Source organism: Acinetobacter sp. YH12052, assembly GCF_013419835.1.
Lineage (GTDB): Bacteria > Pseudomonadota > Gammaproteobacteria > Pseudomonadales > Moraxellaceae > Acinetobacter > Acinetobacter amyesii.
The window spans coordinates 114704-172374 of sequence record NZ_VOZI01000003.1; the positions used below are offsets into that span (position 1 = coordinate 114704).

At 40.2% G+C, this 57671-nt stretch carries 44 protein-coding genes and 6 tRNA genes; 18 read left to right on the forward strand and 32 right to left on the reverse strand.

All coding sequences use genetic code 11. The annotated features are described in order from the left end of the window. The first annotated feature begins 358 nt into the window (after positions 1–358). The 3 genes from FTU06_RS03085 (at position 359) to FTU06_RS03095 (ending at position 3330) form a co-directional block, all read left to right on the forward strand. A complete protein-coding gene (locus FTU06_RS03085) occupies positions 359–580 on the forward strand; it encodes a hypothetical protein (protein ID WP_078191424.1) in 222 nt (73 codons plus the stop codon). A gap of 343 nt (positions 581–923) precedes the next feature. Then, on the forward strand, positions 924–2528 hold the full coding sequence (locus FTU06_RS03090) for a bifunctional 3-(3-hydroxy-phenyl)propionate/3-hydroxycinnamic acid hydroxylase (protein ID WP_180144891.1): 1605 nt from the start codon (positions 924–926) through the stop codon (positions 2526–2528). Positions 2529–2916: 388 nt separating this feature from the next. Further along, positions 2917–3330 (forward strand): hypothetical protein, encoded by a 414-nt coding sequence (locus tag FTU06_RS03095; RefSeq protein WP_180144894.1) that lies wholly within the window; start codon positions 2917–2919, stop codon positions 3328–3330. A gap of 176 nt (positions 3331–3506) precedes the next feature. Here the strand turns inward: FTU06_RS03095 and FTU06_RS03100 are convergent, their stop codons facing one another. Beyond that, on the reverse strand, positions 3507–4115 hold the full coding sequence (locus FTU06_RS03100; protein ID WP_180055598.1) for a glutathione S-transferase family protein: 609 nt from the start codon (positions 4113–4115) through the stop codon (positions 3507–3509). 215 nt (positions 4116–4330) lie between these two features. Between FTU06_RS03100 and FTU06_RS03105 the strand changes: the two genes are divergently transcribed. Continuing rightward, positions 4331–5239 carry a DUF4349 domain-containing protein gene (locus FTU06_RS03105; RefSeq protein WP_180144896.1) on the forward strand — a complete coding sequence of 303 codons (909 nt, stop codon included), beginning with the start codon at positions 4331–4333 and terminating at the stop codon, positions 5237–5239. Between the two features lie 465 nt (positions 5240–5704). Here the strand turns inward: FTU06_RS03105 and FTU06_RS03110 are convergent, their stop codons facing one another. The 10 genes from FTU06_RS03110 to FTU06_RS03155 all read right to left on the reverse strand — a co-directional run bounded on the left by FTU06_RS03110 (position 5705) and on the right by FTU06_RS03155 (position 17727). Continuing rightward, positions 5705–6598 carry a LysR substrate-binding domain-containing protein gene (locus FTU06_RS03110; protein WP_078191428.1) on the reverse strand — a complete coding sequence of 298 codons (894 nt, stop codon included), beginning with the start codon at positions 6596–6598 and terminating at the stop codon, positions 5705–5707. Next, entirely contained in the window at positions 6598–7803 is a 1206-nt protein-coding gene (locus FTU06_RS03115; protein ID WP_180144899.1) for an MFS transporter, read from the reverse strand. Before FTU06_RS03115 ends, FTU06_RS03110 begins: the two co-directional genes overlap by 1 nt. Continuing rightward, positions 7800–8396: a TetR/AcrR family transcriptional regulator gene (locus FTU06_RS03120; RefSeq protein WP_168379283.1), complete on the reverse strand. Its 597-nt coding sequence runs from the start codon at positions 8394–8396 to the stop codon at positions 7800–7802. Before FTU06_RS03120 ends, FTU06_RS03115 begins: the two co-directional genes overlap by 4 nt. Positions 8397–8594: 198 nt before the next feature. Next, positions 8595–9116 carry an acyl-CoA thioesterase gene (locus FTU06_RS03125; RefSeq protein WP_078191431.1) on the reverse strand — a complete coding sequence of 174 codons (522 nt, stop codon included), beginning with the start codon at positions 9114–9116 and terminating at the stop codon, positions 8595–8597. 282 nt (positions 9117–9398) lie between these two features. Beyond that, on the reverse strand, positions 9399–9575 hold the full coding sequence (locus FTU06_RS03130) for a hypothetical protein (RefSeq protein WP_171262670.1): 177 nt from the start codon (positions 9573–9575) through the stop codon (positions 9399–9401). A 386-nt stretch (positions 9576–9961) separates the two neighbouring features. Beyond that, positions 9962–10954 carry a patatin-like phospholipase family protein gene (locus FTU06_RS03135; RefSeq protein ID WP_180144902.1) on the reverse strand — a complete coding sequence of 331 codons (993 nt, stop codon included), beginning with the start codon at positions 10952–10954 and terminating at the stop codon, positions 9962–9964. Between the two features lie 242 nt (positions 10955–11196). Next, positions 11197–12672: a sodium:alanine symporter family protein gene (locus tag FTU06_RS03140; protein ID WP_180089121.1), complete on the reverse strand. Its 1476-nt coding sequence runs from the start codon at positions 12670–12672 to the stop codon at positions 11197–11199. 59 nt (positions 12673–12731) lie between these two features. After that, positions 12732–13973 carry a sodium/glutamate symporter gene (gltS, locus tag FTU06_RS03145; protein WP_180113780.1) on the reverse strand — a complete coding sequence of 414 codons (1242 nt, stop codon included), beginning with the start codon at positions 13971–13973 and terminating at the stop codon, positions 12732–12734. Positions 13974–14607: 634 nt separating this feature from the next. Beyond that, positions 14608–15888: a DcaP family trimeric outer membrane transporter gene (locus FTU06_RS03150; RefSeq protein WP_168379288.1), complete on the reverse strand. Its 1281-nt coding sequence runs from the start codon at positions 15886–15888 to the stop codon at positions 14608–14610. Positions 15889–16524: 636 nt separating this feature from the next. Beyond that, positions 16525–17727, reverse strand: coding sequence for a multidrug effflux MFS transporter (locus FTU06_RS03155; RefSeq protein WP_180144905.1), 1203 nt, complete (start codon positions 17725–17727; stop codon positions 16525–16527). Positions 17728–17862: 135 nt separating this feature from the next. Between FTU06_RS03155 and yccS the strand changes: the two genes are divergently transcribed. The 4 genes from yccS (at position 17863) to FTU06_RS03175 (ending at position 24443) form a co-directional block, all read left to right on the forward strand. After that, a complete protein-coding gene (yccS, locus tag FTU06_RS03160) occupies positions 17863–20031 on the forward strand; it encodes a YccS family putative transporter (RefSeq protein WP_180144908.1) in 2169 nt (722 codons plus the stop codon). Between the two features lie 85 nt (positions 20032–20116). Further along, complete coding sequence (locus FTU06_RS03165; protein WP_078191438.1) at positions 20117–20677, forward strand: YcxB family protein; 561 nt, start codon at positions 20117–20119, stop codon at positions 20675–20677. Positions 20678–20865: 188 nt separating this feature from the next. Beyond that, positions 20866–23568, forward strand: a complete 2703-nt coding sequence (locus FTU06_RS03170) for a sulfite reductase flavoprotein subunit alpha (protein WP_180144911.1) — start codon at positions 20866–20868, stop codon at positions 23566–23568. 104 nt (positions 23569–23672) lie between these two features. Continuing rightward, on the forward strand, positions 23673–24443 hold the full coding sequence (locus FTU06_RS03175; protein ID WP_180144913.1) for a YdcF family protein: 771 nt from the start codon (positions 23673–23675) through the stop codon (positions 24441–24443). Positions 24444–24498: 55 nt separating this feature from the next. On the opposite strand, the gene FTU06_RS03180 is transcribed toward FTU06_RS03175, so the two are convergent. From FTU06_RS03180 to FTU06_RS03220, 9 genes are all read right to left on the reverse strand, one after another. Next, positions 24499–24960, reverse strand: coding sequence for a DUF2750 domain-containing protein (locus FTU06_RS03180; RefSeq protein WP_078191441.1), 462 nt, complete (start codon positions 24958–24960; stop codon positions 24499–24501). Positions 24961–25057: 97 nt separating this feature from the next. Then, positions 25058–25133: transfer RNA gene (locus FTU06_RS03185), tRNA-Val, on the reverse strand. Between the two features lie 98 nt (positions 25134–25231). Next, positions 25232–25308, reverse strand: a tRNA-Asp gene (locus tag FTU06_RS03190). A 44-nt stretch (positions 25309–25352) separates the two neighbouring features. Then, a tRNA-Val gene (locus FTU06_RS03195) sits at positions 25353–25428 on the reverse strand. Positions 25429–25449: 21 nt separating this feature from the next. Continuing rightward, positions 25450–25526: transfer RNA gene (locus tag FTU06_RS03200), tRNA-Asp, on the reverse strand. A 47-nt stretch (positions 25527–25573) separates the two neighbouring features. Beyond that, positions 25574–25650: transfer RNA gene (locus tag FTU06_RS03205), tRNA-Asp, on the reverse strand. A 29-nt stretch (positions 25651–25679) separates the two neighbouring features. Continuing rightward, positions 25680–25755, reverse strand: a tRNA-Val gene (locus tag FTU06_RS03210). Positions 25756–26217: 462 nt separating this feature from the next. Continuing rightward, the gene (gene elsL / locus FTU06_RS03215) at positions 26218–26712 is read right to left on the reverse strand and encodes a cell wall-recycling L,D-carboxypeptidase ElsL (RefSeq protein WP_078192250.1); all 495 of its coding nucleotides are present in this window, start codon (positions 26710–26712) and stop codon (positions 26218–26220) included. Then, positions 26705–27139 (reverse strand): YbaN family protein, encoded by a 435-nt coding sequence (locus FTU06_RS03220; RefSeq protein WP_180144916.1) that lies wholly within the window; start codon positions 27137–27139, stop codon positions 26705–26707. The genes elsL and FTU06_RS03220 overlap by 8 nt, the downstream gene beginning before the upstream one ends. Before the next feature lie 88 nt (positions 27140–27227). Between FTU06_RS03220 and FTU06_RS03225 the strand changes: the two genes are divergently transcribed. From FTU06_RS03225 to dapE, 3 genes are all read left to right on the forward strand, one after another. Continuing rightward, complete coding sequence (locus tag FTU06_RS03225) at positions 27228–28091, forward strand: DUF1853 family protein (protein WP_180144919.1); 864 nt, start codon at positions 27228–27230, stop codon at positions 28089–28091. 154 nt (positions 28092–28245) lie between these two features. Next, positions 28246–28395, forward strand: coding sequence for an entericidin A/B family lipoprotein (locus FTU06_RS03230; protein ID WP_078191053.1), 150 nt, complete (start codon positions 28246–28248; stop codon positions 28393–28395). Positions 28396–28516: 121 nt separating this feature from the next. Further along, positions 28517–29650 (forward strand): succinyl-diaminopimelate desuccinylase, encoded by a 1134-nt coding sequence (dapE, locus tag FTU06_RS03235; protein ID WP_180025835.1) that lies wholly within the window; start codon positions 28517–28519, stop codon positions 29648–29650. A 69-nt stretch (positions 29651–29719) separates the two neighbouring features. Here the strand turns inward: dapE and FTU06_RS03240 are convergent, their stop codons facing one another. The 6 genes from FTU06_RS03240 to pilG all read right to left on the reverse strand — a co-directional run bounded on the left by FTU06_RS03240 (position 29720) and on the right by pilG (position 38312). Then, a complete protein-coding gene (locus FTU06_RS03240) occupies positions 29720–30187 on the reverse strand; it encodes a hypothetical protein (RefSeq protein WP_180144922.1) in 468 nt (155 codons plus the stop codon). Positions 30188–30190: 3 nt separating this feature from the next. Beyond that, entirely contained in the window at positions 30191–34705 is a 4515-nt protein-coding gene (locus FTU06_RS03245; protein ID WP_180144925.1) for an Hpt domain-containing protein, read from the reverse strand. A 162-nt stretch (positions 34706–34867) separates the two neighbouring features. Continuing rightward, a complete protein-coding gene (locus FTU06_RS03250; RefSeq protein ID WP_078191057.1) occupies positions 34868–36943 on the reverse strand; it encodes a methyl-accepting chemotaxis protein in 2076 nt (691 codons plus the stop codon). A 44-nt stretch (positions 36944–36987) separates the two neighbouring features. Beyond that, positions 36988–37524, reverse strand: a complete 537-nt coding sequence (locus tag FTU06_RS03255; protein ID WP_078191058.1) for a chemotaxis protein CheW — start codon at positions 37522–37524, stop codon at positions 36988–36990. Positions 37525–37530: 6 nt separating this feature from the next. Beyond that, the gene (locus FTU06_RS03260; protein ID WP_078191059.1) at positions 37531–37899 is read right to left on the reverse strand and encodes a response regulator; all 369 of its coding nucleotides are present in this window, start codon (positions 37897–37899) and stop codon (positions 37531–37533) included. A gap of 29 nt (positions 37900–37928) precedes the next feature. Next, positions 37929–38312 carry a twitching motility response regulator PilG gene (gene pilG / locus FTU06_RS03265; protein ID WP_078191060.1) on the reverse strand — a complete coding sequence of 128 codons (384 nt, stop codon included), beginning with the start codon at positions 38310–38312 and terminating at the stop codon, positions 37929–37931. Positions 38313–38655: 343 nt separating this feature from the next. Between pilG and FTU06_RS03270 the strand changes: the two genes are divergently transcribed. The 4 genes from FTU06_RS03270 (at position 38656) to FTU06_RS03285 (ending at position 45339) form a co-directional block, all read left to right on the forward strand. Beyond that, on the forward strand, positions 38656–39249 hold the full coding sequence (locus FTU06_RS03270; RefSeq protein ID WP_373683064.1) for a hypothetical protein: 594 nt from the start codon (positions 38656–38658) through the stop codon (positions 39247–39249). 46 nt (positions 39250–39295) lie between these two features. Next, entirely contained in the window at positions 39296–40399 is a 1104-nt protein-coding gene (locus FTU06_RS03275; protein WP_180144928.1) for an efflux RND transporter periplasmic adaptor subunit, read from the forward strand. Positions 40400–40422: 23 nt separating this feature from the next. Beyond that, entirely contained in the window at positions 40423–43527 is a 3105-nt protein-coding gene (locus tag FTU06_RS03280) for an efflux RND transporter permease subunit (protein WP_180007526.1), read from the forward strand. A gap of 96 nt (positions 43528–43623) precedes the next feature. Continuing rightward, the gene (locus tag FTU06_RS03285; RefSeq protein WP_180048961.1) at positions 43624–45339 is read left to right on the forward strand and encodes a proline--tRNA ligase; all 1716 of its coding nucleotides are present in this window, start codon (positions 43624–43626) and stop codon (positions 45337–45339) included. A 65-nt stretch (positions 45340–45404) separates the two neighbouring features. Here the strand turns inward: FTU06_RS03285 and FTU06_RS03290 are convergent, their stop codons facing one another. From FTU06_RS03290 to FTU06_RS03315, 6 genes are all read right to left on the reverse strand, one after another. Then, positions 45405–46712, reverse strand: a complete 1308-nt coding sequence (locus tag FTU06_RS03290) for a hypothetical protein (protein WP_180009837.1) — start codon at positions 46710–46712, stop codon at positions 45405–45407. 50 nt (positions 46713–46762) lie between these two features. Then, positions 46763–48943: a DUF6160 family protein gene (locus tag FTU06_RS03295; RefSeq protein WP_180144931.1), complete on the reverse strand. Its 2181-nt coding sequence runs from the start codon at positions 48941–48943 to the stop codon at positions 46763–46765. A 30-nt stretch (positions 48944–48973) separates the two neighbouring features. Continuing rightward, entirely contained in the window at positions 48974–49663 is a 690-nt protein-coding gene (locus tag FTU06_RS03300; protein ID WP_168379306.1) for a hypothetical protein, read from the reverse strand. Between the two features lie 10 nt (positions 49664–49673). After that, positions 49674–51734 (reverse strand): hypothetical protein, encoded by a 2061-nt coding sequence (locus tag FTU06_RS03305; RefSeq protein ID WP_180124078.1) that lies wholly within the window; start codon positions 51732–51734, stop codon positions 49674–49676. A 245-nt stretch (positions 51735–51979) separates the two neighbouring features. Continuing rightward, complete coding sequence (dcd, locus tag FTU06_RS03310; RefSeq protein WP_005008040.1) at positions 51980–52549, reverse strand: dCTP deaminase; 570 nt, start codon at positions 52547–52549, stop codon at positions 51980–51982. Positions 52550–52661: 112 nt separating this feature from the next. Then, a complete protein-coding gene (locus FTU06_RS03315) occupies positions 52662–53255 on the reverse strand; it encodes a LysE family translocator (protein WP_078192265.1) in 594 nt (197 codons plus the stop codon). A 436-nt stretch (positions 53256–53691) separates the two neighbouring features. On the opposite strand from FTU06_RS03315, the gene FTU06_RS03320 reads away from it, so the two are divergent. The 3 genes from FTU06_RS03320 to FTU06_RS03330 are packed head-to-tail and all read left to right on the forward strand — an operon-like array spanning position 53692 to position 57180. After that, positions 53692–54699, forward strand: a complete 1008-nt coding sequence (locus tag FTU06_RS03320) for a TAXI family TRAP transporter solute-binding subunit (RefSeq protein WP_067764588.1) — start codon at positions 53692–53694, stop codon at positions 54697–54699. Next, positions 54677–55171: a DUF1850 domain-containing protein gene (locus FTU06_RS03325; protein WP_227591861.1), complete on the forward strand. Its 495-nt coding sequence runs from the start codon at positions 54677–54679 to the stop codon at positions 55169–55171. The genes FTU06_RS03320 and FTU06_RS03325 overlap by 23 nt, the downstream gene beginning before the upstream one ends. Continuing rightward, positions 55168–57180, forward strand: a complete 2013-nt coding sequence (locus FTU06_RS03330) for a TRAP transporter permease (RefSeq protein WP_180144933.1) — start codon at positions 55168–55170, stop codon at positions 57178–57180. Before FTU06_RS03325 ends, FTU06_RS03330 begins: the two co-directional genes overlap by 4 nt. Positions 57181–57671: the final 491 nt, after the last annotated feature.

Here is a 57671-nt window from a genome sequence, read left to right on the forward strand (position 1 = left end):
TTGGCAAAGTTAACTCTTATATTTAAAAAAATAGCCATATCGAAAAAAATCCTTACATTTGGATTTTATCGAAATTTCTGGATTCTGCTTATTTACGACATCGATGTAATCATCATGTAAACAATGAATGAATCATGAAGCCGATTTGGTCATTTTTTCTTGCAAAGTTAAATGAAGATTCCGATATTTTTTTACATTTAAAACACAGGATGGACGGTTATGTATTCATCCAGTTAACCAGTCTGTTTCACTTTGTTGCTCGCATTGATCACTCGGTTTTCTCGATTTAGCATGAGCTCTCTCCTGATGGACGTGATGATCTTTTCAGGACTTACTAAAATATATAAGGATGCTCAAAATGAAATTAACTCAAATTTTACTTGCTTCTACTCTAGCTGCTGCAGCTGCAACAAGTTTTGCTGCAAGCAAAGATAAACAAGAAGCGCCTGAACAAGAAAAAGTAGTGGTTAGCACTCAAGAACAGCCAGCGACTGAAACAACTGCTGCTGAAGGTACTGCTGCTCAACCTGCTTCAGAAGCAAATGCTGAAGGTTCTGCACCAGCTCAACCTGCTCAGTAATAGACGAATAGCGTACTCCACACGCTAAATTCATTTAGTCTGCTGCTCAACATTTATCCCTCACTAATAAAATGTTGTGCTAAATGAATTAAAGTCGCCGGATCATTGAAAAATGGTTCGGCTTTTTTATGCTCAAAGCTACTGATTGATAGATTTTAATGATCGACAAATCATTCAAAATGATTGATGATTTTCATATAAATAAATATATATCATCCACTTAAAATAAAACCCTGCAAAAAACACGACAATTCGATTCATCGTTTCGACTTATGCCTAGCTTGTTGAAAGTCTCTGTTTAGAACTTAATAGTGGCATATGTGAAGTGATTGGATGTTTACGCATGAGCAATAAAGCAAATTACACAACGGAAGTTGCCATTCTGGGCGCAGGTCCTGTCGGCTTAACCATTGCAAACTACTTAAGTAAGCAAGGCGTCAATGTCACTGTGATTGAACAACTGGACAGCCTGATTGACTACCCACGTGCGATTGGTATTGATGATGAATCATTACGTACCATCCAATCATTAGGTTTAGTGGATCAAGTGTTACCGCATACAACACCGAACCACGCGATGCGTTTCTTAACCCCTAAAGGCCGTTGTTTCGCAGACATTCAACCGCTCACTCGTGAATTTGGTTTCTCACGTCGTAATGCCTTTATTCAACCGCAAGTCGATAATGTACTGCTACAAGGTTTAAAACAGTACGAAACCACAAATGTTTTATTCTCTCGTCAATTGTCTGATTTTAGCCAAGATGCCAATGGTGTAACGCTCAATATTCAAAATAAAGACGGTGAAGCTGAAAAAATTCAAGCGCAGTATTTGATTGCTTGTGATGGTGGCAACTCAGTGGTCCGTCGTACCCTCAACATCGGCTTCGATGGTAAAACTGCACCGAACCAATGGATCGTGATCGACATCAATAATGACCCACTTGCAACGCCACACATTTACCTATGCTGTGACCCTGTGCGTCCTTATGTATCTGCTGCTCTTCCACACGGTATTCGTCGTTTCGAATTTATGGTGATGCCTGGTGAAACTCAAGAAGAATTAAGCAAACCTGAAAACATTGCCAAATTATTGTCGAAAGTGCTTCCAACGACCGACGGTATTGAAGTGATTCGTCAGCGTGTTTATACCCACAATGCCCGTATTGCAGATAAATTCCGTGTAGACCGTATTTTACTTGCAGGTGATGCTGCGCACATCATGCCAGTATGGCAAGGTCAAGGCTATAACAGTGGTATGCGTGATGCGTTCAACCTTGCGTGGAAAGTTGCAATGGTTGTACAAGGCAAAGCTGGCCCAGCGCTTTTAGATACATACCAAGTTGAACGTAAAGATCATGCCAAAGCGATGATTGATCTTTCTGTAATGGCGGGTCATGTCCTTGCGCCACCAAAAAAATGGCAAGGTTTCGTGCGTGATGGTATCGCGTATGCGCTCAATTACATCAAACCGATCAAACAATATCTATTGGAAATGCGCTTCAAGCCAATGCCGAAGTACAACGATGGTGCATTGATCAATAACGGTGTTAAAGATTCACCTGTGGGTAAAATGTTCATTCAACCATATGTTCAACTTGAATCTGGTGAAAAAGTCCTACTTGATGAAGTCATCGGTAACGACTTTGCAATCATTGCTTGGGGCGTCGATCCAAAATGGGGTCTGTCAGATGCGACCATGAAAAAATGGCAAAAATTGGGCGTTAAATTTATCCAAGTATTGCCTGCTGTTCAGCTTAGCAATGAAAATCGCACCAAGTACGACAATGTGATTACGATTGGTGATATTGGTACCGATATTCGTGGTTGGTTTGGTAAAACCACTGAATCTGTTACGATTCTTCGCCCAGACCGTTTTGTTGCAGCGATTGCAATTCCACAAACTTTAGACAGCGTGAGCCAACAATTGTTTGCAAAATTGCATGCTTAATAATCTAAATAGATCTGCAAGAATTAAAAATCACCATGCATAAAGCATGGTGATTTTTTTCTATAATCACTATAAACATCAGATGCTATAATCGTTCAATACATAATTATAAGCTTCGCAAAATGCAAAAAAGATTTCAGAAATTATTCATTTATAGTTTGTTAGGTTTTATTTTTATCTGTTCACTCATTTTCGTAGAGATACATCATTTTCATGCCAATAGTTGGTTAGCTATTTTCGTTTTTTGCCTCTGTTTTCTTATTTCTTTGAATTGCTATTTATTACGCTTAGAAAAAGATGTGAACAAAAACGAAGAATCTAATTTTTTGTCCTTCCATTTATACATTTCATTTTTTTATTCAGTCATTGCCAGCTTTTTCTCACCACAGTGATTCTTGCTTTATTTGCATTACAAACGCAATATTTTGGTCAAGATAAAAATATCATTCTAAAAGGCCAAGTCTATTCACCCAGATTTACACTAGAAAAGAAGCCCTGCCGAGCTCGCCTTAAATTTCCCGAAAGTGGTTGGTCTACCTTCGCGTATCTCTGTCTAGATACCAAGAAACATAAATTTTCTGGTTATTACAAACTCCATTTGAAAACCAGTTTCGCAGGGTCTGCGATTCAGGATTATGATTGGATTAATGATCAATTAACATATCAGCAGCATCGTGCCTTAGATATGGATCCACAACAAAAAAGACTACTCGAAATATATGCCAAACTTGAAAGAGATTTAGGCCCACCTCTATCTGATGATGAAGCCCATGATTTTTTAAATAGAACCAACAACGATTGAGTCTATTTAATTTAGCGCAATATATGCCATACATTATTTATGGCAATAATTAAAATCGCTTTACCATCTTAGTGATTGATATTTAAAACTCTTTCTTTTTAGTTCTCAAAGAAAGAGTTATATGAATAGACATATAGCAATACCAAGTTCAGCCAACAATCAAATAAGCATCCAAGTTAAACCGACTGAAACCAATGCACATCTTTTACCGATTCACGTTGCTGAATCTGCTGAATAAAAGGTTTAAATTCCTCTAAATATGGCAATATTTTGAATGAAATGGCATACACCATCCAATAAGCCAAATATAAATCTGCTGCGCTAATTTTATCCCCCAACAGATATGGCTGGGCCTGCGCAAGCCCTGTTTTAATAAAATCTAAAAGTATTTTTTCATTACCAAAACTCAAACTGCCACGTTTCTCATCCATCAACTCAGTGCTAATGCCGACATTTTTCATGTCCATGTATTCAGTCAGCGGACCATGACAGAAAAACATCCATTTCAAATATTCACCACGTTTGGGATCATCCAAGGCGGGTGCCAAACCTTTGTCACTGAATTTATCGGCTAAATAACTAAAGATGGCTGCGGTCTCACTGATCACGACAATACCATCGACCAAGCAGGGAACTTTGCCCATGGGATTAATCTTGAGATATGCCGCTTGGTGCATCTCTTCATATGGCACTTCAATAATCTCAACTTCTGACTCGATGTCTAATTCTTTCAATAAAGGCAGAATAGTATTACTGCGTGAGCGTGGATTGCTGTAGAGTTTCATTGTTGGGTTCATTGTAGATATCCTTATTTTCATCCTTGTTGTTCAATCTATGACTATACGCGGCTTTATGTAGAATTATGTTGCGTTCATCCCTGCTTTAAACACTTTCCGATACAATACGCCCGACTAATAATTACGCTAAATTTGAATTTATATTTAAAGCAAAAAATATTTACCCAGACTTTCTGATAATCAAACAATTGAGTTCTACATCGATGAAAAATAAATATTTAATTGTCATGTTAACGGTGATTTTAATTTCAGGCTGTTCCAAGAAAACCGAAGAAATGGCAACTGAAGCCAGCGCAGATGCACAACCTGCTCAAGTCAGTACACAGCAAGATCAAGCAGCGGAAAGCACTTCCAATGAGCCGTCTACCACGCCTGCAACAACACAAAAACCTGAAACTATTTTAAATGAGCAGGTCAACCCAGCCGAAGCCTCTCGTAAAATGGTTCGAGAAGCCAATGTCAGTTTTGAGTCGAAAGATGTGGTTAAAACGGCCTTAGAAATTGAAAAACTCACGCTAAGTTTAGGTGGCTTTATTGAACAGAAAAATATCGACTTTGTGGTGCAAGAGAGTCAATCCTACCCGATTGCTGACGGCAAAATTAAAATCTTTGAAAAAATAAATCCGCAAGCGGAAATGATCATTCGTGTGCCAAGTGAAAAAGCTGCACATTTCGTCAATCAACTGTTGCCGCTTATGCATTTTTTGAACCGTCAGCAATATTCGGCAAAACGCTATGAGCTAAAACTACTCGAAGAAAAAATGTCACAAACACAGGTCGTGCCCGACCATGTTGCAACTGCGCAAGTCAATGAAATCTCACGACTGACCCGCTTAGAAGTTCAAGATCGTGTCCGCTATAGCACGATTGTGATTGGATTTATTCAACCTGCCACTGTCCGTGAACATATCGATATTAACCTTGATGCTGTAGCGCAATTAAATGGCGATAGTTTCTGGCAAAGAGCATGGTACGGTATACAAAAAGGGTGGCAATTTGTGTTGAGCCTGTTGGTTGTTCTCATTACGATTTGGCCACTCTATCTGATTATACTCATCGGTTTGATTGCCTACCGCGTGATGAAACCCTATTTACAAAAATGGTTTAAATAAATCAGAGTGACAAAGGCTATGTATCATTGAGTCTTTGATTAAAAATACGATAAATAAAAAAATCCCGAAGCGCTTAATTCGGGATTTTTTATTTAACTGATGTTACACACGTAAAAGTAATTTCGCATTTTTAATATGCTTTTTAAGTCTATTCGACGGAGTCTTATATCTAGGGATTGAATAAAGGGATTAGCCTTCGGCTAGAGGTACTTTTGTTTCGGCAAAATGAGAAGCGAAGCTTCGCAAGGAAACCATCTTGCGGAGCAATGCTCCTCACCGCAAAACTCGTTCACTACCGTCAAATTATTCAGAGTATCGCAAAAACTTTTTTGATTAGAAGTTGTCCTGCCTCAAACACTTGCGGATGACCTTACCGCGTATCGTACTTTATATTTGAATCAAATTGCGCTTCTGATGTTACTGCGTAACATCAGTTATTTAGATCTTACGGCAATATGTAAAAGCTTAGAAAAAGCCCATATAGAACTGCTCTTTTAAGACTTTTAAAATCAATTCGATTGCATCATTTTTACGATCTTTTCGATAGCTCGCATACAAACCAATGGTCGGCAAAGGTTCAACCGTACTTTTAACCAATATTTTATCACCGAGCAATGGAATGACATAAGACGGTACCAAACTCCACCCCACGCCCATACCGACCAAATTGACATTTAACAAAATATTGGTCGAATGCTGTACCAAGTTCACATTCAGTTTATTTTGCTTAAAGAAATCTTGAATAATTCGGTATAGCTCAGGTGATGAATGTTCATCACTAATAATAAAATCCTGATTATTCATGTTTTTAATGCTGATATGCCGCTGTTCTGCCACAGGCGAATTTTTCGGCACAATCAGCGCCAAAGGCTCAGTAAAAATCTGAACAGATTCTATATCAGGGCTTTCTTCGACATAACGGGTAAAGGCAATATCAATTTCCCCTTTACGCACTGCGCTGATCTGATCGACATCCATTAAACTATGAAAATGAATTTTTAACTCAGGAAACTGAGCTCGAATATTTGGCATGATATAAGGAAAGACCTTCATTTCAGCCACAGGAACAAAGCCGATATTCAGTTGTTCTTTACTGAGCTGCGCAATTTGACGCGCATCAATCATAGCTTTTTCTGCATGCTCTAAACTCAAACGCGCTTCTTTTAAAAAGGCCTGACCTTCTGCAGTCAGTTCAACTTTTCGGTTGGTTCGCATCAATAATTGCACCCCAACTTCCTGTTCTAGGTCTTTAATTTGCTGACTTAAAGAAGGTTGCACAGTACACATTCGCTGCGCAGCCTTGGTAAAATTTAGCTCTTCGGCAACCGCAACAAAATATCGTAGATGTCGTAATTCCATTATTCAGCTCCTAAAGCACTGCGTTTGAATTGGTTTGCCACGAATAGACGATACATCCACGTAGTGAACAGCACCATCACCGCACAAAATAAATAGGTTGCCTGAAATCCAAAGTATGCAATCAGCACACCCATAATGACCGAACCGACAGCAAGGCCAATATCAAACAAGGCAAAAAAGGTGGATATCGCATGTCCTATTCGGGCTTTTTCTACCGTTTGAATCGCGACCGTTTGCAGGCATGGGAACACTGAACCGTAGCCGATGCCCATAAAAACTGCCGATATCCAAAGCACCCATTGATTCGTGAGAAAACTCACAACCACCAAACCAATGGCAAAGCAAATAAAGGATGGATAGATGACTGCACTCGGGCCTTTGCGATCATAAACTTTGCCAACCCAAGGACGGACGATCAACATCGACACAGCAAAGACAATAAAAAAGATACTGGTATAAGCGAGTAAATGCTTCAACTCTGCATAAGCGGTGATAAAGCTCATCACACTCGAATATGCAAATGCGGTCAGCAATGCCACAAAACTGATGGCAAGTACCCGTGTTTCGATCACATCACGCCATTGGATGGCTGCGGATTGGCTCGCTTGATCACTTGACTTATGCTGTACGTGTTCTTGTATTTGAACTAACCACGTAAAAATATAGCCTACTGCAACCAAGAAGGCTAATACTGCAAATAAGGTACTAAAACTGCTGAATTGAATCATACTCAGCGCTAAAAATGGTCCGATCACCACGCCTAAGTTGGTCGACATGACAAAGTAGCCCATACCTTCGCCTTTTCGATGATCTGGGATGTAATCATTTACGATGGGAACATTGACCGTAGTTAATATACTGAACCAAAAACCATGTAAAAAACGAATGACCAACAACGACCACATGCTGTCAATCCACAAATAACTCAGCGCAAAAACAACAAAAATAAAGCCTGAAATACGTAGAGAATTGGCTTTACCAAAACGCTCAATGATCATGCCGGAAAAGGGGCGAATCGCAATGGATGACACCAAAAACAGCGTCAAAGCCATACCCGCTTGCTGAATCGAACCACCCAATTCTTTCATAATATAAATGGGTAATATGGTCAGCAGCGCAAAGTAATAGCTAAATAAAAACAAGTTATTACACAGACAAAAAACAAAAGACTTGTTCCATAACGATGCCTGATGTTGAGTAGTCATGAGGTCATTGCCTCGCTGCTACGCGTGGCTTGGTGCTCCGTAAAAATCGGGTTTAGCGCCAACTGCACCAGTCGCTTGATATAGTCTTCATCTGGCTGGGTATTAAAGAAAATGATCTGATAATGAATCGGGCCATACAACATATCCAACATGAGTTCGAAAGGATAATCCGCGCGAATTTCGCCTCGTTGAATGGCCAATTGGATCAGCTCACGTGTCGCTTCTCGTCGAGGTAACAAATACTGTTTAAAAAACTCACCCGCTGCTTCACGATGCTCCGCCAAAACCACGAGCAACGCTCGACCCACGTGCTGATTTAAAGCCCGTGATAGTTTGAGCAATTGTTGATTTAGATTGAACTCTAAACTTTGTGATAAATCGAGTTCAAACACCGAGGCGGTGTGCGCTTTAAAAGCATCGAAAACCAGATCGGACTTATGCTTCCACCAACGGTAAATCGTCGATTTTCCCACGCCTGCTCGAGCCGCAATATCTTCAATGGTCATGCTTCGATAATCACTTTCCGCCAAAGCATCTGTGACCGCTTGTAAGATACATTGCTTACGCCGAGAAGTTTTTTCAGTTTCACTCATAATTCAAAAAACGAAACGCTACGTATCGTTTTATATTAAACGGTATTGGACTGAATGACTATCTTTAACTAAGCTTTGAAGAAAAAAACTTTAGTCGCACACTCGGAATTCAAATCCCTACTGCACTCTCCAGACGAATTTCAGAATAAAAAAAAGATCGCTTAAGCGATCTTTTCAAATATTCAGCCACCAAAGCGATTAACTTTGTGTCGACTTTTTATAAATACTGCAAGAAGGATGATGATTTTCCTGTAAACGCGCCACTTTACGATGTTCCGCAGCTTCGAAGCGACAACGTTTCCAGTCATTATCTAGATTTAATGCCGGAATTTGTTTTGGTTTACCTTGATCATCAACAGCGACCATTGTGAAATAGCAACTATTGGTATGACGCACTGTACGTTTTTGAATGTTCTGCGCTTCAACACGAATACCAATTTCCATAGAAGTACGACCTACATGGTTCACACTTGCAAGGAAAGTCACTAACTCACCCACGTGAATTGGTTCTTTAAAATTTACTTTATCAACTGATAGTGTCACCACGTAGCTACCAGAATAGCGACTTGCACAAGCATACGCGACTTGGTCTAACAATTTTAGAATCGTTCCACCATGCACATTACCCGAAAAATTCGCCATGTCAGGAGTCATTAAAACTGACATCGATAATTCTGACTGGTCGTCTAGTGCATTCGCAATTTGATCTAATGGGGACATCTTGTTTCTCTAGACTCGTGATATAACAATGATTAATGTGATTATTATATAGATTTTAATCAAAATTAAATGTTCAAATCGGCAAAAAAACCATCATTATTATTTATAGTGATCATACCATCATTCAGTAAAATATATATTGATAACAATATACACCCGATAAACAAGTAGTTATCGCGCTATCTATCAATTTTTTTTAATCCAAGCTATGCTGTGTTTTATATTTAAAACATATTCATTAAAACGCGTTGTTCATCGATTCAACATAGCACGGCATTAAACTTAATCTTCTAAGACTTTTAACATCTCGAAAGATACGTTGTCATAGCTGGTTTTTTGTCCACCATCATTGGTACTTTCTAGCGTGTAAGAGTTATCTACATGTACATGAGTGACAATAAATACGCTCTCTTCCATCATCGCAAGCTTTACTTTTTGTCCTACATCAAGCGTTTTCATCTACAGCCACCTTTAAAATATTTATTGGTTTTAAGTATTAATAACCTAATGATATTCTAAACACTTCAACAGTATTGGTAAACGTAAGCACATGAATAAAAACGCTAATATAGGTATATACTCTTAAAATCTACGTAAAACCAATTAATATGATTTTCTTAATTAATTTCAAATAATTAACTGTATATTTTCTTATTATTACGATTTTTATATTTGGCAAATCTTTTGATTAAGACCTAAAACCAATCAACATCCAATATATTAATGATTACTAGATACTATTGAGCATGGGAAGAGCTGAGAGCAAAAATTAAAATGCTTAGCTGAAATAAAAATGCACCCTGGGAGGTGAACAGGATGCATATCAATTTGCGAATTGTACCAGCCTAGTCTTTGGCTGCTAAATAAGGAATATGATGTCCCTTGCTGTATTGATGTTCAGCATAAACCCGAGAAATCTCTCCAAGTTTTTCCAAGGTTGCCTCTTCTCCTGCAAGCATCGTCGCTTCACGCCCTTTCACATCAAATATATATGCTTTTTCACGTAAATCAGGTTGAATCACAATGTCTGCCCGCTTGAGCTCTTCTTGAGCTAAACGATTTTGCATAATATTGATATTTTGGTTAAACAAGCCCCAAACATTCGACGTTTCGGTATGAATCGGTCGTGCCAAAATATCCACCGCAATAATAATATCTGCCCCTAAATCGCGTGCAACGTCCACAGGAACTGGACTGACCAAGCCACCATCGACATATTCAGTGTCTTCAATAATCGTTGGAATAAACATGCTCGGAATCGACACCGAAGCACGAACGGCCTGTCCCGTATTACCATAGTTGAACACGACTTTTTTGCCATCCTTTAACTCGGTTGCCACCACATACATTGGGGTTTTTAGCAACTCTAAAGGCACGTCATCAACTTGCTCATTAATATAATCTTCAACTTTTTTACCATCAAAAAAGCCTTTTTTGTCCAAACGTATTTCTCGAACATCATTGGCTTTCATATTTAAGGCGATATCTCTTAACTCATTGGCACTTTTACCTGAAGCATAGATTGAACCCACAATGCTACCCGCACTGGTTCCAACAATAAAATCTGGGTGTATTCCCTGCTGTTCAAGTATCTGAATGGCGCCAATGTGTGCATAACCACGTGCCCCACCACTCCCTAAAACCAAAGCAACAATCGGACGCTTTTCCTGCTTTTTCACTTTTTTAAAGTCAATGCGGTTATTCGCCACTTGAGCAGGTGCTGCTGTATAAGTTCGAATTTGTGATGTTGTTTCAGCGCTGACCTTTTTTGAGCCCACACTTTGACAACCCACAAGGCTGATTGCGAATGCAGTCATCAAAACAGTTATGCTTTTCATTGAGAGATATTCCAAATGCAACTCGAGATTTGAAGAGAAAAAGTAGTCTAATCAGTCCGCATTCACGTCACTGTTATTATTCGTTAATGCCTCTGACCGATGCACATTATATTGACATACAACCTAGAAAGTCATTGGCTGTCAAAATTTCAATGTCTAGCAGAATTTCCACATCAGGATTTAAGCTCTTATCTAGCAAAAAAAGCCCCGACAACGGAGCTTTTTAAAGTTAATTTTTGACTTTACCAAATATCGGAATTAACACGATCCTTATATTTTGGATGTTCATCCATCTTAAACACTGGCTCTTTTACACCACGTTTTAACTGTGAGGTGTAGTCTTTCATCAACATCAATAAGAATGGAGTCAGCAATAAAATTGCAAAGAGGTTAATACTCGCCATCACGCCCATGAAGAGATCCGCTAAGTTCCAAATCAGAGGCACACTCATGATTGAACCAAAGTACACCATCATGAGGACGAATACGCGGAATACAAACATGACCTTAGGATTGTTATTGATAAACTGCACATTACCTTCAGCATAAGCATAGTTACCGATTACTGAAGAATAAGCGAATAAGAACAAGATTATGGCAAGGAAGTCATCTCCCCATGCGCCAATCTGGCTTTCAAGCGCCATTTGCGTCAAAGCAACGCCTTCAAAGCCTGCATTTTCATACAAGCCAGATGCCAAAATAATGATCGCCGTACAGGTACACACCACAAATGTATCGACAAAGACACCGAGCATCTGAACTAGGCCTTGATTGACAGGGTGTTTAACATCTGATGCTGCCGCAGCATTGGGTGCAGAGCCCATACCCGCTTCATTCGAGAATAAACCACGTTTAATCCCCTGCATCATTGCCATAGAAACCATGGCACCGAAAAAACCACCTGCCGCAGCATCAAATTCAAAGGCTTTACTGAAAATTAACTGGAAAATATCTGGGAGCATCGCAAAGTTAGCAAATGCAACATAGAAAGCAACTGCGAGATAAAGCAACGCCATAAAGGGTACAAATCTTTCTGCAACTTTGGCGATTCGTTTAATCCCGCCAAAAATAATCAGCGCAGTAATGAACACCAAGAACAAGCCCACCCAAGAGATTTCGAAACCGAAACCACCTAAGTCTAAAATGATATTGGCTTTATCCCAGCCCCACGCATGTGAGGTCGCACCTGTAATCGCATTGGCTTGCACCGCATTAAAGACAAAACCGTAAGTTGAAATCAGCGCGATGGCAAAAACCACACCCAACCACTTTTGCTTCAAGCCTTGCGTGATGTAGTACGCTGGACCACCACGAAATTGCTGATTTTGCGTATCACGCACTTTGAAGAGCTGTGCAAGTGAAGATTCCACAAATGCTGAACTCATGCCTAAAAATGCGGTAAACCACATCCAAAACACTGCACCTGGCCCACCAATTGCAATCGCAATTGCAACACCTGCGACATTACCTACGCCGACACGACTGGCCAGTCCCGTCACAAAGGCTTGGAATGGTGTAATCCCATGTTCATCATCGCCTTCTTTACGGCTAGATTTCATCACTTTAATACTATGAAAAAATAGACGAATCTGAACTGCGCCAGTGATTAAGGTATAGAAAATACCAACCGCCACTAAGAATACGACTAAGAAATCCCAAAGCGGATCATTAAAAACTTTGACCCAGCCCATGAGAGTTGCATTTAATTGTTCATCCATAATCAATACCTAAAATGCGAATACAAAAACAAAGGCTCTAAATTAGAGCCTTTGTAGAATTAAGCGAAAAATTTGAGAATTAATTGAATAACCGTCGCATTAATTAAGTCAACAAAGAATGCACCACATAGCGGCACAATTAAGAATGCCTTATGTGAAGGGCCATACATATTTGTAATCGCTTGCATATTTGCCACAGCCGTCGGGGTTGCACCCATACCAAAACCACAGTGACCTGCTGATAAAACAGCAGCATCGTAGTTTTTACCCATGACACGGAAAGTGATAAACGCAGCATATAGTGCCATTGTTAATGTTTGGGCTCCCAAAATCACAACTAATGGTCCTGCAAGATCTGATAGCTGCCATAGTTTCAACGATAATAATGCCATTGCTAAGTACAGTGATAATGAAGCATTACCAAATACATCAATTGCACGATCAAATATTTGTACGCGGAAAATACCCTCCAGTACATTTCGCAAAATTACACCACCAGCCAGTGCCCAAACAAATGTCGGTAATTCAAATACAGTACCTTTACTAAAATCGGTCATGAAGTCCGCAAATGCTAAACACCCTGCAAATAAACCTAATGTGGTAATCGCATTATCTGCTGTAATGAGACGAACTCGATGCGGATATTCAAACGGCACATATTCTGTTGAATTAATATCTGCTAGAGGAGTGTTATCACTTTTTTCAATTTGTTCATGAGTACGAGGCGTTGCAAGTTGATAGCGGTTAATTAATAGCTTCGCCAGTGGACCACCGATAATACCGCCAATAATCAAACCAAATGTCGCACTTGCCATACCTAAGGCTAATGCACCTTGAATGCCATGTTGCACTTCTAAAATTTCACCCCATGCGCCTGCAGTACCATGACCACCGGTAAGGGTAATAGAACCTGCAATCAAACCAATAAGAGGGTCAATACCTAGCACCGTCGCAAGACTGATACCTACGAGGTTCTGCACCATGATGAATGAAGCAACAGCGACGATAAAGATGACCAAGCCGATTCCGCCCTCTTTTAATTTGGCAAAGTTTGCACTTAAGCCAATAGAAGCGAAGAAAATCAGCATGAAACTCGTTTGTAATTCACTACTCGTTGTAATGCTATAGCCCCAAAGACTGTGTACCACCAAAGAAATAATCGCGGCAACTAAACCACCGGCAACAGGCTCTGGAATGTTGTATCGACCTAAAAATCCAATACGATTAACAAGAAATCGTCCCAACAAAAGCACAATTACCGCTGCGATTAAGGTATAAAACGCGTTAAAACTAAATTCCATATAATTTGTCCAAAATTATTTGAATATTTTTAAAGCTCTTCTATCAGCATTAGCTGCCTTTATGGTCTGAAATACAACTACATTTTGTAATTTCAAATCAATAATAATGCAATTCAACGACTCAAGCTAAAGAGTTTGAAAAATATTCATCATCTGATTCAAATAAGTAAGTCTGAGCTTTAAAAATTAACTCAAAATGACTAACAAATCGCTAAAAGTTTTAAACTGAGAAACAGCCTCAAATGAAGCAAATTCAATGACAGAACATTGTGTATGTCTGTACTGTTTCGCACTATTTCTGAAAAGTCGCACATTATGCAGCCTGAACAATAAAATTTCATTAATTTTAATTACAAAAAGTTTTATTTGCTATAATTTAAAGTTATATCTATTTGTTTTTACTAAAATGTATTCGCATTTTTTATCTATATAAAATATTAAAGATTTGAACATGATGCCCATGTAAGACGTGGTTAAATGAATGCTTTAACCTGTACGACATCATGACTCAGGCGATTTAGTGATTCCATCTGCTTAGTGCTATGGGTTAATTTGCGTTGAAAAATCTCCTGTTTCAACAAAAAAGCCTGAACTGAGTCAGGCTTTTTTGATTGATTAGATCAGTAGTTTGAGCTTAGAAACTATATTTAGCCATTAAGCCAACGCGGTCATCGTTATAAGATTCACCCGCAAAGTTTTTGCGTTTACCGTTCACATATTCTAAGCCAAGTTCAACTGGTTTTACAGGTGCGTAAATAAAGTTAATCCAAGCTTGCTGTGCTTCTTCGTTCGCATTTGAGTTAGATGCATCTTTTGCATACGCGCTGCCATCATCCGCAAATAGCGCGCCATAAGCTAAAGTTGAACGTAGTTTTTCATTAAACTTATAGGTTGCACCCACTTGTACAGCAGTGAATTTATTTTGCTCGATGTTGCCATCGACTACAGAATAAGCCGAGTTAGAACCATATAAATAGTTACTATTACCTTCTGTATAAGAAACATCACCATTCAATTTCAATTGATCAGTGACTGCATAAGATGCGCCCGCTGCTACACCCCAAGCTGTTTCTGTGTCATCTGCTGCTTTAGATTTGTAGTTTTCAACCAATGCACGAGCTGAAGCGGTACCTTTACCTGCGGCAAAACCTTGAGTCACTTTGGCAGTTAAGTTTGGAAGACGATAAGTTGGATCTGCAGCAACAGTCCCTTTACTATCTCCTTCTTCCGCAGAAACAAATAATTGAGTATCTGGAGCTAATTTGTAGTTATAACGAACTTGAGGAATACGTGTAGTACCACCACCCAAGTTTGTATTGAAATCAATCATTTCTGGTGCATGGCTAGATAAGAAATTAGATGTCGTTTGACCAAATAACCAGTTGTTAAAGGTTAAGTAACCGTGACGTAAGCGAAGTCCATCATTTGAACCACTTGCATCTGCAAAGTCGACTTCAATTTTACCACCCACTTTATTATCACCACCGACAGGTGCTGTAAAATCTAAACCAAAACGTGTGGTTTTTGCAGTTGCGCGAAGTTTATCTCGTGCTTCTTCTTTAGAGGTATGTACGTTGTTGAAGTCGTTATCCGCACCTTCAATGATGTAGTTTGCATCACCACGAACAAAACCGTAAAGGCTTACATCTGCACCTGTTTTAGATTTTAAGCTTGCAGCTGGAGTAGCTGGTGGCGGTGGTGGTGCAACAGGACGCGCTTTAACTTGCTGAATCTCTGTTTGTTGCTGTTGTTGAACTTGCTGCTGCGCTTTAATTAAACTTTTCAGTTCTGCAACTTCTGCACGTAATTGTTCAATTTCAGAAGTATTGCTGCCTGCATGAGTCATTGAGACCGTTGCCAAACTCATGGCAACAACAAGGGTTTTCATTGGGTGGAATACAGTTTGAGTTTTCATCCTAAGCTCTCTATTGTCCTGTCATTGTTGTATGCCCTAACTCTGGGCGCTTTGTTATTCGCCTATTTGAGCGGACAAATTTCAAGCTGCCTATCTGTGCTTTAGTCGCATTAAAGCCCCAACTTGCAGCTCCCAAGAACGAAATACTTGAAAGCAAAAAGCAAAAACGCTGAATCCATCACTGAAAATAGACTGAAATATTTAGTTAAAATTCAGACTTAGCCGATACAGATGGCAAAAAAGCTCATTACTCATACCTTAAAGGTAAATATCCATACCCTATAGGTATGTCATAAAAATGATAAAATCCGACATATTACCGATAGAGACATTCACAATGTATTGATTCAGCATAAAGTACTGTGTTTGATGCAAATAATACTTATTTATCAGTTGCTCTATTTCATTCGAGTGGGACAACAGCGATCCACTGTTTCACTTTTTATTTTCAAGTGGATGATTGTTTAGATATAAGTTTCGAGAAAATAGAAACTGACCTCACAATGGGAAAATAGCACAATCATTCATAGTTATGGATGATGAACATTTATAATGAATGACGCGTATGCTTAATACACGTACATTGATGACTGACGTTTAAACAAAAGCAGCTAAACGTCTTCACCCTCATTCAGTTCACCCCATGGCTGAAGCTTTTAAACTACGCATGGTGAACATTGCAATAACCACAAACAGCAACATAATCAGGGCCATATTAATCAGCGCAGACCATACTAAAAAGTTCAAAAACACTCCAGCCATTAGACCACAGGCAAATTGCATACTTCCCATAATGGCACTGGCTGTGCCAGCTCGTGAGCCTTGTTCAGACATCGCCAATGCCATGGCATTTGGCCCAGTGAAGCCGATTGAAGCAACACATAAGAACATGCCCAACATTACAACAACGATAGATGAAAGATTAAATAATCCTGCCGCCAATAAGATCAGCACACCACACAATTGAAGTGCATTACCCAATTGCAAACGATGTCGAACCTCCAGTCGATTGGCAAGTTTCTTGTTGAGGGTCGAAAACACCATAATCCCTAAAGCATTCGCACCAAATACATAAGCAAATTGCTGTTGGCTCAGACCATAACCATCCATCAAAATGGCAGAAGAACCACTGATATAACAAAATAAAATCGCGCCAGAAAAACAGCCTGTGAGCATCGGCTTGCGGAAACTTGCATCCTGCAAAATGGCACTATATAAACCTAAGACTTGTTTCAAACTTAAGTTTAAGCGCCGCTCAACAGGTAGGGTTTCTTGAAAGAAAAAATGTACGCAGAAAAGACAAAAAATACCGACAAGCGCCAATACCGCAAATATGTATTGCCATTCAAACACCTGCAAAACCCATGCGCCTAAAGTAGGTGCAATGATTGGTGCAATTGTTGTCACGATCATCATGCTGGCAAAGGCTTGAGCAGAAGCTTGCATACTTAAGCGATCACGAATTGCAGCACGGGCAATCACTACACCGACACAGCCACCCAAGGCTTGCAGAACGCGAGCCGCGATCAAGCTCCATTCACTATTGGCAAAGACACACAGAAAACTGGCACAAATATATAAAACCAAACCGAAATATAGCGGTGTTTTACGCCCAATGCGGTCGCTGACCGGCCCGTAAATTAACTGTCCAATCGCCAAACCCAAGAAATACGCTGGAAGACTATTGGCCACTTGTTGCGTTGTCACACCAAAATCGTCGGCCATTTGAGGTAAAGCCGGCAAATACATGTCGATTGAAAGTGGACCTAAAGCAGTCAGCAACGCCAACAAGACGATCCAGCGTTGAGAAAATTCCTTTTGTGATTCGACGCTTTTCATAAGAATAATTCATTTATCGCAAGCAAGTTTTGCAGACAAGTTTACACTGCACATAGTATTATTTCTTGGCTTCAATGTGAAAATTCACACGATACACATTGCTTACTGTCCCATCGCTTTAGCAAAGGAAAAATTTTGAACGCCTGGCTCGCACGACTGAAACAAGCAACCTATAACACGACCTTTATGTATAACTTGCGCATGGTCATTGCCTTCGCAGGAACAGCCTTTGTCCCATATTTTTTAGATCAGCAATTGATGACCATTCCCCTCACTTTGGGTGTGGTTGCCGCAGGTCTAAGTGATATCGATGACCGCTTTTCAGTCCGCGTGCTCAATCAAATTTATACCTATATTGGGTTCTTTGTTACTGCAGTATCCATTTATCTGTTGTTCCCGCATCCGATTTTATTTGCATTGGGGCTGATCGTTTCTTGTATCGGTTGGATTCTTTTGGGTTCATTGGGTCGTCGCTATGCCACCATTTCTTATGGCTGTTTGGTGATCTCCGTGTATTCCATGCTTGGGGTTGAACTTTTTGAACATTGGTATACACAAGCAGGTTTATTGGTCATAGGTGCGATGTGGTATGGACTACTTTCGACTTTGAGCTTTCTGCTATTTCCTGTACGTCAAGTTCAGGACAAATTGGCGCAAAGCTATTCGTCTCTAGGTGACTTCTTATTTGCAAAATCTAACTTGTTTGATGTCGATATGACACCCGAAAGTTATCAGCAAAGTTTAATTGAGCTGTCGCTGGAAAATGGCAAATTAATTGGCATTTTCAACGATATGAAAACAGCCTTATTAACGCGTTTAAAAGGCGACCGTGGACAAAAAGATACACGTCGTAGCCTGCAATATTATTTTGTCGCACAAGACATTCATGAACGTGCCGATTCCGCACATATTGATTATCAAAAATTAACCCGTATTTTTGAACATAGTGATATTTTATTTCGCTTTCAACGCGTGCTCTCGATTCAAGGAAAAGCCTGTAAAGATTTGAGTATCAGCATCTTACAGCGAAAACCCTATCATCATAATCAACGCTTTAAACATGCATTCCACAATCTAAAACTGTCACTCGAAAAGCTGCGTGAAGAGCAAAAATATGATGAAGTTTGGATCAACTCTTTATTTGCTTTATACCAGAACCTAAAAGGCATCGATGCGCAATTACGTAATGTCGAAACCGAGCGTTATATTGACCGACAAGCCCTGATTGAAAATCGTTTAAAAGATGATGATTTAAAAGGTTGGGACGACATCGTCATTCGATTCAAACAACATTTGAGCCCTGAATCGGTGCTGTTCCGTCATGCTGTGCGTTTATCGACCGTGTTATTTATTGGTTATATTTTTGTCCAAGTGACCAATATCAGTTATGGCTATTGGATTTTATTGACTGCCCTGTTTGTCAGCCAGCCGAACTTTAACGCCACCAAGCGCCGCCTCTATTTACGTATCATTGGCACATTGGTCGGGATTATTTTAGGTTATGCAATTTTATATTTTGTCCCTTCTGTCGAAGGTCAGTTATTACTGCTCATTTTAAGTGGCGTGCTGTTTTTTGAATTACGCAGTAAGCAATATGCACAAGCCACTGCGTTTATTACGATTTTGGCGCTGATCAACTTTAACTTAGATGGCATGGGTTTTGCCGCAGCTATGCCGCGTATGATTGATACACTGATTGGTTGTGCCTTAGCATGGTTTGGTGTGAGTTTCATTTTCCCAGATTGGAAATTCCGTCGCCTGCCTCGAACCATCAGCCGTTCGATTCAAGCGCAGTGTGATTATTTGGTCGAAGTGGTTGAACAATACAAATCTGGTCGTAATAACGGGTTGAATTATCGTGTGGTCCGTCGTGCAGCCCACAATACAGATGCAGAAGTGGCTTCACTGATTTCCACTTTAGCCACCGAACCCGATACCGATCCGACTCAAAAAGCTTTGGCCTTTGAGTTTTTGTGTCTCAATCATACCTTTATTAGTTATATCGCGGCCTTAGGTGCGCATCGTGAAAAAATTCAAGACCAACAGGTCTTAACCTTATTGGATAAAGCCACAGATGACATTCAAGGTGCATTGCTGCGTGACGAAGTTCCAGACTTATCTGCGCAAAATATGTTGCAAGAAATCCGTCAGCGTTTGTCACAAAACAGTGAGGAAGATCAAAAATCCTTGATTGTGCTACAACAGCTTTCTTTGATGTTTAACGTGTTGAACCAATTTAGCCAATTGAAACAAAATCTCAGTCATGAGCATGATCAAGCATCGACGGAACTGGCTTCACTATAATTTGGATGATTTTGGAACAATATACTCACTGAATTGGTATAAATAATGCTAAACTTTTTACAGTTTTAAATCTGTTACTTTCACTATGACCGCAAAAAATTTATATGCCTACACGCTAGAGCCAGTGGCTTATGAAATTTCTGAAGAAGAACAACGTTATGCTCAACTTGTTCTGTCTCGCAGTAACTTCAAAATTGGCAAAAAAGCATGGCTAATTATGGGTGCAATTCTTGCACTGGCACTCTTGGGCCTCATCTTTATTAAGAACTATTCAACAGTATTTTGCTGGGTAGCTATTGTCTGTGTTGTGATTTACTTCCTTGTGCGTAAATTCGGTATCGAGTGGTATGCGAAACGCAAACTGAACGAAGTCCCTGTACAAGAAATTAAAGGCATTCGTATGGGTGTTCAGCCGCATGGGATCTCTATGCAGCAACGTATGGGCGCAAACATGGGGACGATGACTGTCGGTTGGAAAGACATTCATGAATGGTATGACACTAAAGACTTCATCCTTTTAAACTTTAAAGTGAAGGGTCAAGACGGTGCATACATCTTGCCTAAACGTATGGATAGCAAGAAGTTTCCATTTTCGACCATTCGTAAACACTTAAATGAAACTGTAGGCCCTGCTAAAGCTATTTAAGCCAAACAGACATTTATGTATAAAAAACCTCCGCTTTTTGGAGGTTTTTTTATCTGTTTAATTTTCGAATGATCATTGATAATTACAATAATGAGAATGAATATTACTTACTTTTTCCACATTCTCTACTACATCATCGTTTATAATTCGTCGCAATTCAGCAACCTTTTATCAATATTAAATCCATCATGTTTAAGAAAACCCTTTTCCAGATTCACTGGTTCTTGGGGATTAGTGCCGGCTTAATACTCTCGCTTATGGGGGTTACAGGTGCCATTTATTCCTATGAACAGCAAATACTTAAAGCAATCAATCAGGACAGTTATGTGGTTCAGGCTCAACAGCAACCTAAACTACCCCCTGCTGAGCTTTATCAGCACTTTAGTCAGTCTGATCCTGACATGAAAATTAACAGCATCTCTATTGCCTCAGATGCTACCGCCTCAAGTACCGTGAATATTGTCAAAGAAGGTGCTCGTCGTGGCTATAACATGATGGTTAACCCCTATACAGCCGAAGTTTTACCTGAAATCAAAGGTCAAAAATTCTTCCAGTTTGTACAGCAACTACACCGTAATTTAACTGTTGGCCCTGTAGGTAAACAAATTACCGGCGCATGTACACTGATGCTGATTTATTTTGTATTGAGTGGTTTGTATCTGCGTTGGCCAAAAAGACATTCTGTAAAACAATGGCTTGCAGTAAAACCGAAACTCAAAGGACGTAATTTCCTATGGGATTTACATGCAGTCGTCGGCACATGGGTGATTGTTTTTTATCTCATTTTGGCATGTACAGGTCTGTACTGGTCTTATGATTGGTGGCGTAATGGCATGTTTAAAGTCATGGGCGTTGAACGTCCACAGCCCCAGTTACAAGAACGTCCAAAACCGAATGGACAACCTGCTGAACAAGCGGGTGCAAAGCAAGGTGGTGAAAAACAAGCCACTGAGGCAAAACAAACTCATGGCGAACACCAAGCACGTTCTGAAAGAAATCCTGCAACGTCGAGTCCCTCTGAACACGGCGCTCAAGAAAATAAACATGGTGCTGAAGGTCGCGGAGAAAAACGTGGTCTAAAACCAGAACAAGTGAATATTGCCCTTACGCAAAGTTGGAATGGCTTTAATCAAAATATTGGTCGTGAATACTCAAGTGTCACTTTTAATATTCCGAAAAAAGCCAATGGTGAATTAGAAATTAACTTTGTGGATGCCGTCCCTCAACATGAGCGTGCGCGCAACAAAGCGACTTATAACTACAAAACGGATGCTCTTACCGATATCGAGTTATACGAAGATAAAAAGCTAAATGAAAAAATCATGACCAGCATGTTACCTGTGCATCGTGGTAGTTTCTTCGGACCGATTTATCAGTTCTTTGTGGTTATTGCATCCCTCATGATGCCGCTGTTCTTTGTCACAGGATGGATGCTCTATCTCAAACGTCGTAAACAGAAAAAACTGACACAGCAAGCCCGTCAAAGCTTAGCACCAGTTACCATCGACCCAAATGCACAGCCTTGGTTAATTTGCTATGCATCACAAACAGGTCAGTCTGAACAATTGGCATGGCGTACAGCAACAAGCTTACAAGAGGCTCGTCAGCCTGTCACAGTGAAAGCTGTTCAGCAACTTTCAGCAGATGACTTAACGCAAGCCGCTCAGGTTTTATTTGTTGCAAGTACCTATGGCACTGGGGAAGCACCTGACCTTGCTTCAAGCTTTGAACGTAAACTGATGGCACAAGGCCTCGATTTGAGTCATGTTCAGTTTGCCGTATTAGCTTTAGGTTCAGAAGAATATCCGGATACTTTCTGTAGCTTTGGTCATGCGATTCATCGTTGGATGCAGAGTAATGCTGCGAAGCCCCTGTTTAACACGATTGAAGTCAATAATGGCGACACCCAAGCCATTCAAGCATGGAATAGCGCTTTAGCCAAAGCGACTAAACTTGAACTTCAGCACATGCAAATTGAAAAAACTTTTGATGCATGGACATTGACCAAACGTGATTTACTCAACCCGAACAGTTTAGGTGCACCTGCATTTAATATTGAGTTAAAACCGCAACATGAAGCCAATTGGCAAGCGGGTGATATTGCAGAGATTCAACCAGGTAATAGTGCTGAACGTATTGCAAACTTCATGCAAAAGTACCAAATACAAAGTCAGCAAGTGGTTGATTCTACTCAGCAACGTATTGAAGATGCATTATGGGATCGTAACCTAAATACGGATGTTGAACCATTTGCCAACCTTGATCATTTGCTTGAACAGCTTCCACCGCTTCCAACTCGTGAATACTCGATTGCCAGTATTCCAAGTCAGCAAGTATTACGCTTAGTGGTGCGTCAGCAATCCAATGCGGATGGTGAGCTCGGCTTAGGCTCAGGGTGGTTAACACAACATGCTGCGATCAATAGCACACTACAACTGCGTATTCGCACCAATGAATCATTCCACCTGATTGCAGATAATCGTCCTGTGATTTGTATTGGTAACGGTACAGGTATTGCTGGTTTACTCAGCCTGTTACATACACGAGTTCGTCAAGACTATACGCAAAACTGGCTGATTTTTGGTGAGCGCCAACGCGCACATGATTTCTTTTATCAAGACGTCATTGAAGCATGGCAAAACACCGGTTTAGTTCAACGCATAGACCTCACCTTCTCTCGTGATCAAACGGAGAAACGCTATGTGCATCATGAGCTACGTGATCAAGCGGCCTTATTAAAATCATGGGTAGAACAAGGTGCCGTGATTTACGTCTGTGGTAGTATCAATGGTATGGCAACGGACGTTGACCACGCATTGATTGATATACTAGGTGAAGATGTTGTTGCTGAACTGCGTCAAGCTGGGCGTTACCGTCGTGATGTTTACTAATAAGATGTTTACTCATAAATAGTCCCAACTAAAAACCAGACCTCGTGTCTGGTTTTTTTCACGCTATACTTAGGCCAAATACGGATACTGCTTTAATTTTTTGAATGAAAAGAATACTACTGCTTTGTGTAGGCTTGCTGCTCTGTGTAGATGCCATTTGGTTGCTTACATTAGATAAAATTCATTTAGGCATCCTTTTACCCTTAGTCATTGGGTGTATTTTTCTTTTATCAGGACTATTTGCAACGCAAATTCAAAATATTTTAGATCAATACCCCAAACTCAAAAGGCCCTGGCGTGCGGCATGGTGGTTGTTTTGGTTTTGGCTATTGAGCCTTTTACTGTTTTTTGCGTATTTACACTTCAATAGCCAGCAATCCAAGCCATTTACTTCCGCCCAAGCCATCATCGTTTTGGGCAGTGGTATTGAAAATGGTCAACCTTCTCCGACCTTAAAGGCGCGTCTCGATGCCGCAGCACCGTATGCCTTGAAACAGCCCAATACTATTATGATCATGACGGGTGGTTTAGGCTTTAATGAAAAAATGACCGAATCTTCCGTCATGAAACGCTATTTACTTCAACACTATGACATTTCAGCGGCAGGCATATATGAAGAAAGTAAAAGTACTAGTACAGAACTCAACCTGATCAACAGTAAAATGATTTTAAAACAACATCAAATTTCGCTTGATACACCCATAGCAATTGCCAGTAGTGACTTTCACCTTCCACGTGCAAAAGCAATTGCACGAAAGTTAGGCTATACACAGGTGTATACCATTGCAGCGCCTACACCGCTGTACATCCGCTACAACTCTTGGCTACGTGAATATTTTGCTTTTTTGAGCGGTTTTGTACTTAACGAATATTAAAAAAAGCCCTTGTTTGATCAGTAAACAAGGGCTTTTTTATGCTGTAAATAAACAATTAATTTAAACGAATGCTACGTGGCAAAGGAATTTTAAGGTTTTCAAAGATTTCTGGGCGCTGTTGATAGACTTGATATAAATAATTTTTAATATCTAACAGCATCTTTTCAGGCGCAACCAAAATATTTTGCCCTTCCGGGGTCAAATCTAAAGATACCGTAGTGCTCTCGCTGCGTAAAAACGGAATGACTTTTTCGATAAAGTCTTTTAATGAAATTTCCTGAATTTCATAATTGGACCAATTGTCTTTAATTAATAAACGTGCCAAACCACGATTTTGCCAAATGGCGAAGGAACGCTGACCTGTAGGTGTCGCACAAAGTGCCCAACCATCTTGATATAACGCAATCACGCCACCTTGAGCGACCATATTTTCAATAAATTGTTTATAGGTTTCTTGAGGATTGTAATTTGTAGTTTGAGTTTTAGACGCTGCCTTGCGCTGATATGGATTTCTCATAGATCACATACAATATTAAAATTATTATAGAGCGGATTCTATGTAAATCAGAAAATTTAGGCAAGCTTTTGGGGAAAGAAGTTTCTATAGAAGAATATGGTGGGCGCTGACGGGATCGAACCGCCGACATTCTGCTTGTAAGGCAGACGCTCTACCAACTGAGCTAAGCGCCCTGAGCGAAGAGTAACAAAGCGAAGCTTTGTCTGAGCGCAAGAGAAAAATCGAAGATTTTTCTAAAGGCATTCTCTTGAACAGAGATTTTTAAGATAAATGGCGCAGCGGACGGGACTCGAACCCGCGACCCCCGGCGTGACAGGCCGGTATTCTAACCAACTGAACTACCGCTGCATCACGTAGTTTCTTTCGAAACACAACCTATATCTTAAAAGATATGGTGGGCGCTGACGGGATCGAACCGCCGACATTCTGCTTGTAAGGCAGACGCTCTACCAACTGAGCTAAGCGCCCTCAAAAGATCTATCATGTAAATGGCGCAGCGGACGGGACTCGAACCCGCGACCCCCGGCGTGACAGGCCGGTATTCTAACCAACTGAACTACCGCTGCACTTACACAATGTCGCTATTGTGGTTCAAACGAATTAAGATTTAAAGTGGCGCAGCGGACGGGACTCGAACCCGCGACCCCCGGCGTGACAGGCCGGTATTCTAACCAACTGAACTACCGCTGCACTCTAAATATCTTAACGCTGAAAATGTTTGGTGGGCGCTGACGGGATCGAACCGCCGACATTCTGCTTGTAAGGCAGACGCTCTACCAACTGAGCTAAGCGCCCTTTTCAAAACATGTTCATCGTTTGATGAGGTGCATTATAGAGAATCCTCACGGTCTGTCAAACGCTTTTCTAACTCTTTTCCACTTTTTCTGTTTGAGTGATTAAAAAATAAGTTATATTGCGGAAAAATCAGTATTTTTGAACATTTTTTAGCTATAAACCTGTAAATTTATTACTAAAAATAGGACTTATATTCTGCATCATTCACATAAAAAACAGTTTTTCAGATGGACTCATAACTAATCATTCAGCGAACCGACGATTAATTCACCACACTCACGGCATTCTAAAACAACCTAGTGTACAAAATACATTCAAACACGATTTTCTGTTAGTTTGCGAGCATTAGTCCTGACAAAAGTCCTGACAAAAAAACGCCTTTCAAACTCACTTTAATTTTTCAAATCTTTGTTTTGATGCCATGAACTTCGGTTTTCATGGCTTGTAATTTTAACGACGTGTTCAATGTTCAGTGATGTAAACCAGCGCATTTAATGGAATCAATTGATAAAGTTCTACAACATCGCTGTTTCGCATGCGAATACAACCATGTGACATCGGTATACCCATAGGCTCGCGATCTGGTGTGCCATGGATATAAATATAGCGTTGATAAGTATCACAGCCCTCACCTGCATTAAAGCCCGGTTCCAAACCACTGAGCCATAATATTCGAGATAATATCCAATCCCGATCAGGATGTGATGCGGCAAGTTGCTCGTCGTAAACCTCTCCGGTCCACTGCCGTGCTTTAAAAACTGCATTTTGAGGTTGTTGTCCACCAAACTTTTCAGCCACTTGATGCCAGCCTCGTGGAGTCTTACCACTATTTTCCTGTTCACCAATGCCATTTTTACCCGATGAAATGAGGTAAAACTTATTCAGCTTCGGCAAAGTTAAGGTTTGATCTTTCAAGTTAATCAGGATATCAGCTTGATCTTGGGTATATTCAGACATGCTCTTGCTCTTTCTGCTTATCTTTATCTACTGGTTGTGTCTGCTTCGATTGTTCAATAGTCCTAATCTTATTTGGCTCTGGTCGTGTCCATAACCAAATACCAACGATCAACATGGTTAAGTCAGTGAATATATTGACGGCAATCGGTGCTGATGTAAAAAGCATAATCAGGCCACTCACAAACATCATGATCGATGCAAACCATTTTGCTTTGCGGGGGACGGTGCCATTTTCGCGCCAAGCGCGTAGGGTTGGGCCGTATTTAGGATGATTCAACAACCAAGCATCCATTTGTGGCCAGCCTTTTGAAGCCGCCCATGCCGCTAAAATTAAGAAGACTGTCGTGGGCATTCCCGGCAATAAAGCCCCTATAAAGCCTAAAATGACAAAGACAACCACTAAGCTTCGCCAAAACAACGTCTTCATACCGCTACCCTGAACTTTCAATTCAGGTAGTATAAGATGTTTTTAACAATTATCCGTTGTTATTCTACATTATTCAAAAGGTTTCAATATGGCTGTAGCCCCGACAACATCGTCTTATTTTGAGCCATGGTTGCAATTTAAACAGCCCTTAGTTCGGCAGTTAGCTTTCTGTATTGCTAGCCCAAATATTCTACAGCAAATTCCCAATGAACTCGAAATCCGCTATCCCTTTCATTTTCATCCAAGCGAGCTTTGGCAAAAACATTTTGAAGCCTACCTTCCGCGTTTAAAACAACTCGAACAACACCCAAGTGAATTAGTAGAGTTTTTACAAAAATTAAAAAGTACTCGCCTTGGTTTACGTTTCGAAATGTTCATATGGTTTTGGCTTCTCGATCACCCATACCATCCATACCAGTTACTCGGACATAGCATTCAAAAAATTGACGGCCCTCGTACAGTAGGTGAACTCGATTTTGTTTTAAAAAATACCGAAAGTGGTGAAGTTGAACATTGGGAAGTGGCTTTAAAATATTATCTAGCCGAGCGTGATTTTCAATTACCTTATTGGTATGGCTTAAATCGTAGTGATACTTTGGCTCGAAAGCTCAATCATTTCACCCAAAAACAATTCCAATTTGATGAAGCACTTGGGCAGCAGATTCAACAGCGCTATTGCGTTTTAAAGGGTCAATTATATTTACCTATTCAGCGTACCAGCACATTACCAAACTGGGTCAATCCTGCACGTAGAATAGGTCAATGGGGACATGTCATTCCATCTACGAGTCAAGGCTATTATCGCCTACAACGACATGAATGGATTTGCGTGCAGCAGCAACCGACAAGTAAAACCGCACATTGGTGGACAGATGGTTTATATAAAAAAGACAGTGAGGAAAGCTATTATATGTATAGACAGCCACGCTTGATTTTGCCGCAAACGATTTAAGACTCAATCCACCATTTAGTAGAAATTTACATTTATTTACTCAACCACCGTAAAAACCACCTACTGTTTGATACGGCTATTTTTTAATCTAAATCTCACATCAGAATAATTTATCCCTCTAAAAATTATTCTTTCATAATGGAGAATACAGTCAATGAAAAAAATTTTAGCTGCATCACTTATGGTTGCTTTTGTACTGACAGGTTGTAATACAGTAAAAGGTGTTGGTAAAGACGTATCTAAAGCTGGAGATGCGGTAACCAATACTGCTGAGAAAACTTCGGAAGAAATTCGCCGCAATTAATTTCTTTCCCAAGAATTTATAAAAGAGCCCTATTTTTTAATAGGGTTTTTTTAGCTCTAAATTTCCCTTCGCTTGTTGATTCGCCTATTATATTGCGACATTTTTGACTTCTGTATTTAGCATGACCTCAACAGCAACTCTTGATCTCAGCCTAGAACTACTTCGCCAACCGTCGGTGACACCGATTGACCATACCTGCCAGAACATTATGGCGGATCGTTTAGCCAAGATTGGCTTTAACATTGAAAATATGCGTTTTGATGATGTAGATAATCTTTGGGCACGTAAAGGGACTGAAGCACCAGTATTTTGCTTTGCAGGTCATACTGATGTGGTACCTACGGGTAACTTGGATGCATGGGGTTCTGACCCATTTCTTCCTGAAATTCGCGACGGAAAACTATATGGTCGTGGCAGCGCAGATATGAAAACCGCGTTGGCAGCTATGGTTGTTGCTTCAGAACGTTTTGTTGCGAAGCATCCAAATCATAAAGGTTCGATTGCCTTTCTCATTACTTCTGACGAAGAAGGCCCTTCGATCAACGGTACAGTCAAAGTTGTTGAAACTTTAGAAGCGCGTAATGAAAAAATGACTTGGTGTTTGGTGGGTGAACCATCTAGCACCAACACACTTGGCGATATTGTTAAAAACGGTCGTCGTGGTTCGCTAAATGCCAATTTAACAGTTAAAGGTAAACAAGGTCACGTTGCTTACCCACATCTAGCAATCAACCCAATCCATACAGCTTCAAAAGCATTGGCTGAGCTTTGCGATACCGTGTGGGACAATGGTAACGAATACTTCCCTGCAACGTCGTTCCAAATTTCCAATATTAATGCCGGCACAGGTGCAACCAACGTTGTTCCGGGCACGATGAATTTACTGTTTAATTTCCGTTATTCAACAGAAGTAACGGCAGATGAACTCAAAGCACGTACCTTGGAAATTTTAGATCGTCATGGTGTTGAATATGACATCTCTTGGACCTTATCTGGTCTTCCATTCCTAACCCCAGTCGGTGAGTTAGTGAATGCCGCACGTGATGCCATTCGAGATGTTACTGGGACAGAAACTGAACTTTCGACCAGTGGTGGTACTTCTGATGGTCGATTCATTGCGCCTACAGGTGCACAGGTGCTTGAACTGGGTGTTTTAAATGCCACGATTCACCAAATCAATGAACACGTCAATGTGGCAGAGTTGGAACCACTTTCTGAAATTTACGAAAAGATTTTAGAAAACCTGTTGGCTTAAATATTCCCCACATAGTCAAAAAAAGGAACTCAATGGAGTTCCTTTTTTATATCTCGTTTTTTACAAATACTAAGCCGCTTGAAGCCCAATGCTGTTTTGAATATTGGCTAAATTTGGAATATGAAATACCTGATCGGCCATGCGTACATATTGGAAAATATTGGCGTCTTTCACGGTTTTTTCTTCATCAACCACTTCAGAAATACGCAGACGAATGGTTTTCGGCATTTCATTACACATCAGTGCAAAACGCTGTCCAACATCATCCCCTTCAATCACCAAAGCCACGCCCTGATTTTTTGCAGGATCATTGACTGAGAAAACAGGCAATTTCAATTCATGCCATTCAACAAAAGGAACATTGGTTGCACTATCGAGCGCTGAAAGAACAATATTTTGTGGCAACAACATTGGCTCTTTACCATGACAATCGATGATATACGCATCGATAAAACCGGTAGAAACCGTAATGAGATGTTGCAGTTCCTGCTGATCAATTTTATCGCTGACAACCTGAGAAACAGTGTTTTGGCTCATAAATTACCCCTGCTTTTCTGCAATTAAAGCTTCAATATTGGCAAGCAATTCAGCTTCTTGGAATGGTTTACCCATATAGTGAGTCACACCTAAGCTAAATGCACGCTCACGATGTTTTTCACCAGTACGCGATGTAATCATAATGATTGGCAAGTCACGGTGAATGTCGTGGTGACGGACTAAGTTTGTCACTTCGAAACCATCCATACGTGGCATTTCAATATCGAGTAGCATCAAGTCTGGACGGACATTTTCAAGCTGCTCAATTGCATCTACACCATCTTTCGCGGTCACGATGTCATAACCTTGACGTTCAAGTAAGCGTGAAGTCACCTTACGTACTGTCACCGAGTCATCGACAATCATCACTAAACGACGTGCATTGGATTGACGGCCCAAATCACGCTGTTCAGCTGAATGTTTAACACGCTGCGTAGTTTGAATTTGACGTGCAATATTTTGCCCATCCAAAATCAAACATACATGACCATCACCTAGAATCGTGGCACCTGCAATCGCGGCCACACTGGTAAATTGTTGACCAATTGGTTTCACCACGATTTGAGAACGTGAACCCACCAACTGATCGACCAATAAAGCAATGGTTTGACCACTGTTGCCTTTTATTAGCAATACAGGCAATGAATGACCAACATTATTTAAACGTGGAATTGGCTGGTTTCCAACGAACTCTGATAAATAACGTAGTTTGTAATTGGTGTTGTCAATTTTAAACACGTCATCCTTACTATTGAAGTAAGTTTCGAGTGCCGTCGGTGCAATACGGACAATACGTTCAATTTGCGCTAACGAAATTGCGTATTGTTGATCGCCGGCTTTCACCATCAAGGCATCGCTGACGGCTACCGTCGTTGGTACACGAATGGTAAAGGTCGTCCCTTTACCTAACTCAGACTCAACGGAAACATGACCACCCAAGGCTTTAATTTCACTTTGCACCACATCCAGACCAACACCACGACCCGAAATTTGCGTTACCGCTTGTGCCGTTGAGAAACCTGGATGGAAGATCAATTGCAAGATTTCTTGTTTATCGAGGAACTGATCTGCTTTGATTAAACCAAGTTTTAAGGCTTTGTCTTTAATCTTGGCTTCATCAATCCCTTTACCATCATCACTGAAAGACACCAGCACATCGGTACCCTGACGACTAATGTTCAAGACGATGCTACCCACTTCTGGCTTTTTCAAAGCCAAACGGTCAGCAGTATCTTCTAAACCATGGTCGACCGCATTACGCAGCATATGTTCAAATGGTGTCACCAAACGCTCTAAGATCGTACGGTCCAATTCACCTTCTGTATTTTGAACAATCAATTCTGCAGGACGGTTCAAGGTCGAAGAGGTTTGACGCACAATACGTTGTAAACGTGGTAACAAACGATCAAATGGCACCAAACGGGTACGCATCAGACTTTCTTGAATTTCTGACTGAATACGTGATTGTTGTAATAACAGACCTTCCGCATCACGGATTTTTTCTGCCAAAGTACTCTTGAAGTCAACCAAATCCGACGCAGATTCGGCTAGAGATTTTGACAATTGGTTAATCGATGAATATTGGTCCATCTCCAATGGGTCGAAATCCGCATAGCGTGAATTTTCAGAACCATGTTTGGCAATAATTTGTGACTCAAGCTCACCATCCATTCGACGTAACTGGTCGGCAAGTCGCTTGATGGCCAACTCCATTTCATTCAATGTATTACCTAGCTGACCTAAGTCCATCTCGATACGTGAACGGTTAATCGAGTTTTCGCCTGACAAGTCAATCATCTTCTCGACGAGGTCGGCAGAGATACGAATCATCTCATTACTATTATCAGACGAATTGGCTTCAGACCATTCACCTAGCATGGATGGTGGTTCAACACCATCACCTTGAATAAATCCAAAGCCTTTGCTAACAATACCTTGTTCTAATTCTGCAACACGGTTTGGTAATTGAACCGTAACATCCACATATTGAATGGACTCTAAGCTCAATTTGATACTGTCAAAATTACTATAGTCATGGTTAAAGATCGCTTCTTTTAACCATGCCAAGGTCGTTTTGAGTAAGCCGTCATATGCATTTGAGTTGAAATGATGAACCGCGAAATGCTCAAACGTCGTCTCTAGTTGATACGCAATTGCGGCAACAGGTTCATTTTCAACCATACGTGCACCACCTTTAATACTGTGGGCAGCACGTTGTAATTGAAGTAATACGTTACGGTCACTACGTTGCTCAGTCCATTGATTTAATAATTGAACGGCTTGTTCAAGAATTTCCTCAGACTCTTCAAGGAAGGTTTCTTCCATGACTGAACGTAGATCGTCATCTGGATGCTCAACATGTTCAGCAACCGCATGTTCAAGATGTTCAACAGCAGACTCAGTGTGAGCAGTGGTGTGAGCTTCAACCACTGCGTCTGCTGTGTCTTCAGCAATATTCATCGGCTCTGACACCGACACATCTGGCTCTACTGTAGCCTGTTCAGTTTCAGTTGAAATAGGAGCTGTAGCCAATGCAGCAGGTTCTGAACGCTCTCCTGCCACAATTGACTGAATATTCTTGAGAATATCGATGACATTATTCGCAGGGTAGTCGATCCCTTGATCACGAATGGTTTGAATACGATCTGAAATATCATCCTGCACCAAGCGAATAATCTGAATCAACGCAGGCGTAATCGAAATTTGCTGACGAATAATGCGCTCATAAATCGATTCTAATTCATGCGAAATTAAACCCACATGAGATGCGGCAATCATATTTGCACCACCTTTTAGGGTATGCAAATAACGCATTAAATTATTCAAAGCTGAAGTATTGGTCTGATCACGTGTCCAAGTACTGAGGTCTTGGTCAATCCCCACCAATAATTCTTCTGCCTCTTCAATAAAGATCCCTAAAAGATCTTCATCAAAGTCATTATTCGCATCCGCCGCTTGCATCTGTTGATGATCAAGTTGGATACGCTGACTTAATTGTGCAAAGTCTACTGCTGTTGTATTTGGAACAGCGGCTTTATCTTCTGCAGTGGCAACAGGTTCGGCAACGATATTGGCTTCTTGTGTAGTCATTGCTGCAACTGCTTCAATGTCTTGTTGAACAAATGTAGCTAGCTCATTTAAGAAACGTTGAACCTCTTCACTTAACACTACACGCTGACCCGCAGCTAAAGTGTCAAATAAATGAATAAACTCTTGATGTGCTTGCGCAAATAACTCATAGCCATAATCAGCATGGAGTAATTCAGGCTTTTCAATTAAAGACTGATACGCTGCACGCAGTTGAGTTGTGAAATCATGGATTCCAACAGACGCACGATTATCCGTATGTTCAATCAACTCTAAAGCTTGCTGACTGAGCTGTTGAATATAGTCTGGGAATTCAGCAAGGGCACGTTTATCAAACTCAAATTCAGCATCTAATAACTGATCAATATTTAATTCGATTAGTTTAGAAACCAAACCTTGCGGATTATCTTCAGGCGCCAATTGATCTTGGCTTGCAAAACCATAATCATCCCAAGCGGCTTTAAAGGTTTCATAAATAGACGCAAGATTTGCCTTATCTCCTGAACGCAGCACGTGTAAATAATCACGAACAAATTCAGCATATTGAATCAATAAAGCAGTTTCTTTCGAGCTCGATACGATTTCGTCTTGTAATAAGGTTTTGAATAAGTTTTCAACTTTTGAACTGGCTTCAAAAATCTCTTCGATTTGCGCCATTGACGAACTACCACGCAAGGTGTGTAGCGCGCGAATCAAGCCATTATAGTCTTGTGATTTACTGTCATCAGATTGGAGGAACTGATCAATCGTTTGTAGATGTTCTTCAGCTTCTTCAATAAAAATGCTCACTGTCTCTTCGACCAGTGACGCATCTGCATCCACTTGCTCAAGAACAGGTTCTGATTCAACGACCACATCAATCGTGCTTTCAAGCACTTCTACAGGTGACGTAGCTTCAACATCAGTCAGTTCTAAACCAGTGACATCATCTTCAGATTTTAATTGATCTGCCAGTTTTAATAATTCTTCGAGTGCAGGCTCAAGGCTGATATTTTGTTGTAATTGTTGCCCCATTAAAACCAATGGACGTAAGTCAACATCCAATTCGGCAACATTTTTAAACCGTGGATAGAGCTTATATTGATAAACATTTAAAACTGTTTGTGCAAACTTTTGAACGTTCGGCGTTAACTGTACCGAACCCGCAATAACACGGTTCAGCGTATCTTCAACTGCCCATGCAGATTCACCCGCCGATTTTGCCCCGACCATACGACCCGAACCTTTCAGGGTATGGAAATGACGACGAATCGTCGTTAAAGTGTCTTTATCTTGTGGATTTTCCAACCAAGTTGTAAATAAACCCGCTAGTTCTTCAAAGATTTCTTCTATTTCTTCAACAAAAATCTCTAAAATTTCTGCATCTTGATCAAGATAACTATCTTCAGGAAGCGTAGTTGTTTCAACTAAATTTTTTAATATTTCTTTCATAGCTAAGGCTTCTTATGTTTTGCCACCAAGAAGGTTGCTCAAACTTAATTGTAACCATCACCTAAGACTTAACTGTGACGTTAAGTTCACCTTATCGATGTGTTATCTGTAATCGGTGCAGTACCCTAACCGTAGCTAAGGTACTGCAGGTTTGCGCCTGACTTACTCTGGGAGTTTAAAGTCAGATACAGATTCACGTAATGATTCAGCCATGTTCGCCAATTCAGATACCGAACGTGCAGTATCAAATGTTGCACTGGTGGTTTGCGAGGTAATTTCTTGTACAACGTTCATCGTTGTCGCAATATGACCTGCTGAAGCAGACTGAAGTTTTGCAGCATCCGAAATGTTTGCAATCAGTTTCGCCAAGTTACCCGATACAGACTGAATTTCATCCAGTGCTACGCCGGCATCCTTAGACAAGTTCGCACCACGTACAACTTCCGAAGTCGTTTGTTCCATTGAAATTACGGCTTCGTTAGTATCCGTTTGAATGGTTTTTACCAAGCCTTCAATCTGTTTGGTTGCAGACGCTGAACGTTCCGCAAGACGCTGTACCTCATCCGCTACCACGGCGAAACCACGACCTGCTTCACCCGCCATCGACGCCTGAATTGCTGCGTTTAATGCCAAGATGTTCGTTTGGTCGGCAATATCGTTAATCAGTGCGACAATGTTACCAATCTCTTGAGAAGACTCACCCAAACGTTTAATACGTTTTGAAGTTTCTTGAATCTGCTCACGAATCGTGTCCATACCTTCAATTGAACGGTTTACAACATCTGCACCGTTTGCAGCAATTTGTACTGAACGTTCTGCTACGACAGCTGATTCTTCAGCGTTCGAAGATACTTGGTCAATCGACATTGCCATTTCGTTAATCGCGGCAGATGCACCAGCAATCTCTTGCGCCTGATGCTCAGATGCTTCTGCAAGCTGGTTGGTAATACCCTGCGTATTCGCCGTATATTGTGCAACTTCTTGAGAAGTTTCTGTAATACGCGATACAAGGTCACGTAATTGGTCGATTGCGAAGTTAATCGAGTCGGCAATCGCACCGGTAAAGTCTTCAGATACCGTCGCATACGAACGCAAGTCACCGTCTGCAAGATCGGCAATTTCATCGAGTAAACGTAAAATCGCGTTCTGGTTACGGTCATATTCTTCTTGAAGACGGGTTACACGGAATTTATCCGATTGACCACGTAAAGAAAGAAGTTTGAATACACAGATCAAGAAGGCAGTTAAAGCAAGAATCAACAGTACCGCAGGTAAAATGGTTTTCAGACCAGTACTAGAAGACAATTGATTTAAGTTACCCAACAATTTGTCTGACTCTGCAAAAATTTGTGAAGATGCTTTACGTACGTTCACAATTTGCGTTGAGTTTTTCAAAATTGTCGCAGCCGCTGATTTTAATACGTCATCATATTCAGCTTTAATACCTTCAAGTGACTCACGTAATTCAGGGCTTTCAATACGTTGTACACCAAGCTCTGTACTACCATCCAATTGAGCATTTAAGTACAAACCAAAGGTTTCAGTATCAGCACTAAAGTCATCTGCAGACTCACGTGAGCTATCAGAACCTGAAAGCACCGAACTGATCGAACGTAAAATACGTTCCGCAATGAATACTTGGTTTTTCGCAATTACCACCTGGTTCGAAGGCATGTCTTGACGTGCCATTTGGTCGACCATCAAGTTATATTCAGCCTGAATCCCCGGAATGGTTTCACCAATCGCGATGTTCGTGTCATATAACTTGTTAATGATTTTTTGTTGCGAAGTAATCAAGTCAATACTTTTTGAAACTTCAGCCCACTGCGTATCTACAGATTTCAGCGCATCGGTATTTGCATGAATATCTTTTACAGTTTCTAAGTTTTCTTTGAACGAATCTTGAGAAGCAATTAATTTTTTCATTGCATCTTCAGTACCTGAAGCTGTTGCCTCAGTTGCTTGACGCGAAATTGTTTGCGAAAGAAGACGGAGTTCACCCAAACTTTGCGTTAATTGGTTACCGCGAGGAACGCTATAGAATAGGTATAATAAAATGATCGTTGCCAGTACTAATGAACCAATCGCACCATAAATAAATGGTTTGGATTTTTCACTATCACCAAAAACTCGAGATAATTGATCTGTCTGTGATTGCAGTTTTGCCAGAAAAGCATTACCGCCTTTACGACCACTGGTGCTTTCACCCGTATTTTTCTTTTTAAGTTTAAAGCCCATTCAGCTTCTCCCCGATTACGCCTTCTTTCGTTCGTGCGCGACAATTAATTTATAAATTTTATAGATGCGTTCATGTATTTTGGATTTTGCAGTAAACGACTGAAGAGAAATACATTCCACTGCTGGTTATGCTGGTGGAAATACCCCTGACAATATTCCTGTAAATTTCGATCCAACTCATTATGTTTAGAAAAATAACTTTTCTTATTAAAGTGTTGAATACCCAAAACTTGATCGACTACCAAACCGACATAATGGTCATTATGACTAATACATAAAACTTTTTGAGTCGGTGAAAAACTACTTCGATGACCGGTTATATATTGTGCTAGGTCAGACAAAGAAAGTAAGCGTCCCCGAATATTGGCTAGTCCCATCACCCAAGGTTGGGTGTTAGGAACTGGCGTATATTTTGGTGGGTAGATCACTTCAGCTACTTCACCTAAAGGAGCAACGTAATATTGCCCCATCATCTCAAAAGCAATGCCTGACCATCGGTTTACTTCATTTTCAGTGGAAACGTAGTTTTTGTTTCCTCGTTTTGCGATTCGAAGTAATTCGATAAATCCATTTGCTGCCATAGAGCTTTATCCTGCATTGAGGTGTTGCTTAATCACATCAATTAATTGTTTTTCGTCTACAGGTTTAGTTAGATAATCAGAAGCACCTTGGCGTTTACCCCAAACACGGTCAGTTGCCTGATCTTTGGTACTTACAATGACAATCGGGATATGTTTGGTGGTCGCACCACGTGCAATTTGACGTGTTGCTTGGAATCCATTCACACCCGGCATTACCACATCCATTAAGACCAAATCAGGTAACTCAGCTTGAGCCATTGTCACACCATCTGCCCCATTTGAAGCTTCAATCACTTCAAAACCGTGTTTACCTAAAATTTCTTTAAAACGGAATGTTTCTGTTGGTGAATCATCAACGATTAGGATACGTGCCATGCTTTTTCCCCAAAAAATAAAAAATCTAATTAAGCTGTAACGTGATTACGGATTGCATTCAGCAATTCATCTTTACTGAATGGCTTCGTTAAGTATTCATCCGAACCCACAACACGACCCTTCGCCTGATCAAATAAACCGTCTTTACTTGAAAGCATAATCACAGGAATATTTTGATAATTTTGAGAGTTTTTAATCAGGGCACAAGTTTGATAGCCATCAAGACGTGGCATCATAATATCGACAAATACGATATCTGGATTCGCATCTGCAATTTTTGAAAGTGCTTCAAAACCATCTACAGCAGTGACGACTTCACATCCTTCACGCTGAAGCAGCGTTTCGGCCGTACGACGAATGGTTTTTGAATCATCAATTACCATGACTTTTAGATTTTGGAATTTATCGTCCATTTATTGACCCTACCCATTGAGGATGTACAAACAATTAAGTTAGCAGCATTATTATTTACAAGTTGTGAACATTTTTAACATATCTTTACTTGCGTTTTCAATGAACATTTTCTGCGCAAACACACAAGATTTCTTGTTTTTATTAACTGCTTCACACTTTCCGATGACCAACGATTTTTTTTTAACTTGGAATAGTATTTAATTGTCTTAATTAAGCATATTATAGCAAGATTATTACTTTAAAATAAGTAATTTAGTCAACTTTAAACTGGGGAGTACAAGGTTGAGTTCGTTTACAAAAAAAATTCACTTGATTGGCCTTAAACATTTCTCAAAAAAAGTCATTCTGACGACATGTTTACTGGCTTATACCCCGCTTTTATTTGCTGCACCAACCAATACGCAGCAACCACAAAAGGCGACTTGGTATCGTTACTATGACAGTAAAGGCATAGCAAACATCAGTACCAATGTGACACCAAATCACATCCGCTATGGTTATGAAGCACTTGATCAAAATATGCAAGTGATTAAACGTAACCGCCCCTACAATGCTGAAGCGGACGTTAGACAAGCTCCTCAGCGTGCTGCCCAAGCACGTCAGCAAGCTTCAGATATCAAACTTAAAAAAGCCTATACCAATAGCCGAACTGCGGCCATTAAAAAGCGTGATGCACTGACTGGTATACGTAAACAGATCGTGTTTGAACAAGAACAATTAAAACAATTACAAAATGATCGTGTATTATTTGTTCGCCAAGAACGTGAACATTTTCGAAAAGGTGAAACCGTTCCGGCAAAATTAAAAACAATGTTGGATAATAATCAAAAAAATATGGTAGCGAAAAAAGAATACATTCAATCGTTACAAACTCGCTATCGAAATACAGAAGCTGAATACGACAGAATTATTACGCGTTTAAAAGCGATGGAATAAACTTGTTATTCAATTGCTTTTGTAGACCGCTGATATAAGGACCATTATGCAATCTGCACAGCAATCATCCCCTTTTTTAAAGCTTAGCCTGCTTTGCATAAGCCTGACTTTGGCTGCATGTCAAAAAGAAGATCCGCAGCAAAGTGTAAAACCAGAAAATAAGATTGAATTGATTCAACAAGATCTGGTGACGATCGAACAAGGCAACGCCATTTCAAAAACAGCCTTTACAGGCACCATTCGGGCAGTCAATCAGAGCAGTATTCAAGCCCAAGTCACTGCGACTGCAACCAATGTGAATGCAGAGGTCGGACAACGTGTCAGCAAAGGCCAAGTGTTGGTGCATTTAAATAATCAAGACAACGCAGCACGTCTTGCTCAATCTCAAGCGAACCTCGCATCCACGCAAGCTCAAGCCAATCAAGCCAAACTAATGATGGAGCGCAAACAGCGTTTGCTGAATCAAGGCTTTATTTCCAAAGTAGAGTTTGAACAAAGTCGTGTCGATTACCAAGCTCAAATGGAAAATGTTCGTGCCCAACAAGCCAATGTCGATATTGCACGTAAAGCCAATCAAGACGGCACCATTTATAGTCCTATCCAAGGCGTGATTACCAAACGTGATGTTGAACCGGGACAAACGGTTGCTGCCGGACAAACCCTTTTTGAAATCGTCAATCCAGACCAATTAGAAATTCAAGCCAAATTACCAAGTGATCAGCAGGCAGCGCTGAAAATTGGACAAAAGATTGAATATAACATCCAAGGCAATAGCAATTTACTCACAGCACAAATCAGCCGAATTTCACCGATTGCCGATCAAGCCAGTCGTCAAATTGAATTTTTTGCAGCCCCAAATGAAACCATTACATCATTAAGTATTGGTGCTTTTGTCGAAGGTCATATCTTAGGTACAGATAACATTTCAGGCCAAAAAATTCCACTCGACACCATTCAAAGTTTAAAAGACCAACCTTATGTCTGGGTCATACGTCAAAATAAAATTGCCAAAGTACCTGTACAAATTTTGAATCAGAGTTATAGCAATAACACCGCGATTGTTCAGGGCTTACAAAATAGTGATCTGATCAGCCGAATTAAATTTAATGATTCAGATATCAAACAAGATGTAAGTATCAGCCAAAATTAAAAGAATAAGGCAGGACAGTTGTTATGTGGTTAACCCGAATTAGTGTGAAATATCCTGTTTTCACCATCATGATGATGTTCTGTCTGATGGTACTAGGACTCGCATCTTGGCAACGTATGGGTGTTGAAGAGTTTCCTGATGTCGACTTCCCTTTTGTTGTTGTCTACACCAACTATCCGGGTGCTTCTCCTGAGTCTGTCGAATCTGAAATCACCAAGAAACTTGAAGATCAGATCAATACCATTTCAGGCCTCAAGCAAGTCATTTCTCAATCCAGTGAAGGTTTATCCACGGTCATTGTCGAATTTAATCTAGACGTCTCATCCTCTGTAGCTGCACAGGATATTCGAGATAAAATTGCACCGGTAACCGCACAATTTCGTGATGAAATTGATGACCCCATTGTAGAACGCTACGACCCTACTGCCAGTGCGATTATGTCGATTGTTTTTGAATCAAAGGACATGTCTTTACGTGATTTGAGTTCCTATCTCAATCAACGGATTGTGCCACAGCTCAGAACAGTTCCCGGTGTAGGTACGGTCAATTTATTGGGCGATGCGCAGCGACAAATTCGAATACAAGTAAATCCGCAAAAATTACAAAGTTTCGGGATTGGGATCGATCAAGTTATAAACACCCTAAAATCTGAAAATATTGAAGTTCCGGGAGGAACCTTAAAACAAAAGAACTCAGAATTGGTGGTCGAAATTAAATCTCGGGTTATTCACCCAAATTCTTTTGGAGATTTAGTGGTTGCCAATAAAAATGGCGCGCCGATTTATCTCAAACAAATTGCCGAGATAGAAGATAGCCAAGCCGAAATGGAGTCGAGTGCCTATCTGAATGGTAAAACAGCCGTTGCTGTCGACATTCTGCGAAGTTCGGACTCTAATGTGATTGAGGTGGTTGATAATACCCGTAAAACTTTAAGTAAAATTCAACAGCAATTACCACAAGGCACGACGGCAGAAATTGTGGTTGATTCATCTAAAGGTATTCGTGGCAGCATTAAAGATGTGGCACGTACCATTATTGAAGGTGCTGTACTTGCAGTCTTCATTGTTTTGCTATTTCTCGGTTCATTTCGTTCGACAGCTATTACAGGTTTAACCCTACCGATTTCGCTACTGGGCACCCTCACCTTTGTTTGGATTTTTGGTTTTACCATCAACATGATGACCCTACTGGCTCTCTCGCTGAGTATCGGTCTACTCATTGATGATGCCATTGTGGTTCGTGAAAATATTGTCCGCCATGCCGATATGGGCAAAGACCATGTCACCGCCGCACTCGACGGCACGAAAGAAATTGGTTTAGCTGTATTGGCCACGACCTTGACCATTGTCGCGGTATTTTTACCTGTGGCATTTATGGGCGGTATTATTGGGCGTTTCTTCTATCAATTCGGTGTAACCGTTAGTACCGCTGTACTGATTTCGATGTTTGTGAGTTTCACCCTTGACCCGATGTTGTCTGCTCACTGGGCAGAACGCCACGATCCAAATAAAAAGCCCGGCAAAATCAAACGCTTTTTTAACTGGATTTCGGGCAAGCTCGATAACTTAAGCCATCATTATGAAAAATTACTCAAGCTTGCTTTAAAGTTCCGTCTCATCACCCTTTTAATCGCCGTCGCATCATTATTTGGTGCATTGGGTTTATCCAAACTGATCGGAACCGAATTTGTACCGGTACCAGACAAAGGTGAAATTCGGATCAAATTTGAAACACCCGTTGATGCAACCCTTGAATATTCACAGGCGAAGCTTAAGCAAGTCGATCGTATCATTCGCCAGCATCCAGAAGTCAAAGCCACTTATGGTGCCATTAATAGTGCCACTGATCGCGGTAAAAACCATGCCAGCATTCGTGTCACCGTTTCACCACGTACAGAGCGTAGTCAAACCTTAACGGATCTCAACAATGAATTCCGTACCCGTTTAAAACATGTGGCAGGAATTACTATTACCTCGATTGCCTCAGCTGATGAAACAGTTTCGGGCGGTCAAAAGCCGGTCATGATCTCGATTAAAGGCCCTGACTTAGATGAGTTACAACGCATTTCAGATCGATTCTTGGTTGAAGTTGCCAAAGTCGAAGGTATTGTCGACTTAGAAAGCTCGCTTAAAGAACCTAAACCGACGCTAGGTGTACATATCAATCGCGTTTTAGCCAGTGATTTAGGTTTATCCGTCAATCAGATCGCCAATGTGTTACGCCCTCTTCTTGCGGGGGATAATGTAACAACGTGGAAGGATGATAAAGGCGAAACCTATGATGTAAATTTACGTCTCACTGAAGATCAGCGTCGACTACCAACAGACATTCAAAGCATGTACATCACATCGCAAAAAACCGATGCCACAGGCTTACCTATCTTGGTTCCATTGGCAAGTGTGGCTAGCTTTGAAGAAACACTCGGTGCTTCACAAATTAACCGTCGTGATCTGGCACGTGAAGTGATGGTTGAAGCCAACACGGCAGGTCGTCCCGCGGGTGATATTGGAGCCGAAATCAATGAGATTGAGAAAAATTTCGACTTGCCACCGGGTTATAGTTTTGTCACGCAAGGTGCCAATAAAGATATGGCTGAATCAGCGGGTTATGCAATGACAGCGATTACGCTCTCTATTGTGTTTATTTATATTGTTTTGGGTTCACAATTTAATAGCTTCATTCACCCTGCAGCCATTATGGCGTCATTGCCCTTATCATTGATTGGGGTGTTCTTAGCCCTATTCTTATTTAATTCAACCATGAACCTCTTTTCCATTATCGGGATTATTATGCTCATGGGCTTGGTGACAAAGAACGCAATTCTACTCATCGACTTTATTAAAAAAGCCATGGATCATGGGGTAAATCGTTATGAAGCGATTATTGAAGCAGGTAAAACCCGTTTACGCCCCATTTTAATGACCACCAGCGCAATGGTGATGGGTATGGTTCCGCTTGCACTTGGTCTGGGTGAAGGCGGTGAACAAAGCGCGCCAATGGCACATGCCGTGATTGGTGGTGTGATTACCTCTACCTTACTGACACTCGTGGTTGTTCCAGTGATTTTTACCTATTTGGATGATTTCCGAAACTTCCTTGCACGTCAGGCCAAAAAAATCATGTCATAATGACAAAATCTAAAATGAGGTGACTTTGGAAAATGTTCACCTCATTTTTTATTGTATACTCTCCACTTTAACGCTTAATTTTTTAGGACAGTTTCCATGCGCGCGAGTCGCTTTTTATTTGCAACGTTAAGAGAAACCCCAAACGATGCTGAAGTTATTTCACATCAGCTTATGCTTCGTGCCGGGATGATTCGTAAATTGGCTTCAGGTTTATACACTTGGCTGCCGATGGGCGTTCGCGTATTAAATAAAGTTGAAGCGATTATCCGCGAAGAGATGGATCGTGCTGGTTCACTTCAAGTCCTGATGCCTGTCACTCAACCTGCATCTTTATGGGAAGAATCAGGTCGTTTCGTACAATATGGTCCAGAACTTTTACGTTTTAAAGACCGTCATAACAATGACTTTGTACTTGGCCCTACACATGAAGAAGTGATTACAGATCTTGCTCGCAATGAGTTGAAAAGCTATAAGCAATTGCCTGCAAACTTCTACCAAGTACAAACCAAATTCCGTGACGAAATCCGCCCTCGTTTCGGTGTGATGCGTTCACGTGAATTCATCATGAAAGATGCCTATTCTTTCCATGTTGACCAAGCCTCTTTACAAGAAACCTATGACAACATGTATGCAGCTTACTGCAAGATTTTCACGCGTTTAGGTTTAAATTTCCGTCCAGTTCAAGCGGATACAGGTTCAATTGGTGGTTCGGGTTCTCATGAATTCCACGTACTTGCTTCTAGCGGTGAAGATGACATCGCATTCTCTACAGAGTCAGATTATGCTGCTAACGTAGAAATGGCTGAAGCCGTACTAGTTGGTGAACGTGCTGCTCCGACTAAAGCACTTGAAATTATTGATACACCAAATCAAAAAACCATAGCTGATGTTTCTGAATTCCTTAAATCAAAACCTGCTCAATCTGTAAAAGCATTGTTGGTTCAAGGTGTTGCTGAAGAAGGTAAAGCTGCGCCAGTGGTTGCCTTATTCCTACGTGGCGACCATGAACTGAATGAAATTAAAGCTGAAAAACACCCATTAATTGCTGCTCCATTGGCCTTTGCAACTGAAGCACAATTGGCTGACTTAGGTTTAACGGCTGGTTTCTGTGGCCCTCAAGGCTTAACCGAAAAAGGCATTACAGTTATTGTTGACCGTGCAGCGTCTGTACTTTCAGACTTTGTTGCTGGTGCAAACCAAGTCGATAAACATGCTGTAGGTGTAAACTGGGAACGTGATGCACAATACACCGAAGTTTATGACCTTCGTAATGTTGTTGAAGGTGACCCTTCTCCAGACGGTCAAGGTACAATCTTGATTAAACGTGGTATCGAAGTTGGTCATATCTTCCAGTTGGGTCAAAAATACTCTGAAGCACTTGGCTGTAAAGTCTTAGGTGAAGACGGCAAACCTCTCGTTGTGACTATGGGTTGCTATGGTATTGGTGTAACCCGTGTTGTTGCTTCTGCAATTGAACAAAACTTCGATGACAAAGGGATTATTTGGCCGTCTGCAATTGCTCCTTTCGAAGTTGCTATTGTGCCAATGAATGCGCATAAATCACCGCGCACGTTAGAAGCAGCTGAAGCACTGTATGCAGAATTAACTGCTGCTGGTTATGATGTTCTTCTAGATGATCGTAATGAACGTCCTGGTGTTAAATTCTCTGATATCGAGTTAACAGGTATTCCACACCGTATCGTTATTGGTGAGAAAGGTTTGGATGCTGGTACATTTGAGTACAAAGGTCGCCGTGATGAAGAATCAAGCAACCTCAGTAAAGAAGACCTTTTAGCGAAAATTGCAAAATAATTTGCGCTAAATATAAAAAAATCCCGCTAAGTGCGGGATTTTTTTTATATTAAATACTTTAAGCCTTAACAGAATTTCAGCCCGCCGAAGCAGTTAGAACGAAACTCCTGTCCAGAAAGTTTTAAATTGTTTAATGGGAAATCAATTAATGACGGGTTTTTAATTTCTTTAACATCTAAAGCCGAACCTGCAACACAACCAAAGATTAAATCTCCACAATTACGAACATTGGTACTTAAGTCATGGTTAATTCCAGCGATCGTTTGTTTCAACACTTCATCCGTAATCGCCACTTTATCTGAAGGTGTAATACTCCCCAAATCGACCTCATCTTCCATCGCCAACCACCAACCTCTTTCTGCTGCAACTGCAGCACCAGGCCAGAGTATTTTTTGAGCTTGTAAGGATAACGAAGCAGGGTTATTTAGATAAAGTGCATGGATCAAACCTAAACTTTGATTTACCGTAATATCGGTTTGTAGTCCAGTAAGATAGCCTGTTACGTCTTTATTCAAATTAATATTTAACCCAAGTAGAGAGATCTGAGCTTCTAATGGACCACTAAAATCTAGACGATCAACTGTACCTGTGCCTTTTAATACCGCAATATTATCCTTAATTCTATTCCCGCTCACGACAGTGGCTGGAATTGTAAAAGGTGCTGTGGTTGATTTTAAATTAAAGGAATAATTATCTGATTTGTAGTGAAGCGGTAGATCAACTTCAGCACCAAATAATGTCCCCTTAACAGCCCCTTCAATGTATTGCTGCGTAGAAGCATAGTCCATCACACGCTCGGCAGTTGTTGCAACACCCGCAGACGCTTTGGTTTTCATATACCCACTAAAGGTGTTGATACCATTGGGTGTATTACTATTTTCTGTACCTAATGTCATTAACCCAGAAATTTTTTCAGCGCTCAGACGAAAGCCCATCACTTCACGAGTTGCAGCTGATTTGGGATCTTTAATTGCAATTTCGATAAAAGGATTGGTCAACAAAGCAGAAGTTGCCGCACGTTCATCAGACGTATAATTGCTATTTACAGGCAATCCACTCAATGAAATATGATCGATATCAATATCACAAGCACCTGAGCCATTTGCACCACCACACCCCAATTGCAGCTTTTTAATATTGGCATTGAGCTCCATTTCAGCTTCTAAACCAAGCTTATAAAAGCCGACATTGGATTGGTCTACGGCTTGTCCACTCTCATCCACAGAATTATACCCCTGCGTATATTCCATGGAGAGTAATGCTTGACCATCAACTTTTGATAAGCTTTCATCATCTAAAGCCATCATTGCATGAGATAAGCTACTCATCGCAAATGTCGAGAAGATCAAACCTCTGATTAACTTCTTTTTCATAACAAATTCCCTGTTCGTTATTTTATTTATTTGTTATTGATTTAATATTATTAGCGTGGAGTAATCCCCATGGTGCTTCGCATTGTTCCACCGGTTAGGGCTATATCCGCCATCTTTTGCATATTGCCATTTGTTAACATCGATACTTCTGCACGAAACGCTTTAGACATATTATTGGTTGGATTGAATTTCACCTGATTATCAAACTCTACCGAATCTTGTTTCATTTTAATTCGAGCATCAAAACCTAGATCGCCCTGCATTTTATTAATATTGATACTTGAAGCTGAAACGACACCGCTGGCATTTACATCTTCATTCATCAAACTTAAATAGCTTCCCATAACTTTTTGATCTTTCTTTTCAGCATCTGTTAATGCTTTAAATTCAAAGCTTCCACGAAAAGATAAATAATTATTTTCTGCACTGTCATTTAGGCCCGGTACTATAAATAGCTCACCTTTACCATCAAGTTTAAACGCAATATTCGTCAACACATCATCACGTTTAGAGAAATTATCTAAAGGTACTGTAGTCCCACATTTGGCAGAAGCTGTAGTCGCACAGTTATAGGTTGAACCCGGAAGTTGACCAATCGCTAACTCGGCATTAGCTGCAATCAATAAATTATCTGCACGTACATAGATGCCATCATTTTCATAACCAATCACACCATCAGATTGAATAAGGGCATTGATGTTTCGTAAGCCTGCATAATAATTGACTTCTTGACCATTAATACCTTTTTTACCATCAATCAAAATAATGGAAGTTGTACTTGGTGTTCCTGTTTTTTTATCAACACCATAACCATCTGTGCTCATTACAAGGTTATAGCCAATACCTGATTTTTCAGCCGCATTTTTATAACTGTATTTTTTCTCTGATAATGCAACATTGGCATTCATATTATAAATCGGGATACCAATCCCCCAACTGTTGTCATTACTTGCAATTGCAGCAATTGAGTTATCAGAAATAAATCGTGCGGTACGCGCGATGGACTGAAAATCCATACCACGAATCGCCACAAGTGCAAAATTTCCACCCGCCGTTTGATTTGACAGATTCTGGGTTAAAACATTATTGGTTAAGCCTAATGTCGCTTTTAATTTATCATTTACCAGAAAATCAAGGCTTTTGGCTTGAATGGTATTGATATAAATATCGCCAAAATCAATATAGGCATTTTTATCAGCAACTAAAGACGTTAAATTAGAAAATTCAATGGCATAACTACCAATACCCGTATGGCCAATTTCTAAGGTTGTCGGTGCTTGACCTGCAACAAGACTCGGATCATCCTTTGAAGTAAAATCCGCGCGCACTCCTAAATGTAAACCACCTGAACCAACAGACTCATATCCTGAAGCTTTCGTTGCTAGACCAAAATCTTTAATTCCGTCTTGATTGGCATTTAAGGCCACTCGTGCATTGGTGACAGCACCCGATGCTCCCATACGAATTAAATTCCGCTGTGCACCACCATCGGTACCGTAACGTAGATCGATATTAACGCCGGGGTTTGTGGCATCGCTACGTGAGCTATGCACATCTGATGTGTCCTTGACCCGCCCCAAATTGACCGTATGATCTTTGCTCCCTGTGGATTTTGTGGTGAGAACAATGCCTTCATCAGCTGCAACATACATATAACCTGAACCAGCAAAGTTAAAGTTAAAGTCCTTTAAGGTTACGCTATGTCCATTCATACCATGACTAATACTGGCATTTTGCAATTGAAATTCCATATACGCCGTATCATTACGGTTAAATAGACCATTGCTGGTTTCAAGTAATACTTTTAAAGGTGAAGATGTTGCAATCGTAAGTGAACCTAAATTTTGCGTAGGCGTTTGGCACGTTGTTCCTTGACACAGCAGCATAATATTTTGTGCAACAGCCGTAAATGGACTGACACTTGCAGCTATACGCATGCCTACACCAGCATCCGTAGTCCCAACATCAAAATCTAATTTTGATGTAATGGTGCTTTGCCCAACACCATCTATTTGTACATTGTGCAAACCCATTTTCATCTTATTTTGGTCAGTTGGGTCAACCCAATTTAACTGATCAACTTTGACTCTAGAAACTTCATAGGTAATCGAAATACCATCTTGGCCAGTAACTGCACCCAAGCTTTCATCGGTCATCGCTTCAAAAGCATATGCATGTTGAGCAAGTAAAATACTGGTTGCGAGTGCCGTTAAAGTTGTTATTTTTTTCATCACTATATCCTTATATTCAGTCACAGCTGATTAACAGCGACCTGCACCATTTCCAGTGCAGTTAAAACTGAAGATGTTTAACTTTCCACTCATGTGCATGTTGCCGTGCACATTAACACCCATAAATCCTTGTTCTGAACCACGATCAAAATCAGGCACAGCTAAAGTTGAAGTTGTTCCATCAGCTTTCTTTTCGGTATAGGTCGTATAAGTACTGGTATTCTCATAACCTTCCTTACCTGTCGTACCTGTTTCCACCGCCAACGTAGCAAAGCCTAAATTCCTAATTTTTAATGGCTTATCATCATAAAATGTCAACTGCATAGCCGTTTGTGGATTACCTTCACGATTGATAATCGTCACACCATCTAGTGAAAATTGATCGATCTGTAACGTTCCTTGAAACTGTTTAAACACCAACCATTTCTTATTACCATTTGCATCCACATGATTATTGGGTGCAAGAGCTAAGCGACAAAACTCATTGGATGAACATTGATATCCATAAAAAGCCTGAGTAGTTTTACCATTCGCATCCATGATAGAAATGTTGTTTTTCGACATATCATTGGCGTATTGATGGTTTAATGAAAGCGTCCAACTGAGATCTGCACCGCCTTGACCGGTTGCAGCGGTAAGTTCCCTATTATCCATAGACACTAAACCTGCATGAGTTTGTGTCAGTGCAGCACAAACAACAGCGCATAAAATTTTATACATGTGATTTCTCCTACAGCCCTGTTGTTCTTATTTTTAAGTGCTGAATCAATACGCCATCTATGGCAACAGATCCTAAATTCGTGCTTTGTCCATTGACACCTTTAAACACCACACCTGTCGCAGTATCCGTACTTTTTGCATTCAACAGATTACCAGGCAAGCGCTCTACTGTACCGATCGCAATGCTACTGTGTGTTGCATTACGTCCTTGATATAGTGCTGTCGCATCTGAAGAGTTTGCTTTTAACTCCGTGCCACAACTATAGACATTACAGGTTGAACCTTTAAAGTCTGCAGCAGTTAAACCCGATGTACCTGTGGTATTACCAGCGATATCCGTATAGTAAGTATAAATTTTACTGTAAATAGAAGGTACATTTGGAATACGTGTCACTTCCAAAATAATATTTCGACCTTCTGAACCCACAATAAAGGGCTGATACATATTTCCTAAAACTAAATTGATATTTGGGCTATATAAATATAGACCTTCAGTTTCATGAAAGATTGGAGCTGCAGATCGATCCATCGCTGGTGTCGCTGCTGTTCCATCATCCAATTCAGGGCGTGCAGCTGTACTGATACGCATGCCGCGAGCATCCAAATCTCCATCATTGATACTCAGTGACTCAGCACGATCATTGGTATTAATACGAATTAAACTGGCTAAACCTAAGGTTTGGTTGTAATTTGTATTTGTAGATTTTAGGGTTTGAAAAATTCGAACTTGTGATCCATTAAAACTCAGGCCATTCGCAACAATTTGAGTCCGTAAACGATAGTCTTTATCTAAGCCGCTAGTCGGCGCACCGGTAATCGGATCGACGACATTGCTTGAATTCAACGACCGTGAAAATACATCCATCCACAAACCAAGCTTGATGTTGTTAGATGCATCATCTGCCGCAATTTTCTTTAATGGTGCCTCAATCGCTAAGTAACCAACATTCCCCTTATTATCTTTCGCAAATTGTTCAACATCTTGATTACCCGCATGGAAAAGCCATGGGTTTTCTGCTGTACCCCAATTAAATCCTTGGTCTGTATAGCGCGTTGCTAATGAACTTTTTCCATTTTTATCTTTGCTATTGGACAGGGCTAAGCCATATATAAATACATCTGCTTTCGATCTGAGGCTCGATACGGTCGCAGTCGAGGCAATTTGTTTTGCTGTAATTTCAGCATTTTTTTTCACCGTTGCTAATGCTGAATCACTCGCCTTTTGAGCTTCAAGCTTGGCATAGTCCGTTGCCAACTGATTGAGGGTTTCTGCAGCTTTGGCATTTAACTGAGCATCTTTTGTTGGATCAATAAGATTTGAACGTGTAATTTTTCCTGAGACATAATTTTTATAAAACGTAGACCCAGTAGGTAAATTACCCGTACTATTGTTACCGTATAGTAACTCAATCATTTCATAGGTATTTTTTAAAGCAGCAGCTTGAGACTTTTCTTTTAACCACGGTGTAATTGATTCTTTCGTTGTACCATCATCTTCTAATTTCAAACCAGACGATGAACCATCATAATAATCTGCATAACGCTGATCGTAATATGCCTTCATCGTTGGTGATTCAAGATAAGACTGTACTAATCGGCCACGATATTCTGTTGAATATGTTGCTATGGTTTCATTGGTAATACGTGTAGCATTATTGGTCTCATAGGTGCTTTTAGAACTTAAGAAAGTGGAGTCATAAACACCGTTATAGCCCGTAACTCGGCCTTGCTGATAGGCATCAACATATGCAGCTTTATAGATTTTATCGTAAGCACGCTGGCCTAATTGTTCATAGTTTTCACCTGTAGGAATAATCCGAATAAAACCTGTATCGCTTTTCCCTGGATCAACCATACCAGACGCATAACTAGAAGCCGTAGAACGGTCATTTGGCCCTTGAAAGACCATTTTGAAATTTTCTAAAGTGAGTGCAACACCTTCACCTGTTGTGGCTGAAAGTGCTTCATCTGATAAATCTTGAAGCGCATAAACAGATGGTGCAGCAAACATGCTGACTGCGGCTGCTAAGCAACTCTGGCGGAATAACTTAGCCTGGGTGAATTGAGTCATCTCGACCTTCCTTTTATCAGATGCTCTGCATCTCTCTTATATTTATTCCTGAGAACTGGCTTTGATGTTATTGTCCATTTATTCCTTAAATGGAGACTTGTGATAGACCAGTCACTTAACTTTTTATTATGCTGAATAATTACTCAATTGCAAAAACTTCCCCACCGAATGGTCTATTTTCCGATGAATGACCCAACAAAAAAGCGGGCTAATTCGCCCGCTTTTTTTAAACTAAATCCGAAGGATTAAGCTTTCGGTAAAGTCACACCGGTTTGACCTTGGTATTTACCACCACGGTCTTTATAAGAGGTTTCACACACTTCGTCTGATTCAAAGAACAACATTTGTGCGACACCTTCACCCGCGTAAATACGTGCAGGCAAGTTGGTTGTATTCGAAAATTCTAAAGTCACGTGACCTTCCCACTCTGGTTCAAGAGGCGTCACATTGACAATAATACCGCAGCGAGCATAGGTTGATTTACCCAAACAAACGGTTAACACATTACGTGGAATACGGAAATATTCGACTGTACGTGCTAGTGCAAACGAGTTTGGCGGAATGATACAAACGTCTGATTCGATATCAATAAAGCTTTTATCGTCAAAGTTTTTAGGGTCAACAATTGCTGAATGAACATTGGTAAAGACTTTAAATTCACGAGCACAGCGCACGTCATAACCATAGCTCGACACGCCATACGAAATAAGCTTTTCGCCATTTTCATCATAACGGACTTGGTTTTCTGCATACGGTTCAATCATGCCGTGTTTTTCGCTCATTTCGCGAATCCAACGATCAGACTTAATAGCCATTTATCTCTATCCAAAAACTTAAATCAATTATTGCGTGGTACTTTAACTGAAATCCGACTTAATGAAAATAAGCTTTGCCGAACTAAGCGGATTTAGTCATTTTCAAATCAATTTAAAGTTTTAAAATCGCAGAATAACTCAGTGGTATCGAAAAACTAACCAAGACTAGCGATGCTGTTCGTTGTAAATTGGCTTGATTGAGCCAACTAATTTTATTCGATGCCAAAACGGAACCAAGGAAGGTCCAAAAAAATGCAATAGGAACGATCAACAACAAAAAGATCAGCATGTGAGCTACATAATACTGCGCATTTTGCCAAGCCAATGCAGGAAAAATCGCAGATGCAAATAATAGTGCTTTAGGATTTAATAACGTCGCAACAAAGAGTTCGCGTGCACGAATGCCCTTTTGATTAAAATTTTCAGCAACAGTTGCTGTACGCCATAATCGCATAGCCAAAAATAGAATATAGCCAGCACTAAACAGTTTTAAAATGGTCGGCAGTAAAGGCAGATGTACGGAAATTTTACCAATGAGAAAACCCCATAGGCTAATCGAAATAAGATAACCAAAGGCTTCCGCTGGAATGAGTCGGAATGATTTACGTAGCCCAACTTGAATACCCGAAGATGCGAGTAAGGTATTGGTTGGTCCTGGCGTTAACAAAATACTGATAACTAGACCAATAAAAAACCATGAAATCATACTTTGACCTCAAACTTAATCCGCGAAGATTAATTCAGTTGTTTCGTATTAGCAAAATAAAAAATAGAAATGCTTATAAAAAACTCCTTATTTAATTATAAATTCAGTAACTTAAATAGAAAAACAAAACCTTAGCTGAACAGTCATTCAGAGCACCTTACAATTCAAAGAAATATCTTGAACTTATATTTATAAAAGAAATTTCACATGATTCCATGTATACCCTACAGTTTTTACACGTAACAAAATATTATTAAAATAAACGATATAGCTCCATGCCATTCTTACGCATAACCATTATTTATTGGAGACTAAAAAATCAAAAAAAAATACTTTTCAAAAATAATTGATTAAGTTATGTTCAATTGAGTAGTGGAAATTAAAATTAAAACTCATCAAATCAATATTCAAAATTTATGTGTAAAAGGACGTTTCTATGAACCAATGGACAAAACTCACGTTACTCTCGGTTACTTTGGCGTGTATTACTGCTTGCTCAAATGATCAATCTACTTCAAAAAATACCACGGAAGGAAAAAGCGCAGAAACTGCTACATCTGACAAACTTCAAACCAAGTTCGTAACCATTGCAACTGGCGGAGCATCAGGACCTTACAATGTGATTGGGACGAGTCTTGCAGAAATTTATAACAAAACTTTTGGTGTAAATTCTAAGACTCAGACTACAGGTGCATCAGTCGAAAACTTAAACCTTCTCAAACAGAATAAAGTTGAAATGGCATTTGTTATGAGTGACAGCTTAACAGAAGCACTGAACGGAGCAGGAAGTTTCGCAAATGGTAAAGTTGAGAATGTCAGCCAAGTCGCAGCGCTTTATCCAAACTACGTACAAATCGTAACCTCTAAAAAATCAGGGATCAAAAATATCGAAGATTTGAAAGGTAAACGTATCGCTGTGGGTGCACAAAATTCAGGTGTAGAAGTAAATGCACGCACACTGTTGAATGGTTTTGGAATCACCTATAAAGATATTAAAGTTGATTATTTAGGCTATGCTGAAGCCGCTGATGCTTTAAAAGGTGGCAAGCTTGATGCAGCATTCCTGACCAGTGGCATTCCAAATTCATCACTCATGGAACTTCAACAAAGCTTTGATCTACAGTTAGTTTCAATCAATGCAGATAAAGTCAAAGAAATAGCTAAAGATCAAAGTTATTTCTTACCGATGATTATTCCCAAAGGCACATATGGCAATACTGCGGACATTCAAACTGCCGCAATTAAAAATGCATTAGTTGTTCGCACAGATATATCGGATGATGATGTCTACAAACTAACAAAAACTTTCTTTGACAGTTTGCCTCAATTGGCAACTTCACACCAAGCAGCAACAGAAATCACGCTTGAAGGTGCTCAACAAGGCCTTGTAGCGCCTCTACATCCAGGCGCGAAACGCTACTATGATGAAGTGGCTAAAAAATAATAAGCTTCAAAAAAATGCAGTTTATACTGCATTTTTTATATTGTTCTTCTTAATCTATGCTAGCTATCCAACACTGTATACGCAGGTTAGAGTTGAAACTGATATATGCAAAATTTCAACTGATCAATTTGATTTACAGTGGAAGCATTCAGTAGAAAAGACGGCTTGGTCTGAACAATATCAGCGTCAAAAGAATAAGTTTTTACTGCGCCACACCGATTTGATTTCATTTGGTGCAGGTACACCCTCAAATTATCCCATTGAGTTTCAAAAAAATGGTGTGATTAGAATGCGGGTCAATCAAAATATAGATGAAATCAACTGGGTGATTTCTAGAAATATGCAAGGCACGATCCTCGCTGACCAAAAAATTTGGTCTATTTTTCAAAGTTACCCAGACTATAGTTTGGTCAACATCTCGGTTCAATATCAACCCAAATGGAAGTCTTGGTGGATTGGAGAATGCCTATGAATTCCAAAGAAGATAAAGTTGTATTAGAACAACTCGATGAGAAACAACAACAAGCCATATTAGAAAAATTTGATCGGGAATCTGTTACTCGAATCAATATGAGCAAATCTGTTACCTACTTTGTTGCATTTGTAGCGATCTTTTATTCATTATTTCATTTATTTATTACGTTTAATCCTTTACCTGAGTTAATACAGCGTGCAGCCCATGTCGCTATTGGCCTAGCACTCATTTTTTTACTCTATCCAGCTCGTCAAACAAGCTCCCGACAGCATATTTCACTTCTCGATTGGTTCTTGGCTTTGCTTTCCATCTTCAGTTTTTTATATTTATGGAAAGAATATCAATCTATTATGACCACTCGAGGTGGTATTCCAAATACCTTAGATATCGCGTTTGCAATTATGAGTGTGGTATTAGTCATAGAAGCAACTCGCCGGGTCATGGGGTGGATGCTGCCCATTTTAAGTTTAATTTTCCTGACCTATACATTTATCAGTCACTTTGATTGGTTGCCAGATCGATTAATTACTCGCCCTTATACCATCAGCGACATTTTCGGACATATGTATTTAAAAACCGAAGGCTTATATTCTTCGGCAATTGGTGCATCCGTCACTTTTATTTTCTTATTTATCCTTTTTGGTGCTTTTCTTGCAAAATCAGGTATGGGGAAATTGTTCAATGATCTTGCCATGGCATTGGCGGGTCATAAACAAGGTGGTCCTGCCAAAGTTGCTGTAATTTCAAGTGGATTTATGGGCAGTATTAATGGAACTGCTGTTGCCAATGTTGTTGGCACAGGCTCATTTACCATTCCATTGATGAAAAAAATTGGTTATCACAAGAATTTTGCTGGTGCCGTTGAAGCCAGTGCATCCGTCGGTGGACAAATTTTGCCGCCAGTCATGGGTGCGAGTGCCTTCATTATGGCCGAAACAACTGGCGTGAGTTATGGCACGATTGCACTAGCCGCATTATTACCTGCCTTATTGTATTACCTTGGCGTCATGGCTCAAGTTCATTTCCGTGCGGGTAAAGATGATCTGAAAGGCGTACCTAAAGCTGATTTACCAAAAGTAAAAGAAGTTCTAAAAGAGCGTGGACATTTACTTATTCCAATTTTGGCACTGGTCTTTTTCTTATTTCAAAATATTCCTGTGAGCTATGCTGCTGTCTACACCATCGTCCTGACCATCTTTGTAGCAGCTTTAAGAAAATCAACACGAATGGGTGTAAAAGATATTTTAGATGCGCTCGTTGATGGAGCCAAACAATCATTATCTGTGATGGCTGCTTGTGCTGTCGTTGGTATTATTATCGGCGTAGTAAGTCTGACAAGTTTTGGTTCAGTAATGACTTCTTCAATTATGAGTTTAGGTGCAGGTAGTCTCTTTCTCACTTTATTTTTAACCATGATTGCATCGATGATTTTAGGCATGGGGCTTCCATCTATTCCGGCCTATATCATTACTGCCACCATGGCAGCACCAGCACTCGCAAACTTTGATATTCCTGTATTAGTCGCGCATATGTTTGTGTTCTATTTTGGTTTATTTGCAAACATCACCCCACCAGTTGCCCTTGCCGCCTTTGCGGGCGCAGGAATTGCAGGCGGTGATCCAATGCGCACTGGGTTTCAGGCCTTAAAACTATCTCTTGCTGGTTTTATTGTTCCATTTTTATTCGTTTATAACCCTGCCATGCTGATGATTGATACCACCAATGTTGCAGTCAATGCTCGAGAATTTGCCTTTCCTGCATGGACAACTATAGTGAGTATTACTGTCACTTCAGTGATAGGAATTCTCGCTTTAGGCTCCGCAGTTGAAGGTTATTTCAAGACCTATCTCAACTGGTTTTGGCGTATTTTTTTAGGTGTGGGTGCGCTGTGTATGATTATTCCCGAAACCTTTACAGATATTGTAGGCATTTTCATGGTCATCATCGCAATTACGGTGAATATTATCACTGCTAAACGTAAAGCAAACCCGTCTCTTTCTTCCTAAAAAACCAATTATAAAGCCCGGTAATTACCGGGTTTTTTAATTTCTTAGACTAGGGCGTACCCTCATTTGATGGATGGATTTTAATGACTCCAAATAATATTTAAAATAATTTGTTCCCCTATATTTTTTCAATGCTAAGCCCCTTGTAACAGAGGAGATTTGGCAAAAAATCTAAGACACAATGCGTTTGTACAGTTACTGCCGTTCAGAGAATTGATCCTAGCCAAAATAATAGAAATATCGTGAAAGCTATTTTGTAAAAACTAAGTACAAACGCGACATCCTTTGATATGCCTCAAGAATTTTATCCTTAGCAGACGGCTTATAATCGCAGGAAAAATAAGAAATTGTGCAAATCGTTTTTTAGATGTGTAATTCATAGACATCGTTGAATGTCTAAAGTTCAGTACTCATAATTTTCAAACACTCCCAATACCACGTTATAAAAAATCTGGCACGAGGCCAGATTTTAATACGATCAACTTAAATTT

Excerpts from the sequence above, each read along its gene's own strand:
- FTU06_RS03085 (WP_078191424.1), top strand. The coding sequence starts at position 359 with ATGAAATTAACTCAAATTTTACTTGCTTCTACTCTAGCTGCTGCAGCT.
- FTU06_RS03090 (WP_180144891.1), top strand. The coding sequence starts at position 924 with ATGAGCAATAAAGCAAATTACACAACGGAAGTTGCCATTCTGGGCGCA.
- FTU06_RS03100 (WP_180055598.1), bottom strand. The coding sequence starts at position 4,115 with ATGAAACTCTACAGCAATCCACGCTCACGCAGTAATACTATTCTGCCT.
- FTU06_RS03105 (WP_180144896.1), top strand. The coding sequence starts at position 4,331 with ATGAAAAATAAATATTTAATTGTCATGTTAACGGTGATTTTAATTTCA.
- FTU06_RS03110 (WP_078191428.1), bottom strand. The coding sequence starts at position 6,598 with ATGGAATTACGACATCTACGATATTTTGTTGCGGTTGCCGAAGAGCTA.
- FTU06_RS03115 (WP_180144899.1), bottom strand. The coding sequence starts at position 7,803 with ATGACTACTCAACATCAGGCATCGTTATGGAACAAGTCTTTTGTTTTT.
- FTU06_RS03120 (WP_168379283.1), bottom strand. The coding sequence starts at position 8,396 with ATGAGTGAAACTGAAAAAACTTCTCGGCGTAAGCAATGTATCTTACAA.
- FTU06_RS03125 (WP_078191431.1), bottom strand. The coding sequence starts at position 9,116 with ATGTCCCCATTAGATCAAATTGCGAATGCACTAGACGACCAGTCAGAA.
- FTU06_RS03130 (WP_171262670.1), bottom strand. The coding sequence starts at position 9,575 with ATGAAAACGCTTGATGTAGGACAAAAAGTAAAGCTTGCGATGATGGAA.
- FTU06_RS03135 (WP_180144902.1), bottom strand. The coding sequence starts at position 10,954 with ATGAAAAGCATAACTGTTTTGATGACTGCATTCGCAATCAGCCTTGTG.
- FTU06_RS03140 (WP_180089121.1), bottom strand. The coding sequence starts at position 12,672 with ATGGATGAACAATTAAATGCAACTCTCATGGGCTGGGTCAAAGTTTTT.
- gltS (WP_180113780.1), bottom strand. The coding sequence starts at position 13,973 with ATGGAATTTAGTTTTAACGCGTTTTATACCTTAATCGCAGCGGTAATT.
- FTU06_RS03150 (WP_168379288.1), bottom strand. The coding sequence starts at position 15,888 with ATGAAAACTCAAACTGTATTCCACCCAATGAAAACCCTTGTTGTTGCC.
- FTU06_RS03155 (WP_180144905.1), bottom strand. The coding sequence starts at position 17,727 with ATGAAAAGCGTCGAATCACAAAAGGAATTTTCTCAACGCTGGATCGTC.
- FTU06_RS03165 (WP_078191438.1), top strand. The coding sequence starts at position 20,117 with ATGACCGCAAAAAATTTATATGCCTACACGCTAGAGCCAGTGGCTTAT.
- FTU06_RS03170 (WP_180144911.1), top strand. The coding sequence starts at position 20,866 with ATGTTTAAGAAAACCCTTTTCCAGATTCACTGGTTCTTGGGGATTAGT.
- FTU06_RS03175 (WP_180144913.1), top strand. The coding sequence starts at position 23,673 with ATGAAAAGAATACTACTGCTTTGTGTAGGCTTGCTGCTCTGTGTAGAT.
- FTU06_RS03180 (WP_078191441.1), bottom strand. The coding sequence starts at position 24,960 with ATGAGAAATCCATATCAGCGCAAGGCAGCGTCTAAAACTCAAACTACA.
- elsL (WP_078192250.1), bottom strand. The coding sequence starts at position 26,712 with ATGTCTGAATATACCCAAGATCAAGCTGATATCCTGATTAACTTGAAA.
- FTU06_RS03220 (WP_180144916.1), bottom strand. The coding sequence starts at position 27,139 with ATGAAGACGTTGTTTTGGCGAAGCTTAGTGGTTGTCTTTGTCATTTTA.
- FTU06_RS03225 (WP_180144919.1), top strand. The coding sequence starts at position 27,228 with ATGGCTGTAGCCCCGACAACATCGTCTTATTTTGAGCCATGGTTGCAA.
- FTU06_RS03230 (WP_078191053.1), top strand. The coding sequence starts at position 28,246 with ATGAAAAAAATTTTAGCTGCATCACTTATGGTTGCTTTTGTACTGACA.
- dapE (WP_180025835.1), top strand. The coding sequence starts at position 28,517 with ATGACCTCAACAGCAACTCTTGATCTCAGCCTAGAACTACTTCGCCAA.
- FTU06_RS03240 (WP_180144922.1), bottom strand. The coding sequence starts at position 30,187 with ATGAGCCAAAACACTGTTTCTCAGGTTGTCAGCGATAAAATTGATCAG.
- FTU06_RS03245 (WP_180144925.1), bottom strand. The coding sequence starts at position 34,705 with ATGAAAGAAATATTAAAAAATTTAGTTGAAACAACTACGCTTCCTGAA.
- FTU06_RS03250 (WP_078191057.1), bottom strand. The coding sequence starts at position 36,943 with ATGGGCTTTAAACTTAAAAAGAAAAATACGGGTGAAAGCACCAGTGGT.
- FTU06_RS03255 (WP_078191058.1), bottom strand. The coding sequence starts at position 37,524 with ATGGCAGCAAATGGATTTATCGAATTACTTCGAATCGCAAAACGAGGA.
- FTU06_RS03260 (WP_078191059.1), bottom strand. The coding sequence starts at position 37,899 with ATGGCACGTATCCTAATCGTTGATGATTCACCAACAGAAACATTCCGT.
- pilG (WP_078191060.1), bottom strand. The coding sequence starts at position 38,312 with ATGGACGATAAATTCCAAAATCTAAAAGTCATGGTAATTGATGATTCA.
- FTU06_RS03275 (WP_180144928.1), top strand. The coding sequence starts at position 39,296 with ATGCAATCTGCACAGCAATCATCCCCTTTTTTAAAGCTTAGCCTGCTT.
- FTU06_RS03280 (WP_180007526.1), top strand. The coding sequence starts at position 40,423 with ATGTGGTTAACCCGAATTAGTGTGAAATATCCTGTTTTCACCATCATG.
- FTU06_RS03285 (WP_180048961.1), top strand. The coding sequence starts at position 43,624 with ATGCGCGCGAGTCGCTTTTTATTTGCAACGTTAAGAGAAACCCCAAAC.
- FTU06_RS03290 (WP_180009837.1), bottom strand. The coding sequence starts at position 46,712 with ATGAAAAAGAAGTTAATCAGAGGTTTGATCTTCTCGACATTTGCGATG.
- FTU06_RS03295 (WP_180144931.1), bottom strand. The coding sequence starts at position 48,943 with ATGAAAAAAATAACAACTTTAACGGCACTCGCAACCAGTATTTTACTT.
- FTU06_RS03300 (WP_168379306.1), bottom strand. The coding sequence starts at position 49,663 with ATGTATAAAATTTTATGCGCTGTTGTTTGTGCTGCACTGACACAAACT.
- FTU06_RS03305 (WP_180124078.1), bottom strand. The coding sequence starts at position 51,734 with ATGACTCAATTCACCCAGGCTAAGTTATTCCGCCAGAGTTGCTTAGCA.
- dcd (WP_005008040.1), bottom strand. The coding sequence starts at position 52,549 with ATGGCTATTAAGTCTGATCGTTGGATTCGCGAAATGAGCGAAAAACAC.
- FTU06_RS03315 (WP_078192265.1), bottom strand. The coding sequence starts at position 53,255 with ATGATTTCATGGTTTTTTATTGGTCTAGTTATCAGTATTTTGTTAACG.
- FTU06_RS03320 (WP_067764588.1), top strand. The coding sequence starts at position 53,692 with ATGAACCAATGGACAAAACTCACGTTACTCTCGGTTACTTTGGCGTGT.
- FTU06_RS03325 (WP_227591861.1), top strand. The coding sequence starts at position 54,677 with ATGATGAAGTGGCTAAAAAATAATAAGCTTCAAAAAAATGCAGTTTAT.
- FTU06_RS03330 (WP_180144933.1), top strand. The coding sequence starts at position 55,168 with ATGAATTCCAAAGAAGATAAAGTTGTATTAGAACAACTCGATGAGAAA.